This is a genomic window from Novipirellula artificiosorum, assembly GCF_007860135.1.
GTDB lineage: Bacteria > Planctomycetota > Planctomycetia > Pirellulales > Pirellulaceae > Novipirellula_A > Novipirellula_A artificiosorum.
The window spans coordinates 174,005-231,675 of the sequence record NZ_SJPV01000010.1 but is presented as its reverse complement, the minus strand read 5'-3'; the positions used below and the strand labels follow the sequence as shown (position 1 = coordinate 231,675).

The window sequence follows — 57,671 nt, the reverse complement described above, 5'->3', positions numbered from 1 at the left end:
CCGCGTTGGTGCTGCGGTTCATGGCAAATTTCTTCCCGGTGTCCAATGATCTCTTAGAAAAGAGTCCCCGACGGTCGGTCGTCCGCCGGGAACCGGTAGCACCCTTGGCGCACCGTCGACCGGGATATCCCTTGTCAAGTTGCAACTCTGCAGAGCTCGACTCCGTTTCTACCGGCAACTGCACGATAACAAGTGAAAACAGCTCCTGCCAGCAATCATGGGACACCGGAAAGATGCCTCGAAAACCTCCTGCGCACGCCTCCGCCGGATGAGCCAAAAAACCTAGGTGCGCAAGAGCCTCAGCAAGCTTACACCTTCGCAAAAATCGGACAAGCGACGCAGACCTTGTGGATCGGAATGCAACGCTGCCACGACCTGTCCAACGCATGGAACACATTCGGACCAGGAGCCATAAAAATATCACCGGATTAGGATGTGGGGTACAACGAGCGCTGCGTGGGCAGGGGTGGTTGGATACCGAAACACTTTGTTCGTCACAACTTAAAAACCGGACGACCTCAAAAATGGGGGAGAAGGGAGTCAGAGAGGAAGGGAGCTGGGGCCAAAACCTTTGGGGAAACGTCGGCGTCGGATACGCCGGGAGGAATACCGAAAGTCGAACCCGGAACTCCGAAGGATGAAGGACAAGCGATCTCAGCCGCGGTTCGGTCTTGGAATGTTCTTTCGGCCGCCACCCTTGACCCCTTTGCGCCGTTTCTTCTGTCGTCCGGTCGCTTGCGTCGAGGAACGGGAAAACTCGATTTCCGAAAGTGGTTTGCCGATGTTCTCTTTGAGTTGTAGCACTCGGTCGCGGAGCGATGCCGCGCGCTCGAATTCCAAATCTTCCGCGGCTGACAACATCTCACGCTCAAGTGCTTCGACATACTCCAGTGTGATGTAGGTTTCGGCGGCTTCGCTCGCTGCCGCAGTCGCTTTCTTTTGTTGGGCCACATCACTCTCAATTCCCGCCCGAATGGCCTTGCGAATCGTCTCGGGTGTAATGCCATGTTCCTCGTTGTACTTCTGCTGGATCTGTCGACGGCGGCTCGTTTCTTCGATCGCCATCTTCATCGAATGCGTGACCTTGTCCGCGTACAAGATCACCTTGGAATTCGAATTTCGTGCGGCTCGACCAATCGTTTGGATCAAACTCGTTTCACTACGCAGAAACCCCTCTTTGTCCGCATCAAGAATCGCAACGAGCGAAACCTCGGGTAAGTCGAGTCCTTCGCGGAGCAAGTTCACGCCGACGAGGCAATCGAATCGACCGGCGCGCAACTCTTGCAACAGGTCGACGCGTTCAAACGCATCCAACTCACTATGCAGCCAACGACAGCGGACATTTTGCTCTTGTAAGAAAGCCGACAAATCTTCGGCTAGCCGCTTCGTCAACGCCGTCACAAGCACTCGTTCATTTTGCTCGGCACGAAGTCGGATTTCATGAAGCAAATGCTTGACTTGCCCGCGAGCGGATTCGACTTCGACAACGGGATCGAGTAATCCCGTGGGGCGGATGATCTGCTCGACCACCTCGCCTCCGGTTCGCTGAAGCTCATAGTCGCTCGGCGTTGCGCTGACGAAACAGATCTCTGCGGTTCGCTGTTCCCATTCTTCAAATTTCAGCGGCCGATTGTCGAGCGCACTCGGCAACCGGAACCCATGCTCGACCAGCGTTGTCTTTCGGCTGCGGTCACCCGCGTACATCGCGCGAACTTGCGGGATGGTGACGTGGGATTCGTCGACAAAAGTGATGAAGTCATCGGGAAAGAAATCGTAAAGGGTGTCAGGAGTCGCACCAGGCGGTTTGCCAGACAACGGACGACTGTAGTTTTCGATGCCCGGGCAATGCCCGACCTCGGCCATCATTTCGAGATCAAAACGAGTTCGTGCCGAAATGCGTTGAGCTTCGAGCAACTTGCCCTGCTGCTGGAAGACCTCCAACTGCTGTGCCAACTCCTCGCGAATGCTACGGATCGCGCCTTGAATGCGGTCTTCGGGCATGACGAAGTGTCTCGCCGGATAGATGTAAAGGTGGTCCACCGTCTTGATGGTCTCGCCCGAAACCGGTTTGATCAGCGAAATCTGTTCGATCTCGTCGCCCCACATTTCGATCCGATAAGCGAACTCCTCGTAGCTGGGCCACAACTCGATGCTGTCGCCACGAACGCGAAACTTGCCTCGGTCGAATGCCACATCGTTGCGTTCGTAGAGCACATCGACAAACTTCAACAACAAGTGATCACGCCGCGTGGTCTCACCTTTGTGCAGCGAGACGATCAGTTGCCGGTAATCGTCGGGTGACCCCAGCCCGTAGATGCTGCTGACCGAAGCGACGATCACCACGTCGCGGCGACTGACCAACGAGCTGGTGGTCGCTAGCCGCAACCGATCGATCTCTTGGTTGATCGATGCATCCTTTTCGATGTAAACGTCACGTTGAGGGATATAGGCTTCGGGTTGGTAGTAATCGTAATAACTGACAAAATAATGAACCGCATTCTCAGGAAAGAAACCCTTGAACTCGCTGTAAAGCTGCGCCGCGAGCGTTTTGTTGTGACTGAGCACGAGCGCCGGTCGACCGAGGTTGGCAATCACATTCGCCATCGTGAACGTTTTGCCCGTGCCGGTGGCGCCAAGCAACACCTGGGCCGATCGTCCCGATTGGAATCCACGCGTCAACTCCGCGATCGCTTGGGGCTGATCCCCAGCGGGTTCAAACGGCACGGCGAGGTGAAATTCCGCAGCGGGAAGTGAAGGCGAGGACATGTGGGATTCCCATTAGCGATGCATCGAATCGATTTCCTTTTGCGCCACTCTACCCAGCCCAATCGGATCCGGCGATGGTAGGACGCTGGTGCCGTGTTTGACGGCATTACCCGTTGTAAAGCCCGCTGGAAAATCGCTATTCCGCTTGCTAGCAAAAGCCGAAAAACACTCCTGTCGGTCTCGGTTTTGTGTCGAAATGCCTCTTCAATGGGCTGGAAAGAATATGTGGCGATCCGTCTTTATTGCGCTCGGAGTTATGGCGATCGTACTCGGGTTGGAATTCCTGGTGATCGATTCGGCAACTTTTTATGATCCCGACGAGGTTCGGACGATTAGCTTCCTGGACCCCACCGGTTCTTCCGCCGAAGCTGCCAAAGTCTTCCGACCGAAGGATTGGATGCCCTGGGCCTTCCTTAGCGGTGGAATCGTCACCATTGTCTACTCGTATTTGATCCCCGTTCGCTATCGCTCCTGGCGTCAGGCAGGCGCGGGTTGATCTTGATCGCCGATGTTTCCCACCGGCCTCTCTTGACGAGCCCCACCTGGCTATCTAACTTGCATAAGCATGACTGCGGAGACACACCCTAATTATTAACGCAGCTTATTTAGAACAGGTTCCCATTTGCATCTGCGTAACCTCGAGTTGTTCTGTACTGTCGCGGAGCAGCGTAGCTTTTCCAAAGCTGCGGCGGCTCATGATTTGACGCAGAGCGCCGTCAGCCAGGCGATGCAACACCTGGAAGACTCGCTGGGAACACGATTGATCGATCGATCGAAGCGTCCCTTGGTGCTGACGACGGCCGGACAGACCTACGTGCGGGGACTGCGCAACATCCTTCGCCAACTGCATCGGTTGGAGCAAGAGGTCGCCACTTTGGGCGAAAAGCTAAGCGGCCAATTGAAAATTGGTACGATCTATTCGGTCGGGCTAAGTTATTTACCCGAGGCAAGTGAAGAATTCGGCCAGTTCCACCCCGAGGTTGACGTCAAACTCGACTTTGGAACCAGCGAGCGTGTCGTCGAAATGACGGCCGAGGGCGAAGTCGACTTAGGTTTAGTGAGTTTTCCCAAGAACACGAAGTCATTGCAGTCGGTGATGTGGCAGCAGGAGCCGATGCGTTTGGTTTGCTCGTCCGAACATCGGTTTTCCCAGCGAACGAATCTCGACATCACGGATCTACAGGGGATTGCGATGGTCGGTTTCGAGCGTGGTTTAACGCTGCGAAAAGAGATCGACCACTATTTGGCGAAGTCGGGTGTGACGGTCGATGTCCGCATGGAGTTCGACAACGCCGACTCGATGATCCGTATGATTCAAGCAAGTCGTGGGATTGGCATTGTTCCCGAAGCGGCGGTTCGCCGGGAAACGGCGAATGGATCGTTGAAGGTGGTTGCCTGTCGCGGATTCAAGATGACGCGACCGCTGGGAATCATCTTTCGCCGATCAGGACAACTCAGTAAGGCAGCGAGCGAGTTCGGTTCGCTGCTTCTTGGCCGCAGGATCGAGGCGGGCAAACGGAAATCCGGCAGCGGGAAGCTTGCCGCGGACCATCACTCAACCGGTGCCAGGACAAGCACCGCGGTTGTTGCCTGAGCCACGTGGGGCGTCAAGCAAAGAGGAGTGAAATCCTGTCGGCTTGATTCAGTCCCCCCAGTGCGTGACTCCTTTTACTTTTACAGCGAAACGGAACCCAGAACGATGACCACACCGCCATCCGATACGAAGGCAGCCGATAAGAACGTCGCTACTTTTCATCTGCCGCCTGCGCAGGGGCTCTATGATCCGAGCCACGAGAAGGATTCGTGTGGTGTCGGCTTCATCGCGCACATCAAGGGCGTTCCGAGCCATCAGATCGTTCTCGATGCGGACCAGATCCTGCAGGCCATGGATCATCGCGGCGCGTGCGGTTGCGAACCGAACACCGGCGATGGTTCAGGCATCATGGTCGGACTCCCCCATAAGTTCCTGCGAAAAGTCGCCAAACAAGACCTCGGCGTCGATTTGCCGGAACCGGGTCAATTCGCTGCAGGGCTTGTCTTTCTGCCGACCGATGAAGCCGAGCGAAAGATCTGCAAAGAAACGATCGAGTCGCTGATCGACCAATCGGGCCAGAAACTGATCGGTTGGCGAAAGGTGCCTCAAAAAACCGACTTGGCCGACGTGGGCCCAACCGCCCGCCGCAGTGAACCGGTTGTTGAGCAGTTGTTCGTCGGAGCATCGGAGGGGATCAGCGGTGACGCGCTCGACCGGAAACTGTACTTGATCCATAAACAGGCCAGCCACACGCTGCGAGGCGGCGACACGATCCAGCAAGCGCTGATGTTCTACATTTGCTCGCTGAGCACCAAGGTCATCATCTACAAGGGCATGTTAACCCCCGCGCAGGTGCTGCCCTACTATCCGGACCTTCAAGACGACGATTTCGAAACCCATTTGGCGATGGTCCATAGCCGGTTCTCGACCAACACGTTCCCCAGCTGGGACCGTGCTCAGCCGCTTCGTTTCATGAGCCATAATGGCGAGATCAACACGCTACGTGGCAACATCAACTGGATGCGGGCTCGGGTCGGCTCGGCAAAGAGTGAGTTCTTCGGCGACGATCTGAAGAAGCTGTTCCCCGTCTGTGAACCCCACTGCAGCGATTCCGGCACGTTCGATAACGTGTTGGAGTTCTTGCTCATGAACGGGCGCACGCTTCAAGAAGCGATCATGATGATGGTCCCCGAAGCTTGGCAGATGCACGAAACCATGCCCGAAGACAAGCGTGCGTTCTATGAGTATTTCTCCTGTTTGATGGAGCCCTGGGACGGTCCCGCCTCGATTGCTTTTACCGATGGTCATTACATCGGCGCGACACTCGACCGCAACGGCTTGCGGCCCAGCCGTTATTACATCACCCATGACGATCGAGTCATCATGGCTAGCGAGGTCGGCGTTTTGCCGGTCGATCCCGCGATTGTGAAAGAGAAGGGCCGCTTACAACCGGGGAAAATGTTCTTGGTCGATTTCGAACAAGGGCGATTGATTCCTGACGAAGAGCTCAAGAGCTCGTTCGCGAAACGCATGCCCTACGGCGATTGGCTCAAAGACCAACGGATCCGTCTTGCTGACCTGCATCCGGAAGCGGAAGGCCATGGCTTCGACAGCAAAACCCTGCTTCCTCGGATGCAAGCATTCGGCTACACGAGCGAAACGCTTAAGTTCATGTTGCGTCCACTTGTCGAACAGCTTCGCGATCCCGTCGGATCGATGGGCAACGATAGCGCGATCGCATGCCTGAGCGATAAGCCGCGAATGATCTACGACTACTTCAAGCAACTGTTCGCCCAAGTGACCAACCCCGCGATCGACTCGATTCGTGAAGAGGTGATCATGTCGCTTGAATGCTACATTGGCCCCGAACAGAACTTGTTGGCAGCGACGCCTGAGCACTGCCATCGACTCTTGGTCGACCATCCGATTCTGACCAATGAAGAGATCGCGGCGCTCAAACACATTAACTTCGAAGGTTGGAACAGTCGCGTGATTGACATCACGTTTGACCGCAGCGAAGGCAAGGCCGGCCTGCGCAAGACGCTCAATCGCATTGCTCAGGAAGCGGAAGAGGCTGCCGATGCGGGAATCGAAATCGTGGTCCTGAGCGACCGTGCGATCAGCCACGATCGGATCCCCGTCAATGCATTGATGGCCATTGGCGCAGTGCATCACCACTTGATCAAACAAGCGAAGCGAACACAGATTGGCTTGGTGATCGAAACAGGCGAAGCTCGTGAAGTGCATCACCACTGTTTGCTGATCGGTTATGGTGCGGATGCGATCAACCCCTACTTGGCATTCGAAGCGTTGTGGCAAGCCCGTCGCGACGGGGTCATGGACGTCACCATGGATGATGACAAAATCGTTGCGGCCTATCGAAAGGGCGTCGCCAAGGGCATGCTCAAGGTGATGGCCAAAATGGGGATCAGCACGCTGCAAAGCTACAAGGGCGCGCAGATCTTCGAAGCACTCGGGCTGCGAGACGAAATCATCGAAACCTGCTTCGTCGGAACGGCAAGCCGAATCCAAGGCGTCTCGTTCGACGTGGTCGCCGAAGAAACCTTGCGCCGCCATCGCTTGGGATACCCCGATCGAAGATCGGATGTTTCACATCAATTGCCGAATCTCGGCGAATTCCACTGGCGTGCCGAAGGGGAAAAGCACGCCTGGACCCCTCAATCGATTTCGTCGCTTCAACTCGCTGCGCGAACCAACAACGAGGACGCGTATTGGAAGTTTGCCCATGCGATCAACGAAGACAGTCGAGCTCGATGTACGCTCCGCGGATTGCTCGGTTTCAAAGAAGGCGCCGCCGGGGATCCCGTTCCCTTGGATGAAGTGGAACCGGCAAGCGAGATCGTAAAACTGTTCTGCACCGGAGCGATGAGCTTTGGCAGTATCAGTGCCGAATCGCACGAAACGTTGGCCATCGCGATGAACCGGCTTGGTGGAAAAAGCAACACCGGCGAAGGAGGCGAGGACCCGATACGTTTCTTGACGATGGACAACGGGGATTCGAAGCGATCGGCAATCAAGCAAGTCGCGTCGGGCCGCTTTGGCGTCACGATTGAGTATTTGAGCAACGCCGACGAGATCCAAATCAAGATCTCGCAAGGTGCAAAACCAGGCGAAGGAGGTGAGTTGCCCGGCAAAAAAGTCGACAAGAATATTGCTCGAATTCGTTACAGCACCCCAGGTGTTGGACTGATCAGCCCCCCGCCGCATCATGATATCTATTCGATCGAAGACCTGGCTCAACTGATCCACGACCTCAAGAACGCGAACCGACATGCTCGGATCAGTGTGAAGTTGGTGAGTGAGGTGGGGGTTGGCGTCATCGCATCAGGTGTTGCCAAAGCGCACGCCGACCACATCCTAATCTCGGGAGACACCGGCGGAACGGGCGCCTCGCCACTGACCAGTATCAAACACGCGGGTTTGCCGTGGGAATTGGGGATCGCGGAAACGCATCAGGTGTTGGTTCTGAACGATTTGCGCAGTCGCGTCGTCCTGCAAACCGACGGTGGATTAAAGACCGGACGCGATGTGGTGATTGCCGCACTGTTGGGTGCCGAAGAGTACGGTTTCTCCACCGCGCCGCTGATCACCATCGGCTGCATCATGATGCGTAAATGCCATCTCAACACCTGTCCGGTTGGGATCGCAACTCAGGACCCGGATCTACGCAAGAAGTTCAGCGGCAAGCCCGAACACGTCGTGAACTATCTGTTCATGGTCGCCGAAGAAGCTCGCCGGATCATGGCCAAACTCGGCTTCCGAACGATCCATGAAATGATCGGACGTAGCGATTGTTTGAAGACGGACGAAGCGATCAAACACTGGAAGGCAGATGGTTTGGATCTAACTCCCATTTTGAAGCCGGCGAACAAACGGCACGTGGACGTCGATGTTCGATGCACACGCGCCCAGGATCATGGTTTGGAAAAATCACTTGACCTCACCGTTCTGCTTGCAGCGGCAGAACCAGCACTGCAAACGGGTGAGCCGGTACGAATCGAGTCGCCGGTCGTCAACATCAACCGAACCGTTGGGACGATCCTCAGTAATGAAGTCGCCAAGCGGTATGGTCAGGCCGGCTTGCCGGATGGAACGATCCAGATCAACCTGTCAGGCTCGGCGGGACAAAGTCTGGGGGCATTCTTGGCTCATGGTGTCACAATCGAACTTGAAGGCGATGCGAACGACTACGTCGGCAAGGGGCTGTCCGGTGGTCGCGTGATTGTTTATCCCCCTCGGCAAAGCAGCTTCGTCGCGGAAGACAACATCCTCGTCGGCAACGTTTGCTTGTACGGAGCAACGGGCGGCGAAGCCTTCTTGCGTGGCCGTGCGGCGGAACGATTCTGCGTTCGCAACAGCGGTGCCAGGACCGTCATCGAAGGAGTTGGCGACCATGGCTGTGAATACATGACGGGCGGACGCGTCGTGGTGCTCGGAGCAACCGGTCGTAATTTCGCCGCCGGCATGTCTGGAGGCATCGCCTACATTTGGGACAAGAAAGGCGACTTCAACTTGAATTGCAACCTCGCCACCGTTGAACTCGAACGTATCGAGTCGGAGGAAGAGGAATCCGAAGTCAAAGAGCTGATTCGCTTGCATCAGCAGTACACCGACAGCCAAGTCGCCAAGCAAGCACTCGAAAATTGGGATAACTTCATGCGTCAATGCGTGAAGGTCATGCCCATTGATTACAAACGAGTGCTGCTGGAGATGAAAGCCGAAGAAGCCACGACGGCTTCGTGAACCTGACGTTGCTGAACTGACCACGAGTTCAGGTTTCAGCCCTTCATGGGAAATCTCTGCGATTTCCCCAACACCCGACACCCGACACCGCTAACTTGAAGAGAAACGAACATGGGTAAGCCGACTGGATTCAAGGAATTTGACCGCAAAAAAGTACCTTGGCGTCTGCCAGTGGTTCGGGTCAACGATTACGACGAAGTTTACACCGAGCCGCGTGTCGAGCATCTTCAAGAACAAGGTGCACGGTGCATGGATTGTGGTGTGCCCTTCTGTCAATCAAACACCGGTTGCCCGATCGACAATTTGATTCCTGAATGGAATGACTTGGTGTACAACAATCGTTGGCAAGAAGCGATCGAACGACTGCACAAGACCAACAACTTTCCCGAGTTTACCGGTCGCACCTGTCCAGCACCTTGCGAAGGATCTTGCGTGTTGGGGATCACCAATCCGCCAGTTACGATCAAAAACATCGAAAACGCCATTGTTGATCGTGCTTGGGAGGAGGGTTGGATTCAACCGGAACCGCCCGAAATACGAACCGGCAAAAAGGTTGCAATCGTTGGTAGTGGACCGGCGGGGTTGAGCGCCGCGGATCAGCTGAACCGTGCCGGCCATCAAGTCACCGTTTACGAACGAGAAGACCGCATCGGCGGACTGCTGCAGTACGGCATTCCCAACATGAAGCTCTCCAAAGCGGCGGTGCAACGACGGGTCGACAAGCTGGTCGCCGAAGGCGTCACCTTCATCACCGGGGTGAATGTCGGTAAGGACATTGACCCTCAAGCACTCACGAAAAAGAACGACGCTTTGTTGTTGGCGTGTGGTGCAACCAAACCTCGTGATTTGCCGATTGCAAACCGAGATGCCAAAGGGGTCCATTTCGCGATGGAGTTCTTGACGGCAAACACGAAACAAAGTGTCCACGGCGATTCGCTTGGTGACGGCTTCATCAGTGCCGAGGGCAAAGATGTGATCGTGATCGGTGGCGGCGACACCGGAACCGACTGTATCGGAACGAGCATTCGTCACGGTTGCCGCAGCTTGGTCAACTTTGAACTATTGCCCAAGCCACCAGCCGACCGCGAGCCGGATAACCCATGGCCCGAATGGCCGCGGATTTACCGCGTCGATTATGGACACGAAGAAGCAGCAGCCAAGTTCGGTCGCGATCCACGTGAGTATCAAATCTTGAGCAAGGAGTTCTTGGTCGATGACAAGGGGAACCTGCGAGGCATCAAGACCATTGAAGTGCTCTGGACCAAGGACGACAACGGCGGCTGGAAAATGGCCGAAGTTGAGGGCAGCGAGAAGGAATGGCCCGCCCAGTTGATCCTGCTGGCCATGGGCTTCTTGGGCCCCGAGCAGTACATCGCCGATTCCCTTAAGATTGAAGTCGATCCACGGAGCAACTTCCAAGCCGAACACGGCCGATTTGCCACCAGCATTGAAGGTGTCTTCGCAGCTGGCGATTGTCGTCGTGGTCAAAGCTTGGTCGTTTGGGCGATCAACGAAGGCCGGGGCGCCGCTCGTGCGATCGATATCTACCTGCAAGGATCAAGCGGCTTACCGGCTCCGGGCGTGACGTTGGGAACGTCGATGGAAACCGCTTAAAGGCGGACAACGGAACAATCTCTGCTTCGCGCACCTGCCTGCAACCCGCCGTAACGTGATTCGCTCGCTTACGGCTGCTCTACCCGGTCGGTCATCCGATCGATGAATGCTTTGGTATGGTCGAGCAGTTCGTCGTAGGACAAGGGCTCGACGTCTTCGCCAATCAATTCGACCTCGAGCGGTCCTTCGTAATGGTATTCGCGAAGCGTTTCCAGAATCGCGCGGATCGGAACACAACCGTCACCGAGCAAACAACGGTTCATTTCGCCCAACGGTGAATGTCGGGCATCGCCAAGCTGGACCAAATGCAAATGAGGGACGACGTCGGGCAACCAACGAACGGCATCTTCATCCATGCCAACGTGATAGGTATCGAGAACCAATCCCAGATAGGGACTGCCGACCGTTTCGACAATATCAAGCGTCGATTGTAAATCATTGACGAAGGACCACTCGTCACCGCAACCCGGGTGAATCGGTTCGAGCGACAAACGCACGCCAAATTCCTCGGCGACGGCAACGATCTCACGCAGTGCATCACACAGCGTTCGTCTGGCATGGTTGCGGATGTGATTGTTCTGGCCACCGGCCAACACAATCAACGTCCCGGCTTGCAGATTCGCCGCATCGCGAACGGCGTGAATCGCATCGGCGACCGCGTCATCAAACGCTCGGCCATCGCTGCCGGTAAAACCACCGACCCACGACAACGACGTGACCGACAACGACGCTTCGGCAAGCAATTCGATGGTTCGGTCGAGACCAAAATCTTCCAACTTGGGACGATACACACCGATCCCTGTGAAACCTCGCGTCGCGTAGGCGTGCGCATCCTCAGCAAAACTCCAACGCAACGTTGAAAGCTGGCTAACCGCAAGCGTGTTCCTCCATGCTTCTTGGATTTTCGAATCTTCGTCCAAAATCGTCTGCTTCCTCAGTGATCGTCGTGAACGTGCTAACTTCCCTGTTTCCAGCAGCAGTATGCGGACCTCGGTCCCATTTGTAAAGATTCGTTTTTGCGAGTTATCGCATGTGCGGCAGACGTCGCCCTTGACTTCGGGCGACGACCAATTGGTCATTCAAATCGTCAACCGATAACGCCACAATGGGAATCGTGATCAAAGCCTGCGGATCAATCTCACTGCTGACACGTCTCTTTGCTAGCTGTTCGACCTCTTCGCCTAAAGCATCGAGCCAAGCGGGCACATCGAGTCCCACGCCCGTTGGATGACGCGTCAACAAATCCGCCTCCTGCTCAAGCAAATCGAACGAAGGACTTTCATGATTCAGTTCCGCATCGCGCATCGCGGGCCCAACGAGCGCACGCATGCGATCGATGGTCATCGGCTGAACAAATCGCTCAAGAATTCGGTCGGCCACCGTTGGCATTCGCATCGCATAATCCTTTTGCATCTTGCGGAGTTTCTCAACATAGACTTCCGCTTCCTCGCCAATCCGTTCGCTCAAACTGCGACGCCACATCATCGCCGCCGCCTCAAAACCGCTGCGGACCAACACCTCGTGTGCCCACATCACCGGGCGCAAATTCCATGCAATCCGTTCGTAACGGACTCGAAGTCGCAAGAAGTCCAAGAACATGTAGACCAAATCACCGCGGTCGCTCTGGGTCGTGGTGCTATTGTAATCCTGGTACTCTGCGTGATGGTCCATCAAGGCTTCATAGACCAAGGTGATCCAACGCTGCGCCTCGCGAATCTGTAGCTTACCGATGTCCAAATCCGCGTACAAACGAGTCTCAGAAAACTGGTCATCCCCTTCGGTAAGCACTCGCTCTAACCAAGATGCAACCCCTTGGTGCAAGATCGCGCGTACATTGCCAAGCTGCAAGAACATCTGCGTAAAAATCGGATCGCCGTATTCCTTGATGAATGCGACCAGCAACTTCCATTTTTTGGGATCCGCCACCGTTTCCAGCGGCGAAAGCCGAAGCGTTTGGCTGTGGGCAAGCCAACTCGCCAGCAAGATCTCGGTGACCTGTTCGAGCAACGGAATCAAAACCTCGGCGAAGGATCGTTCGTCGATCAATCCGTTCGTCGATTCCTTCACGCTCTTTCGTGTCGATTCGACGATCGAGGCCACAAGCGAACGAAACCCGACCTGAAACAATCCATCAAACTCGGTCACCGCGCCAACGCCAATGGGATTCTCCTGCTCCATCTGGCGAGCAATTTCAATCAATCGGCATGCTTCCGCGATCAATCCACGACGCGGCAACCACAGCAACAAGTGACGCAGCACCCGTTGACGAAGCCTCGACACGTAGATTTTGACCGGGTCACCGCCTCGCGCCAGCGGGATGTAGAGCAGGTTCTTGTCGTGAATGGCGTCGAGAAACGGCGGAAACAAGCGACGCACTTCGCTTGTGTCCCCGGCGATCAATGCGGCAAACATCTTAACGCTTTGTGCGTCGTCATCGGCCATTTCTTCATCGCGGTCGACCAATTCCCACGTTGCCATCGGATGAGCGAGCAAGGCGCCGCACACCAATCGCCTCGAGTCGGACATCTCGACCGTCGTTCCAATGATTCGCTCCATTAACGAATCTCGTAGCACCCGATGCCGGTCATAACTTCGCATCGAATCCTTGTCACTACCCGCGGGCGTGATCTTGTAGCGTCGGACCGAGTCCAGCAGTTCCAACAAGCCGATCCGATTCTCACGAGCGCGACCGGCCCACGCCTGCAGCGATTGCAAGCGATCTTGCAGATCCTCGTCCGATTGATCCATCACGGCGATGTCGGCTGCGACCGCCCACATCCGGGAAAGCGATTTCAAGAAACTCAAATGTTCCGACAACCGCTTCGATTCTGTCTCCAATTCATCATGGCTGGTGTCGTCACCGAACTCGAACACCGCACCCTCGTTGCCGTCGTCGGTGGTGTCGCGGTAGGTCATGTCCTCGTAAGCCGCGTCGAACAAACCTTCGTCGCCGCCGTCGTCCTCGTCCGCCAAAGACAGTTCGCGATCCCAATCACGATCACTCCGTGACGGAGAAGACTGGCCCAGTTGAAATTGTGGGGCCGACCAAAACTGTTCCGCATTGGCTTCCAGGAAATCGAAGAACTTGCGAACCAGTGGCCAAATTTCGCGAGTATCTTTGCCGACCGTTTGCATCAACGCGGGCTGGACGTAGGCCTCTTCTCCGCCGCCATTGAGCGAAAAACGCAAACGCAGGAGCCAGCGTTCCGCTAGTCGCGGCAGCGAGCTGCCGCCGAGACGCAATCCCACGCGATCGGCGTTGTTGAGCCAATGCACCAACAACGCCATCGCCGGTGTGAAGTCGTTCCGATCCAGTAGTGCAGAAATGACCAAGGCGTAGGCCCGCGGAGAATCGAACAAATCCGCGTGAGGTGCCCAAAACGCTACATTTCCCGCCTCAGCGCCCCCTTCATGCCAAAGCCTCAACGCCCGAGCGACCAACTTGGCGGACTCGTACGACTCCAACGGATCGGCAGCCTCGATCGAATCGATGGTGTGGGCGGCATACTGTCTCCACCACTCTGCGATTTCTCGATACTGCTGCTCCATTTCGGAGTAGGCCGCCTCGTCATTGCGAGCCGCCGCTTCGCTCCATACGTTGGCCATGTAACCGAACAGCTGCTCGATCAGGTAGAGCAAATCATCAACTCGGGCGTCATGCACCGAACAGTCGGGGCTCGGGAACAAGCTGAAATTGCCGCCGAATCCGAGAATATCCCAGGGGTCAATGATCGCGCCGCACTCAATCGCCCGCTTGAGCAGATCAAACGCTGCGGCGGGAACCTTCAACGCTTGCTCGGGTTTCCCCGCACGAAGCGCCCGTAGGCCAAGAGTCATTTCACAATCGATGCGGCATAGCATCCGCGCCGATGCCGCCGGTACGGCATCGACTTCGCGAGCCGCTGCGTCCGGATAACCCATGCGTGCATACAATCGAGCGAGTTGCACATGTTGCACCTGAGCGGCGCGTCGTTCCGCCAAGGCCGCGTTAAGGTGTTGACGTACCGCACCAAACGGTTGACGACGCAAACGTTGCTCTTCAGACAATCGCTGTGAGTGGGCTCCCGTCAAACGTGCCAACCGATCCTCATAGAACTCATCGCGATAGGTCGCAATCGGCTTCATCAGCGAACCGAGTGTCACGTCGCTGCTGTACGCACCCGGCCCCCAACCGCTGATTCCCGACGCCATCAAAATCGTACCCGCTAACACCGTCGCTGCTTCGGAGAGCAATTCTTCTCGGTCGATAATCCCCTTTTCCTGCAATCGGCTCAACAACGCATCAAGCGTGACTTGACGGAGCACGAACCGATCATAGAATCCTTCGCCATCGATCGACCGGGTGTCCCAGCCGCCAAAGTGATAGTTGGGTCGCCGGTTGACGGGGTGATCAAAATCAAATGCCCGGGGATCCAGTGCGAGCTCTTGCATCTTTTCCGGATCAAACGACGCCGCTCGCAAAATCTCGGAATCGGTATCGCGAAGCACCGCAATGGCTCTCGCAACAATGTCGTGGTAGGGCCCGGCAGAGACACCTGCACCGCGGATGTAAAGCGGAATGGGCCGGACGAATTCGTGAGGGTACGGCTGGCAACGACGGTTTTCCAGCATCGCCACCGGCCGATAGCCAACGTAATCATTCAGCCGAGTGATCGTTTCGTTGACGAGTTGTTCGTCCGTATTCGAAAGCCCCACTTCAAGCATCGTCTCGGCAGCCCTCCCCAAAAGGAAGCCATTGAAGAGAACTTCCGGCTTTTGGTGAAAAAGCAGATCACGGTGATAATCCAGATACGCCGGCAGCAAATCGCTCCAGAGAATTTTGACGACCCGCTGGGCTTGTGTGATATCACGAAAGGCTCCCTGTTCGGCCTGCAAATTTCCCAGCGTTTCGGTCAACCAATCACGAAGCACCAACCACGCCGCCGGCCCGCGGAGCGGATCGCCCGCGGACGCGGTTTCGTAGACGTGGTTCCAGGCTGCGAAGATGGCAGGATCGCCACTGCCAGACGAGAAATTCAAATACCCCGCCAAACGCCTCAGCGAGTCGCTCATTGCATCGGGAGGCGGTAGATTTGACATTGCAGTGGGAAGGGAAGTTTGTAGGAGGGGTCAAGGGAACGGGAAAGATCACGGCAACCGTCGTGTCGAACGGGACACAGTCCCAACGACCGTTCAACGAACGGTGCTCGATCTATCGCTTCTTCGTCACTTTCTTCTTGGTCGCTTTCTTCTTCGTTACTTTCTTCTTCGTTACTTTCTGCTTGGCTACGGTCTTGGTCGCCTTTTTCGCGGTTGCTTTCTTCGCAGCCTTGGGTTTCGTCTTTGCCGCCGCCGTTGCGGCCTGCTTCTTGGTCACCTTCTTCTTGGTCACCTTTTTCACGGACTTCGTCGCGGACTTGGCTTTTGCCGTCGCCTTCTTCGTTGCCTTCTTCTTGCCGCCAAAGATTGCATCCCAACCTTCCGAGTAATTCTGGTTGGTTCCTGTTCGTAAAATCGTCATGATTCGTTCCTTTTCAATGCTTGTTGGATGGAGAACACGCCTAACTGGCATGAATGCTCTTGTAACGCGTGCGTTTCGCCTCGTCAGGATCATCGCCCATGCGTTCGCGAAGGTTACGGTCGTAGGTATCGAAGTTCCCTTCGCACCACACCAACTTTCCATCACCTTCGAACGCTAGGATATGCGTTGCGAGCCGATCGAGGAACCAGCGGTCATGGCTGGTGACAACGACACAGCCGGCAAAGTTGGCGATTGCCTCTTCCAGTGCTCGCAGCGTATCGACATCGAGGTCGTTCGTCGGTTCGTCAAGCAACAAGACGTTGCAGCCTTGACGCAGTAGTTTTGCCAAGTGAACGCGATTGCGTTCTCCCCCGGACAAATTGCCAACTTTCTTCTCTTGGTCCGGCCCTTTAAAATTGAACCTTGCGACGTAAGCTCGAGCCGCGATATTACGTCCCCCCATCACGATCGTGTCGTGACCGCCACTGATTTCCTGGAAGACGCTATTTTCGGCAGTGAGCGAATCGCGACTTTGGTCGACATAGCCGAGATCGACGGTGTCCCCAACGCGGATCACGCCGCTATCGGGCTTTTCTTGCCCGGTGATCATGCGAAACAAGGTCGTCTTGCCTGCACCATTGGGGCCGATCACACCGACAATGCCTCCGGCCGGCAAACGGAACGACAAATCGTCCATTAACACGTTGTCGCCATAAGCCTTGTGAATGTTCTTGCCTTCAATGACCAAATCGCCGAGATGCCGGCCTGACGGAATTTGGATTTCCAATTCGTCCGGTCGATCCTCAAACGACTGAGCCGACATTTCTTCATACGATTTGATACGCGCCTTGCTTTTTGCCTGCCGTGCCTTTGGACTCATTCGGATCCATTCCAACTCTCTCGCCAAGGTCTTTTCGCGAGCCTTCGCTTGCCGCTGTTCGATCGCCATCCGTTTGTGGCGAGCTTCCAACCAGGCCGTGTAGTTGCCTTCGAGCGGGATACCGCGACCGCGATCGATTTCCAGAATCCATTGAGCGACGTTATCAAGGAAGTATCGATCGTGGGTCACCGCGACGACGGTCCCGGCATATCGCGCAAGGTGCTGTTCGAGCCAAGACACCGATTCGGCGTCCAGATGGTTCGTCGGTTCATCGAGCAAGAGCAAGTCGGGCTGGCGAATCAGCAATTGGCAAAGCGCCACGCGACGGCGTTCCCCCCCAGAAAGCTTGGTCACGTCGGCGTCCGCAGGCGGCAGGTTCATCACCGCCATCGAAACTTCGACTTGGCGATCCAGTTCCCACAAGTTGGCGGCGTCGATGACATCTTGTAACTTCGCCATCTCGTCGCACAGCTTCGTCATCTGCTTGTCGTCGGTAACATCGCCAAGCATCATGCTGATTTCGTTGTAGCGATCGATGATCTGGCGGCGTTCGGCAACCGCCTCTTGAACATTCTCAAAGACGGTCTTGTTCGGATCGAGCGGCGGTTCTTGTTCCAGGTAGCCAACGGTAAACCCGCTGGTCAGCCGAGCGGTACCGTCGAACTCCGTGTCCATCCCCGCCATGATCCGCAGCAGCGTCGATTTCCCCGCGCCATTGGGCCCGAGCACACCGATCTTCGCGCCGGGATAAAAAGCCAACCAAACATCATCAAGAACGACTTTCGCGCCATGCTTTTTGGTCAGGTTTTCAACTTGGTAAATGTATTGTCGAGACATAGAGTTCAGGTTTCAGGGTTCAGTTCATCGTAAAAAATCGAAGGGAGCTCCTAAGTCACAATCGACCGCTAAACAGAAGTCTTACTTGCTGCTCACGGTCAACGGTTCGCGGGAGCTGCTATTCCCATTCGATCGTTGCGGGGGGCTTGCTGCTGATGTCGTAACAGACGCGGTTGATTCCGGCGACTTCGTTGATGATTCGCGTGCTGATGCGGGCCAGCAAATCGTACGGCAAGCGGCTCCAATCGGCAGTCATGAAGTCATCGGTCTTCACACTACGGATCGCGACGGCATTGTCATACGTTCGGGCATCCCCCATCACACCGACGCTTTGCACCGGCAGCAAAACGGCAAACGATTGACTCGTTTCACGGTACAATCCGGCTGCCTTGATCTCATTCACCACGATCGAATCCGCTTCGCGGAGGACCTTCAATTTTTCTCGCGTCACTTCGCCAAGGCAACGGACCGCCAAACCCGGCCCCGGGAAGGGATGCCTCCACACGAGGGATTCGGGTAGCCCGAGTTCGAGGCCAAGCCGGCGAACTTCATCCTTGAATAGATCTCGCAGCGGTTCAATCAGTTCAAAGCCAAGCTCCTCCGGCAATCCACCGACGTTATGGTGCAACTTGATGGTTGCGGCTGGCCCATCAAGATCAGCGCCACTTTCGATCACGTCGGGGTACAGTGTGCCTTGCGCCAGGAAATGGGCATCCTTGATCTTGACCGCTTCCTCTTTGAAGCACTCAATGAACGCGTGGCCGATTCGGCGGCGTTTTTCTTGCGGTTCACTGATCCCTTCAAGCGTCTCCATGAAACGGTCTTCTGCTTCGACCACGTGAAGATCGGTCTTGAAATGCTTGGTGAACTCTTGAATCACCATCACCTGCTCGTCTTTGCGCAGCAGCCCGTTGTCGACCAAGATGCACGACAATTGAGGACCGATCGCTTTGTACAGCAGTGCCGCGACCACCGAGGAGTCGACCCCGCCACTGAGTCCACAAATCACGCGAGCGTCACCCACAAGGGAGCGAATCTGTTCAATCGCCGCTTGGGCAAAGTCACCGAGTTGCCAGGTCCCTTCGCAGCCACAGACATCCAACACGAAATTGCGAAGAATTTGGCCGCCTAGCGGCGTGTGAGTGACTTCGGGGTGAAACTGCATGCCGTAAATGGGCAACTCGCGATGAGCGATCGCGGCGTAAGGGCAGGTGTTGGTTTCCGCGAGCGGTTTGAAAACGTCCGAGATCGCCGACACTTGATCGCCGTGACTCATCCACACGTCAATCTGCTCAGGCAAACCGCGGAACAGGAGCGAGTCATCGTGAACCGTGCATTTTGCTGGACCATATTCGCGGCTCGGGGTATGGTCGACCTTCCCGCCGAGTGCTTCGCAGGCCAGTTGCATCCCGTAGCAAATCCCCAAAACGGGAACGCCAAGGTTGAACAACTCGGGGTCGCATCGTGGGGCATCCTGGACGTAGACGCTCGACGGGCCACCGGAAAGGATAATCCCTTTGGGGGCAAGTTCCGCAATCCGCTCGGCCGGCAAGTCATGCCGAAGGATTTGGCAATAAACGTTTTGCTCTCGTACCCGCCGAGCGATCAGTTGGGCGTATTGCGATCCGAAATCGAGGACAACGATTCGCTGGGCGGTAAGGTTTTCGGGTGCTATTGGATCTGCCATGGCCGACTGTTGGGTTATTGCCGCTCTCGTCCGCCGGTCCATCTTCCGATGGATTTGTCAAACGAGCGGAAAAGAACAGTGGTGTCGCAGGATTGAATCGTGAAGTGTAGAAAATGACAGATTGATACCCAAGGGGTTGTGATCCAAGAACGTGTCTGAAATCGGGTCCGAACCTCCTACAAACCGGTTCCCTAACGTCGGAAAGTGCAATCAAGATGAGAATTCTGCTAACCAACGATGATGGCGTTTTTGCTCCGGGGCTCGCCGCTCTCGAGCAACAACTGCGTCATCTTGGCGAAGTCATTGTGGTGGCCCCCGCGACAGAACAAAGTGGTGTTGGCCATTCGATCACCTATTTGTCACCCTTGACCTGTAAATCGATCCGCCGTGACGGACGCCATTGGGCCTGGGCGGTGGCAGGTTCCCCAGCCGATTCGGTGAAGCTGGCGATCGGCGAACTGTTGCAAGACAATCCAGTCGATTTGGTCGTCAGCGGGATCAACAGCGGCCTCAACGCCGGCATCAACGTCCTGTACAGCGGAACCGTTGCCGCTGCGATCGAAGGGGCGTTTTTCGGCGTCACCAGCGTGGCGGTATCACTTGAGTACGATCCCGATGCCGACTACCAATCCGCGGCGGTGATCGCACGCAACGTCATCGGCGGTTTGATAAAAAACCCCGCTTCAAAAGGAAAACTGTTTAACCTGAACGTCCCCACCGCCGCGACGGTTTCACCAGCCAAATTGTCGATCGTGCCGATGGGGTTGGCTCAATATGGGCGGTTGTATGAAAAGCGAGCGGACCCCGCTGGCCGTCCCTACTACTGGGCGATCTGGTCTGAACCCGCCAAGCCGCCGGCCGAACGAACCGACGTGACCGAATTAAGGCTGGGAAACGTGACGCTTTCGCCCCTTCACTTTGATTTAACGAACCAGTCGATGGTCAATGCAATGAGCGAGTGGGGGCTGGAGGTCTGACGGCCCGATCGAGATTCGTTTGAAGAATGTCAAAAAGGCACTAATACGCTTTGGCGAAGATCGCTTTCTGCTTGGTCGTTTCACCGGTCAAGAAACAAGTTCCGCTTTCTTCTTCGCCACCGCGCGGAAGACAACGTACCGTGACCTTCAACTCCTTCAACAGCGGATCGAGTTGCTCTTCGCTGGCGAAGAAACAATTCGCAAAACCACCGTGGATTTCCGGCTGATCTTCGTTCTTGGGGGTAAAGAATTCGCGGAACGCCTGTTCGCTGGCAATGTCAACGGTGTTGGATTGCCGCAGCGCTAACGCTCGGTCAAACAAGCCTTGCTGCATCTCAGCCAATAAACGGCCGATCGATCCGACGAATTCACTTCGCGACATACCGGTACTCTTGGGCTGATCACGCCGCCCAACAAACACCGACCCTTTTTCGATGTCTTTGGGGCCCACCTCGACGCGAACCGGCACACCCCGTTTGACGTGATGCCATTTCTTTTCTCCACCACGGACGTCGCGATCATCGACCTCCACTCGAATCGGAACGCCAGCATAGGTCTGGTCGGTCAACTCCTTGCGCAGGGACTCCACCGAAGCGAGGACCTCCGCCCGCTGCGCGTCATCGCGATAAATGGGCAAAATCACCACTTGCTCGGGTGCCAAGCGAGGCGGCAGCACGAATCCATCGTCATCGCTGTGCGACATGATCAGTGCACCGACTAAACGAGTCGATACGCCCCAACTGGTCGTCCACGCGTATTCGCGTTCGCCGCTTTCGGCCTGAAAAACAATTTCCTGAGCTTTCGAGAAATTTTGGCCCAGAAAATGGCTCGTCCCCGCTTGAAGCGCTTTGCGATCCTGCATCATCGCTTCAATCGACAACGTTTCCACTGCCCCCGGAAAACGTTCAGCCGGTGTTTTGCGACCGACAATCACCGGCATCGCCATCCAGTTTTCAGCGAAGTCCGCATAAACGTCGATCATCCGCTCGGTTTCTTCAATCGCTTCGGCGCTGGTCGCGTGTACCGTATGCCCTTCCTGCCAGAGAAACTCGGCGGTTCGCAGAAACATCCGCGTGCGCATTTCCCAGCGGACCACGTTGGCCCATTGGTTGATCAAGATCGGTAGATCACGATAGCTTTGCACCCACTTGGCATACGTCGCTCCAATGATGGTTTCGCTGGTTGGCCGAACGATCAGCGGTTCTTCCAACTTTCCCGCCGGGCGAAGTCCGCCATTGGGATCGGGCTCCAAGCGGTGATGGGTGACCACCGCGCATTCCTTAGCGAACCCTTCAACATGCTCGGCCTCCTTTTCCAGGAAACTCATCGGGATGAACAGCGGAAAGTAGGCGTTCTGGTGCCCCGTCGCCTTGAACATGTCGTCCAAGGCACGCTGCATGTTTTCCCATAATCGATAGCCCCACGGTTTGATCACCATGCAACCGCGAACCGGCGAATTCTCGGCCAAATCCGCAGCCCGAATCACCTGCTGGTACCACTCCGGGTAATCTTCGGCGCGGGTGGGTTGGATCGCAGTTTTGGGAGCTTTGGCCATGGTGAGAATCGCGGGGTCAGAGAACGCAGAAAAACGAAATCAAGAACGTCGCACCCAATTGTGGTTTTCCAAGCGGTCTTGGCTAGTCCCCACGCGGTAAGCCCGGCCGACCGTTTACCGCCGCAGGTTCAACAATTCGTCGAGCAATTGCTGGCTGGTGGTGATCACGCGGCTGTTCCCACGGTACTGAGTGCTGGCCAGCACCAACTCGATCAAGTCCTTGCCAATGTCGGTGTTGCTGAGCTCAAGTGCACCACCAATCACATTGCCGATCCCATTTTCACCTGGCCCACCTAACACGGGCAAACCGGTGTTGACGCCTTGAGCGTAGACGTTCAAGCCACGAGATTCCAAACCAACGGGATTGGCAAACCGAGCGAGTTGCAGCTTGCCGAGATCGCGAGAGATCCCATTGCTGAAAACCCCACGCATCGTTCCATCTTCACCCACCACAAAGCTGTTGAGCACCCCCGGCTCGCTGCCGTCTTGCTGAGTCGCCGCGAGCGACGCTTCTTGGGTCGCCAAACCAGAAACTCGACCAAAATCGACGGTAAATTGCAGTGGTGAAACACTCGGTATCCCGTTTCGATTGATCGCAACTTGATCGTTGGTCGTGGCAATGAAGTTGCCGTTACCATCGAATTGAATCAATCCGGTGCCCACGGCAATGTTGGTTCCACTGACCGATTGGTTTTCGGGGCTATCAGCATACCAGCGGTAAATCGTTTGCTCATCCGTACGACTTTCTAATGTCGCGGTCATCCGAACGTTAATGGGAACGCCCAACGAATCATAAACCACAAAGTCGCTGACGGCACTTTGTCCCACCGCTTCTTGAATGGTGCCAAAGCCAAGATTGGGTGTGGTCACGTTGCCTGTGGCTGTCTTGATCCGAAAAGCCGACAAATCGATTTCCAAGGCATTCGCTTCGCCCGTATTGCTGACAAAACGGATCGCGCCGTCTTGGATGTATCCTCCCGGTGAAATCACACCCGTTTGGCCGGGCAAGTGGTTTTCTGAAGGAGGAATCGGATTCTGCCCATCGACTTGAACCGTTTGAATTCCAGACGATGCCTCGATGAAGTCGATAAAATCTTGCATCGTACTGGTCGCGGTGATCTCAAAATCCTTGTCGCCGAGCGCACGGCCCCCTTTTCGGCCGCTGAAGCTGAGTGTGCCGATTTCAAATGCTTTCTGGTAAGTCAAACCGTCGCGTTTGAGCACATCGGTCAGCAAGGTGCTGGCGTTGACCTGCGGACCATCCAAGTCCAGCAACTGGTTGCCTGAGACCGTCAAGTCCGCAATTTCTTCGTCGGACTTTCCATCCGTAAACGTATCACCGGGCGCGACCGTGTCGACAAGAAAGAAGTTGTTTTGGTCGTTCGACAGGTTCCGGTAGACGCGAATCTCGTCGTAGCTGGGAAAGCCGTCACCCACATTGGGAATCGGCGGAGTAGGAAATCCCGATAAGGACATCCGCCCAGAAACAATATTCTGCGGGCCAATCAGCACACTTGGACGCGACTCCGACTCGCCATTGCTATGGTAAGTGATCATGTAGGTGTAGTTGCCGGTCAGCAAATCGGTATCGAGTGCATTGCCCGACAACGGAGTGGCTCCATCGTCGACAAACGTGCCACCAGCCGTTGCCGAACCTAAACGAAAGAAATCGTTCCCGTTGGGCCCCGTGCGATAGACGTTCACCGTTGGGTAGTCGCCTCCATCGGGATCGAGCGGCAGACTGCCCAATTCGATCCGTCCATTGGCAGCCACTGTTGCATTGATCGTGCCGCTCGGTGCCGCTTCATTTCCGTTCGAATCGACCAGCGCCACACGGTACTTGTAGGCTCCTGCTGGCAAGCTTCCGACACCGGTGCTGTTCACGGTCACGTTGTTATGATCCGACAACGGTGCACTGCCGATCAAAACTCCCGATGCGTCCGGACGCGGGACTTTATCGTTGCCTAGACGCACACTTTGAACAATTTGGCTTGTCGTCGCGATCTCGCCCTCGGGCGTCAACCCTCCTTCAAAGGTGACGTTCTCCGTCGCCTTGGCGACACTCTCGGTTCCCAGCGGCACCGTCAAGGGAACCAAGTCCGATTCCTGTAAGCGAAATTGATCATCGATGCCGTAGCCCAACAATCGCTGACCGGTCGAATTGACCAACTCAGCGCTGCTGTTGAGTTTAAAGATACCGTTTCGCGTGTACAGTCGTTCGCCCGACGCACCCTCGACAATAAAAAAGCCATCACCTTGAATGGCCAAATCCGAAGAACTGCTACTGATTTCAATCGTGCCCTGGTTGTGGTTGGCGGCGATTTCCGCAACCTGAACCCCCAGTCCGATTTGTCGTGGATTCGTGCCGCCATTGTCTGCGGTCGGTCCTCCACCGAGCGACAACGTCTGCAAGAACTGCGTCGCGAAGATCGCATTCGAGGATTTGAAGCCAACCGTTTGCGAGTTCGCAAGGTTGTTGCCGATCACGTCGATCTGTGTTTCGGCAGCGGAAAGGCCAGTCAGTGCGGTGGTCAGTGCGGAGGTCAATCCCATCGACAGCGATCCTATCAGCAGAGCCTGATAAACCTTGGCCGATTGGATCATGCAAGCAAAAGCTTGCAGTTAATCGTCAAAGCTTACCCAGTTAGAATTTCACGAATGTTATTAATCTCCATCGTCTGTTGCCCCACATGAACTTTGACAGAACGTGAATTGTTATCCCCGTTTGTTTCCACCGTGATGCGGTCAACGACGCCCTCGACCGGGCTCGAGTCATCCGCCAATCCCGTCACACTGCGACCAATCAGTGAACTGGCGGTGACCAATTCCTGACTCGCCGACAAGCTCGAGAGCGTTTGCGTCAGCTGATCGGTCGCCCCAATTTCGCGAATCTGCCCAATCTGCGCGATCATCTCGCTGTTGTCGGTCGGATTCAACGGATCCTGGTTCTGCAGTTCACTGATCAACAGCTTCATAAAGCTATCAATATCGACGGAGGAGAACCCGTCGTTAGAGTCGGATATTCCAGCCTGCTGATTCGCTGAAAATTGAGTCGTGCCTGTTTGTCCGATTTGCGACATCGCCGTTGCCCTTCGCGGTCAATGGAGGGGATCCTAGTTCATACAATCGGATGTCGTTGTACGATGCGGGGGGATGAAAAAGCGAGGCCAATCGAGTCGACCCGTTACTGAGGCGGACCGCTGCTGACAACCACTTGGCTCGGACGAACGACCCGATCGTGCATCTGGTAACCGATCACGGCCACATGAGAAACCGCGCCGGCCGGGTGCTCGTCACTTGGCATTTGTGAAATCGCCTCGTGAACGTTGGGGTCAAAGACCTGGCCCTCGGTCGGGATCGGCGTGACGCTATGTTTGGCCAACGTATCATCGAGCTGTTTCACGACCATTGCCACTCCTTCACGCAACCCCGCCGCATCGCTGGTCGACTCCGCCGCTTCGATGGCACGATGCAAGTTGTCGCGAACGAGCAGCAAATCGTTGACCAAGGGCATGGCTGCAAAGCGAAGTTGGTCTTCGAAATCACGTCGCATGCGTTTACGGAAGTTCTCCGCTTCGGCCTGAGCCATCAAGACACGTTTCTCGGCGGAATCCGATGAAGCCCTGAGCCGCTCGATTTCCTCGTCACGCGTTTCGGCATGGACCACATCTTTGGCGAGTTGATCCGAGTCAAAATGTTCGCCAACATCGGGTCCCTCGCCAGCTTCCCAGCCTTCCTCAGGAATCGATTCGTTCTCGTTCATACTTGTGTCTCTGTCTTCGTTCATGCTTTTTCTTGCGTTTCTTCGTCGGGTTCAAAAAACGTTTTCAGTTTTTCCAGGAAGGACTTGCGATGGGGCAGTACCGCTTCGCGCTCAACATCCGCCAATTCTCGCAACAATTTCTCCTGCTCGGAGGACAATTTCTTGGGGACTTCAATGAAAACTTGCACGAGCAAATCGCCTGCTCGTCCGCCTCGAGGATCGACGATCCCTTGTCCCTTCAGCGTGAACACGTCACCCGTTTGCGTCCCCGCGTTGACCTGCAACGAGTTCGGGCCATCGAGTGTGGGGACTTCAATATCGGCTCCGAGCGCTGCCTGCGTGTAGGAAATCGGCAACTGCAAGATCAGGTCGCTGTTGTTCCGTTTGAACAGCGGATGTGGCATGACGGAGATAAAGCAGTAGCAATCGCCTGGTGGCCCTCCATCGGGACTTGCTTCCCCTTCGTTCTGCAGGCGGACTCGCATTCCGTCATCGACGCCCGCAGGAATCTCAACCGTCAATTCGGCTTTCTCATGCTGCAACCCACTGCCTCGGCAATCCTCACATTTCTGGCTGATTTGCTGCCCTGTCCCATTGCAGTTGGGGCAGGCGGTCTGTACTCGCAGAATCCCCGCCGATTGGATCACTTGACCGTGGCCACCACAGGTGGTGCAGGTTTCTGGATGGCTTCCCGCTGCCGCCCCGCTCCCTTCACAGGTGGCACAGCGGACTCGGCGTCGAAACGAGATATCCTTGCTCACGCCACGAGCGGCTTCTTCAAGGGTCAGTGTCACATTGCATTTGATATCGGCCCCGCGTCGCGAGCGACGACGACGTCCGCCCCCGGCCGAACGCCCCCCGAACAAATCGCCAAACATTCCGCCGCCGAACAAGTCGCCGAATGCTTCAAAGATGTCTTCGGCGCTATTGAATTGATGGGCGGCACCTTCGACACCCGCATGCCCGAAGCGGTTGTAGCGCTCGCGTTTCTCGGGGTCGCTCAGGATTTCATAGGCTTCGGAAGCCTCTTTAAACTTTTCGACCGCATCTTCATCGTCACGATTGCTGTCGGGATGGAATTTGATCGCCAGCTTTCGGTACGCGCGATCAATCTCGACTTTCCCAGCCGTCCGTGAAACACTGAGGATCTCGTAGTAATCGCGTTTTTCAACCATGAGTCAAGCGGGTGGTTCCGGTGTGTCTGTCTAATCTCAGGGAAGCCATTCCGACTTCCGCTACGAAAACGGGTCGCTCACCAACGTCTCGATGGCGACGACCCGTTCGTTGATCTTGGGAAACTCGTCAAGCGAAGTTCCCGTTAGGATACAGCGCCTTCAACGTGGCGTTTTTCCTTATCTTCCTCATCGAAGTTGGTCACCAGCGCTTCGGTCGTCAAAAGCAACCCCGCGATGCTGCCCGCGTTGGCCAATGCCGTGCGAACCACCTTCACCGGGTCAATCACGCCAGCCTTCATCAGGTCGACGTACTCACCCGTGTTGGCGTTGTAGCCCATCGCACCGGTCTTTTGAGACACTTCGTCCACGACGACGCTGCCGTCGATACCACCGTTATCGGCAATTTGACGCATCGGAGCTTCGAGCGATCGAAGAACGATGTCGACGCCGATCTTCTCGTCGCCCTTGGCCTTCTTCTTCGCGTCGCCGACAGCTTCGCGGCACCGAATCAATGCGACGCCACCCCCAGGCAAGATTCCTTCTTCGACCGCAGCCCGCGTGGCGTGCAACGCGTCTTCCAAACGAGCCTTGGTTTGCTTCATTTCGGCTTCGGTCTCGGCACCAACGCTGACCACTGCCACGCCGCCTGACAACTTTGCCAAACGCTCTTGGTACTTTTCTCGATCGTACTCGCTGTCGGTTTGGTCGATCTGAGCACGGATCTGCGTGACACGCTTGTCGATCTCTTGCCGGCTTCCACCGCCTTCGACAATCGTCGTGCTGCCCTTGTCAACCGTGACCTTCTTGGCTCGGCCAAGCTGATCCAAAGTGACATTTTCCAGCTGGATCCCCAAGTCTTCGCTGATCAGGGTTCCGCCGGTCAAGACGGCAATGTCGCCAAGCATCGCTTTGCGGCGATCGCCAAAGCCAGGTGCTTTGACCGCACAGACATTCAGCGTCCCACGAAGCTTGTTGACCACCAACAACGTCAACGCTTCTGCATCGACATCTTCGGCGATGATCAACAGCGGCTGACCGGTTTGAGCCGTCTTTTCCAACAGCGGAACCAAATCACGAATGTTGCTGATCTTCTTTTCATAAAGCAGCACCAACGCGTTTTCGAGGTCCGCTTCCATCGTCGAGGGATCGTTGATGAAGTAGGGCGAAATGTAGCCCTTGTCGAACTGCATGCCATCGACGTAGTTGACTTCGGTCTTGCGGCTCTTGCCTTCCTCGACCGTGATCACACCATCTTTGCCGACTTTCTCGAGAGCATCCGCGAGCAAGGTGCCAATCTCGAGATCGTTGTTCGCGCTGATGGCACCCACGTTGGCGATCTGCTCTTTGTTCGAAACGGGCGTTCCCATCTCGATCAGCTTGTCGCTGGCGGCCTGAACCGCTCGGTCGATGCCTCGGCGGATTGCTGCAGGGTTGCTTCCTGCAACAATGTTGCGAAGCCCCTCTTTAAAGATCGCTCGAGCCAGCACCGTAGCGGTCGTGGTACCATCACCCGCGATATCGCTGGTCTTTTGGGCCACTTCCATGACCAACTTGGCACCCATGTTCTCGAAACGGTCTTCGAGTTCGATCTCTTTCGCGACCGTCACACCGTCTTTGGTAACGGTCGGACCGCCGAAGGATTTATCGATAATGACATTGCGACCAGTTGGCCCCATGGTTATCGCAACCGCGTTAGCCAACTTATCGACACCCGCCAACATGCGGGTTCGAGCGTGGTCGTCGAATAACAATTGTTTTGCCACGACAGGATTCCTTGAATTGAAGGTTGAGTTGTGTTTTTATTCGTAGCAGACGTCGCAGCGACCTCTGCTGAGGCTCGGTCGCACGCTGGAGCGTCAACTTCAACGTGCGATTCGATGTTTCGCTAGGTCTTAGAGAACCTTCGCCAAGATGTCGCTTTCACGCAGGATCTTCATTTCCTTGCCGTCGACCTCAATGTCGCTTCCGCCGTAGCGTCCATAGATCACGGTGTCGCCAACCGCAACGGTCAATTCCCCGCGGTTACCGCTATCAAGCATCTTGCCTGGACCCACCGCAACAATGGTTCCGCGAAGCGGCTTTTCACGAGCCGCATCGGGCAGCACAATCCCGCCCGCAGTCATTTCTTCGGCTTCTTGAGGCTGAACCACTACGCGGTCGTCCAAAGGACGTAGACTAATCTTTGCCATGTTCGTATTTCTTATTGATTAAAGTGATTTGATTGAAAAAGGGAAAGCTGGAGTTCAGCCCTCGGGCTGCTTGAGATAAAAAGGCACAGGCTCAGCAGGCCATCGCCTGAACTCCAACGTGTGAGCCTGAACTCCGACAGCAAGCGGCTTACATCATGCCGCCCATGCCACCCATTCCGCCCATGCCTGGCATGCCGCCGCCCATTCCGCCCATGCCACCCATGCCGTGGTCATGGCCGCCGTGATCGTCACCGCCCGGCTCTTCCTTGACAGGAATATCCGCGACCAGCGATTCGGTGGTCAGCAGCAAAGCTGCGACACTGGCGGCATTGGTCAACGAGGTCTTCACGACCTTGGCGGGATCGACGATCCCGGCCGCAACCAAGTCACAATAACACTCGGCATTGGCGTCGTATCCATCAGTTTTGCCTTTCATTTGCAAAACACGATTGACCACAACGGCACCATCAAGCCCGGCATTGGCCGCGATCGCTCGCATGGGTTGATCGAGCACGTTACGGATGATCCGAATCCCAAGCTGCTGATCGCCTTCGGCGCTCTTCTCCAATTTTTCGACGGCTGCTCGACAACGTAACAGCGCGACGCCACCACCAGGAACAATGCCTTCTTCGAGAGCGGCTTGCGTCGCTGCCCGAGCGTCATCGATCAGAGCCTTTCGCTCCTTCATTTCCGTTTCGGTCGCTGCACCCACGGTGATCTGTGCGACACCCCCAGCGAGCTTCGCCAATCGCTCCTGCAGCTTTTCGCGATCATAGTCACTGTCGGTCGCTTCGATTTCACGCCGGATTTGAGTGACGCGGCCATCGATATCCGCCTTCTTGCCGGCTCCACCCACCATCGTGGTCGCTTCGCTGGTAATCGTCACTTTCTTTGCCCGGCCAAGATCGCTCAGCTTGACGCTTTCCAGATCGATGCCGAGGTCCTTGAAAATCGCCTTGCCACCGGTCAACACGGCAATGTCGCCGAGAATGGCTTTGCGGCGATCCCCATAGCCGGGTGCTTTCACAGCACACACCGACAAGATTCCTCGCATCTTGTTGACAACCAAGGTCGCCAACGACTCACCTTCGACGTCTTCGGCAATGATCAACAGCGGCTTCTTCGCCTTACTGACCGCTTCAAGCAGCGGAATCATCTTCTTGTTGTTGCTAATCTTTTCTTCATACAAAAGGACGTAGCAATCTTCGAGCTCAACGCTCACATCGTCTTGATTGTTGACGAAGTGGGGTGACAAGAAACCGCGATCAAACTGCATCCCTTCGACGACGTCAACGGTCGTTTCGTTGGAGCGGCCCTCTTCGACCGTGATCACACCGTTTTTGCCGACTTTCGTGAAAGCGTCCGCAAGCACGTCACCGATCTCGGGATCATTGTTCCCCGCAATCGTCGCAACCTGTTTGATGTCGCTCTTGCTCTTTTCATCGATCGGCTTTGACAATTTGCCGACCTGCTCGACCGCCACGTCGACTGCCTTGGCGATGCCTCGCGATAGTGCCATCGGATCAGCACCCATGGCGACCATCTTCAGCCCTTCGCGGAAGATGGCTTCGGCCAAAACGGTTGCCGTGGTCGTTCCGTCACCAGCGACATCATTCGTCTTGCTGGCAGCTTCCTTGACCAATTGGGCACCGAGGTTCTCAAATGCATCATCAAGCTCGATATCTTCGGCCACGGTCACACCATCTTTGGTGACCTTGGGCGAACCCCAGCCTTTATCGAGCACCGCGTTACGGCCACGTGGGCCGAGGGTACTTCGGACGGCTCGAGCGAGCTTGCTTACACCGGCCAACAGCGGCGCACGTGCATCGTCGTCGAAAACGATTTGCTTTGCCACGACGTTTTTCTCCTGTGGTTTCGTCTAGGGACTGCTTCCGTTTCTGCCCTCGCAACCACCCAAAAAGGCTGGCAAGCGAAGAGTCCAAAAAAGGAAAACAGAGTAAAGGAATGTGATCGAAATGGAATTCAGTTAGAGCGGCTGGCTCGAAAGCCACCCGGGTCTTCTGTGCAACGTAACTCTGCAACGGTGGCAGCAGCCTCCGCATTGCTGCCCCTTTAGAGCAACCTGCGTGCCGAGAGCCAAAAAATTGACGTAAGTCACTATCGGTAAATACCTTAGCGACACTTGACTCAAGCTATTTTCGAGCGATAACCCTAGCCATTTGCCAACCTGGCAGCAGCCGCTTCACTTGGCCGACGCGAATCGAGCGAGCGGACCAACCCCAAGGGGGCGACGAGCGATTTTGAAAAGGATCTGGCGGTCGCAAGGAATTCCGAAATCCGCTGGCTTCCGATTTCATCAAAAAAACGGTACCACTCGCCTCGGCGAGTAAAGCCAAGCCCGCCAGCCATCGCCGCTTCGATCTCATCAAGGCTCGTGGCCACCGAATCGGCAAGCAAAATCGCCGACTCAATCCACATCGCCAAACTCAATCGCATCAGCACCTCACGATCTTCAATCCGCCTGACGTTTCGGCGATAGCGACTGCAAATCTCAACCGCGGAGGCTGACAAAGTTGGTGAGCGGAGATCGTCGACGTAGTCGTAGAAACCGCCGCCTGCGAATCGACCGCCGCGCCCCGCTTTGATCATGGCCGGCAAGATGGGCGAAGGGTCAATCCGCGAGGGAAACGCCTGCCAATAGACCCGGCCGGCATCGAACATCGTCCGCGAGCCAATCAAATCGGTCAGCTCCAGCGGTGACAGAGGCATTCCAAACTCAATCGCGGCGACTTCGATCTGCTCGGCCGTTGCCCCCTGCGACAACAGCACCATCGCTTCGTTTAAATAAGGAGACAACATTCGGTTGACAATGAAACCTGGCGAATCGCGGACGACCAACGGCGTCTTGCCAAGCCGCCTGACATGGCGACAACCGCAACGCAACGCGTCCTCGGACGTGAGATCGGCACGGACGATTTCCACCGCGTCTCGCTGGCCAACCGGCATGAAGAAATGCATGCCGCAAACACGCTGGGGCTGACGCAGGGACTTCGCGATCTCCGTCACTCGCAACGTGGACGTGTTGGTGCAGAAGATCCACTGGTCACCCAACAACGATTCCGCCATTTCAAAAAAATCGCGTTTGACGGCCAAACGTTCCGCGACCGATTCAATCAAGATCGGAGCCAACTTGCCCGCGGCATCTTCTTCGCTAGGCCGGCGTGCCCGGATCGTGACCGACGACAATCCCGATCCGATCGTCGCTCGCTCCGAGAGGCCCCAGTCGTCGGGATCGAATCGCAACCGGGTCAATGCCAGGTCAACGGACGCAGCGTCTTGGTCGACAACCCGTACCGAGATGCCTGCGTCCAAATGCGCTTGCAAGATGGCTCGGCCGACAACACCAAGTCCTACCAATACGACCGAGGGATCGCTCAACATACGGTTCACTTTGTTTTCCGCCGCTTCCTTGGGGCACCGTCCTATTTCGCCGCCGTGCGATGGTACATGTTCGGCAAGGGTGGGTCAAAAAGTCCCACTTGGTTGAACGGCTGGATGGTTTGGCGAATCGTACCACAAAAGGATTCGACCCAAGCGTCTCGATTCACTTCGCCCGATTGCTCGGCGAGCGAAAGCTGCGCCGTCAAGTCATTCACGCAATCAGCAATGGCGGGGTTCGTAGCACCCAAAAAGCCAACCTGTTCATTTTTTGCTTCGGCAAAAAGTCGCTCGTAAGTGGTCACCACGGCAAAGTAGATCATGCTCCACGCATTGAAGAGCCGGAAATCCTCTAACCCGACATAGCATCCCCACACCAATTTGTCGATCAATTCGATTTCCTGGATGACCGATTCCGAGTACTGTTGCAGCGCATCGCCGCGCTGGCCGCTGTCGCTGTCAATCAAGATGCGTGCGATTCGCTCGACACCACTGATCGAATGTGCAATCCCGGTGCTGTGCATCGGATCAATGAAACCGGCCGAAAAGGGCAACGCCGCCCAATCGTCGCCCGCTGCGACGGAGGCTAGTCGCTGCAAGCGATGGGTGCGGAGAACGCGACCTGGGAACGACGACATCACGGCATCACCCAGTACATCTCGAAGCACAGGATGTGCATCGAGCACCTGCTGCCAATGCGTTTGCTTGGCATAGGACTTTTCTTCCTTCGACCCTCGCTCGTCGTAGACAAACCCTAAGCTCGTTCGGCCGTTGACGAAACGCAAATGCCAAAGCCATCCATCGCGAAACAGATGATGAACCGCGGAGTCCTCGGCCGTGTAGGGATAATCCTCAAGCACCGCGCCGCATTCGCGAAGCCATTCGGTCGTCGTCGTCAAGTGATCGAAATGGCTGTAGATCGCCGACGACTTTGTCCGCAACCGGTCCGTTGCATCTTCGATGCCAAGTTGCTGAGTCAGAAAACGCCCTGCGCCGGTTGCATCGACAAGAAAGGGAGCTTCAAACGAGATCGGTCGACGTCGACTGCGACCTTCAAGCCGCCAAGTTCCCGCGGCCGTTCGAACGGCACTCTCAACACCCGTTTGCTCGTACAGATCGACACCCTGCCGCTTCGCGACGTCGACAAAGAATTGGTCCACGTCGGCCCGATACCATTGTGTGTCTGCTAACTCATTCGATTCGCTCGCGGCCACCAGCAACTCGTCACGATGGTCCGTGCGTGCCTGAAATCCGTCGGCGCCTCCGTGATAAAAGTAGCTGAACCCGCGTTTGCATCCGCACAAGACCTCGGGATGGGCCCGCTGCCAACTTCCAAACCGCACCAACGGCTTAAAATCACTGAGTTCGTATCGATTGACAAGGTGCTCGAGCAAAAAATCCGCAGCCGGCGTCGATGACTCGCCGACGGTAAAACGCGGGTGCTGACTGCGATCCACCACGGCAACGTTCATGCCATGCTTGCTCAGAATGGTCGACAGCAAGCTGCCGGCAAACCCAGCCCCGAGGATGACGACGTCGTAGCGATTCGAATTCTGGTTCATTTGGATGAGGGAGTTGAGATCAATGGAGAGCGTGCGTAACGAAGCTACCGAAGCCCGACCAATTTAACCCATTTTCCGACCCGGTGCTTCCGCAGCGGTCACTTTCCACATTCACCGCACTCGATCGGGGGCACCACTTGCTGAGTCAAGTTCATTTGTTGCAATCGGGCCATCCGCTTTTCTCGGCACACATCACATGGAAAGAACCGCTCGGTCTGCCAGAGGTCGACGAACACGCGTCCGGCATCCTTTTCGATTCCCGCCGATGCGACCCGTTCGATCGATTCGCCCGACGGTTGCACAAAATCGCCCGTTCGCGCCAACGCTTGGATCAAACTGTTCTCGGATCGCGTTGGAATGACCGAACAACAATCGACACCTCGGTCGAACGCATAGTCCATCGATCGGAGCGTCCACTCGACCGATTCGGATTCGGTCAGGAAGGGTAAGCTCTGCAGCAAAAACACTCGTGTTCGAATCCGCTCGCAATGCAATCGCTCAACGGCGTGATCAAAGTCGCTAAGTGTCATCCCTTTATTCAAGGTTGCAAGCATGTCCTCGTAACACGTCTCCAGCCCGATCGCGATCTCAAGCTGGGCCGGAGCAATCAAGTCACGAAAATCGCTGCAGACTTGACCGCAGAGGCGAGGATGATTCTCAATGACGACCGTGTCAAAACGGCGAACCAAGTCGGCGATCGACGCATAGTCGTCCGGCGGGATCGCTTGCCGGTCAAAGAAATTGCCACTGTTGTAGAGTTTAATTTCGGACGCATCGGGCAATTGATCGAGCGCGAAGCGAATCTGGCGGGGAATATCACCAACCGCGACACGCCGAGTCAACGTGTGCTTCCACAGATCGCACATCGCGCACCGCAGCGGACACTCGCGATTGGTGAGGAAGATCGTGGCAACATCGACAACCTTCCTGCGTGCATCGCATTCCGGTTCGACCAACATCGCGAAGGGCTTTCGCGGATCGAGTTGATCGCGTTCTGCAATGCGGTGACCTGCGAGAGCGGGACCTGCAAGCGGGGGCCCTGAGCCGCGGGCCGCCAAAACCTCGCGATCGGTAAACCGAGGCAGCGGCTTACGCATTCATTTCCGCAAATTCGCGTCGGTACTCGTGTTCCGATGCGGGGAAGATTTTAGAGAAAGCGGACGCCGAAGCGACCCCGCGCTGAAAACGGCGTTTGGGGAAGATCGGCATCTCCATTCCCGTAACCGCCTTGATGCCACGTTGAACGACCTCGCCTTTCAACGCGTATAGTTTTTCATGTTGCCAATCCGTCAATTCAATGAACGGAATGCCTTCAGCAACTTCAATGACATTTGGCAAGGCGTAGGGACTGAAACCGCTAAAACCAAACTGTCGCCCTGGAGCCCAAGTGCGAACGTGCCCTCGGCTCTGCCCTCCCGAATACGTTTTCGAATGCTTGACCGCATCGACTCCCCAACCTTCTTGATACAACATCAAGTTGTTTAAGACGCTGCGAATCGTCAATTCCGGATTGTCTTCAATCGGATAGTCCTTCAAATTTTCGTCGCCACCGTCACCATCGACGAGGTACTTCCAATCGGGATAGCGATCGCGAATCGCTTCGCACAATGCATAACCGGCCGTTGCCGATTGAATATCGAGTGGCTTGTAGTCTTCGACTGCTGCGATCGCTTTTCGATAGTCGATCGCCGACAACGGGACGTTGAACGTTTCAAGGAACAGGTCCAGCCCAAGCGGCTTCAAAAAATCGACCGCCTGCTGGGCGTCTTCCCCTTCTCCGTCGATCGATAACGTGAACGCTTTCAAACGGCTTGGCGACTCACCTCGTTTGAGCAACAACGAATACAGCACCAAGAAGACCGAACCACTATCGATGCCACCCGAAAACATCACACCGATCGGTTCGTCAGGACCAACCTTGTCAAGCCACTGCTCACATGCTTTGGTCAATTGACCGATGTAAGCTTCGCCGATCACGTCCAAATCGGTCGGCAAGCAGTTTCGTTTGGGACTAAAAAACCGTTGGTAACCGGGATTGGGATCTGGGCAACCGATCAGTTGCAATTCCAGCAAATAATGAGCGGGTACCATCCGTGTGTAGGAAGGGTGGAACTGATCCGCGAGCCCCTCGGTTATGAGAAAGTCACGGATTTCATCGATGCGTTCGGCGACCACCAAACAAGGCCCCTCGGCCCGTTTGGCCAAAAAGAATCGCATCGGCCGAGCGATGGACCGAGCCATGCGAACGACTTGGCCGTCCTTGTGAAGCAAAGCAAACTGACCGTCAATCTTGCGAACTTCGTTCACATCGCCACTGGCGACCGCCGAGACCGCCTCGTCAACCGACATGTTGAGGATCTGGTTTCCATCAGGGTCCAACAGATTCACGAGCCGATCGACATATTGGTGATTGATCATGGCAGCAAACAAAATGAGGGCGGAGCAGGATAGCGTCACAGGCCCGGCATTGTCGCGAAAGCCTCCGACAAACTCAAGCGGTGCGGATGACGCTCCGCAACTCAGGCGGTGTCGCGACCGCTAAGGCGAAACAGGGGATTACGTCCACCCAATCCCCACTCGCCGATGGATCAGGCAAGCAAATCAAGCATCGATTGGTGTAGTTTTTGGGACGCCGTTAAACAGAATTTGGGTGACCAATCGTCAAGTGAAGCCCCGTCGACTTGCGTCAACGTCGCGCCAGCCTCACGTGCGATCACGATCCCCGCCGCGGCATCCCAGGGCTGGACACTCGTTGCCCAATAGCCGTCCAATCGTCCGGCGGCAACGTAGCACATGTTAAGTGCACAGGATCCAAGCCGGCGCAGCGACCGGCACTGCCCAAGCACCCGGATAAATTGCCGGACCTCCGGTGCATCGCTTTCAATACCCGCCGGAAAACTGCAGGAGAACAAACCTTCGCCGATCTCTTCGCAAGCACTGACCCGGATCGATCGACCGTTGACACGGGCTCCCTGACCATCGATGGCCGTGAACATCTCGTCACAAACCGGATCGTAGATCACGCCGAGTCGCATTTTGCCAGCCGCGTACAAGCCGATGGACACCGCAAAACTTTGCAATCGATGCACGTAGTTCACGGTCCCGTCTAGCGGATCCACCACCCAACACGGTGGCGCATCGATCTCTCCTTGACGCACGGAGTTCGGCGGTTCATTTTCGCCTTCTTCTTCACCGACGAACGCGTACCCAGGAAAACAGTCCATCAGAATCGACCGGATCGCTTGTTGGGCGGCGAGGTCCGCGTCGGTAACGAGATCTTTCGGGGCCTTTTCGCGGACGACGCGATCATCGCGTCGGGCCATCAATTCCACCGCTCCGGCTTTTGCTGCCCGGAGCGCCACATCCAAGTGCTCTTGGTCCATCGTGTTTGCTGTTTCTATGATCGGGGAGGACGTCAGTGTTCAAAGCTTTCTAATTGCCGGAGTTCTTCGAGCCAAACGCGAATGTCATTGTCGTACTCCGTCGCCATGTCACTGCGAATCAATTGCCGATGAAAGGCCGCGGCACCTTGTTCCACATGCTCGGCCGCTTCCGCACTGGGGAACCGCCGATTGGGATCCGGTGCAATCAATCCCAACAAAAAATTCATCAACAACTCGTTGCGCAGCACGTCCTCCGGCAACACCGTATGTAACCGCGAAGGCAACTCGCGTTTTGCCTGCAGCAATTGCCGCAAACTCTCTTTGCCAGAGAAAGGATTCGTTCCGCTGAGCAATTCAATCAAAACATAGCCGACACTGGCAAGGTCGCTGCGCGGAGTGACTTGGTTGTTCTCCAACACTTCTGGCGCCGCATAGATCGGAGTGCATTCGCTATCACGTGGTGGATCGGTGTAGTCAAATGCGGACCCCATATCAATCAATTTGGTGTGCCCCGAACGCTTCAACATGATATTGGCTGGCTTCACATCCCCATGGACGATGTTCTCGCGGTGCAGTGCCGCCAGCGACGCCAAACACTCGCGAACGATCGCAACGGCAACCCCCGCCTTGAATCGTGACTGATCGGGACCTTCGGTCAAAATGACTTCGTTGATGTAACGCCAACGCCGCTGACTGACATGGTGTTCAAGCAATTCCAAGCACTGGGGCGAAACGAGTTGCCGCAAATCGTAGCCATCCACCCATTCCATCATCATGATACGGATTCGGTGACGCTCGAAAAAATTCTGGACATCCAACAGGTTGTCGTGCTGGATCAAAGCCACGCGAGCGGCGATCGTGGCGACACGCGCCATCGCCTCTTCGTACGATCGGCTATCCGCATAGCGCTCGGGTGAAAAGACTTTCATGGCCACGGGAACCGTGAAACCGTCGGTTCCCCGGTATTCCGTCAAATAAACTTCACCCTGGCCGCCGCGGCCGAGCAGGCGCAACAGGTGGTGGTGCCCCGTCCAACTGACCTTTCGTTTGCTCAACAAATCGTCATAACGCCGCACCAACTCGGCATCCGTGTTGGTCTGCGTCGAGCCGTGAAGCGTGATCGTCGGATTGGGTTCGTATCGCGTTGTCGACTGCATTCGGTTTGAAACCATCCTTGAACGCGCTCTCGCTAAGATTGCCAAGCACTGCGACGGCCGGAACCGGAACAATACAAAAAAGAAATAAAGCCGTTGCGTCGGCCTCTCCCGTCTTCGCCTATCCAGAGGATCGTCAACGGTAACGCAATCGGCACTCCACCATCAGTCTACTCGTTCGCAGATGCCTGGCGGAATGCAAAAACACGAAAACTCAAAAGTGACGACGCCGGTCAAAACGACAGGACGATGGCCGACGATCCCCCCGGTTTCGCTCGGCTTGCGTGCTCGATTGTAGCACCCTGTCTAGAAACGCGGCGGCCCCACCGAAACACCGCAACGAACAAAATCGCTGCCCCGAAGGAATAGCATCCCACAGGATGCGAAAGCTTTGGCCTGACTCAGCGCCCCAGAGCACGCTTCGCAAATACCACCACCGTTACCGCTTTGCAGCGGCAACCATCGCATCGGCGTTGATACCGAAGTGTTTGTACACTTCATCATACGGGCCGCTGGCTCCAAAACCGCTCATGCCAATAAATTTGCCGTGACTGCCAATCCACCGATCCCAGCACATCCGGATGCCCGCTTCAATTGCTACCCGGTTGGTCACCTTGGGGGGCAGCACCGAATCCATGTACGACTGGTCCTGATCTGCAAAAATGTCCATGCACGGCATGCTAACGACGCGTACCTTTTTGCCCTCTTTGGTCAGCGTTTCGGCGGCATCGACACACATGAACAACTCACTGCCGCTGCCCATCAAGATCACGTCCGGCGTCCCTTCACAATCGCTCAACACATAACCACCACGGCCGCAACCACTGGCTGACGCGAACCGGGTTCGGTCGAGGGTCGGCATGTTTTGGCGAGAAAGGACGAACGCGGAGGGATGATCGCTAATTTGCATTGCGGTGCGATAACACTCCGCAACCTCGTTTGCATCGCCGGGACGGAAAACGTTCAACCCCGGGATCGCGCGACACGCGGCTAAATGCTCGATCGGTTGGTGCGTCGGACCATCTTCGCCAACGCCGATCGAATCATGGGTCAAGATAAAAAGAACCGGTTGATGCATAATGCTGCTCAGCCGCATCCCGCCCCGCATGTAATCGGAAAAGACAAAGAACGTGGCTCCATAGCTGCGCAGCCCTGACAGGGAGAGCCCGTTAACGATGCCCGCCATCGCATGTTCACGAATCCCAAAGTGCAAGTTGCGGCCTTGATAGTGACGTGGCAAAAACTCGTCGGCACCTTCAAAGGTCAAATCCGACTTGTTGCTTGGAGCCAAGTCGGCCGAACCACCGATCATGGTCGGAAAGTTCTTAGCAATCGCGTTGAGCACTTTGCCACTGCTGTTTCGCGTGGCATCCCCCTTGTCGCTGGGCTCAAAAACGGGAATATCCTTGTCCCATCCTGCGGGCAACTTGCCATCAAACACGGCTTGCAATTCAACCGCCTTCTGTGGGTGCGCCTTTTGATATTGCTGCCAAATTGTCTCCCAAGCCGCCGAGGCTTGCTTGCCACGCTCGCCAACATTGGCGGCAAAATGCTCGACCACGCCATCAGGGATGTAGAACTTTTCGTCTTCTGGGAAACCATAAAACTTCTTGGCCAAGGCGATTTCATCCCAGCCCAATGGCGCCCCGTGTGCGCCATGGGTGTTTTGCTTATTGGGGGCTCCCCATCCAATCACGCTGCGGACGATGATCAGGGTTGGCTTGTCGTGGCACGATTTGAATTTTTCGATGGCCGCAGCGAGCGCCTTTGTGTCGTTGGCATCGTCGACTTTCAGGACATTCCACCCCAATCCTTCAAAACGAGTTGCAACGTCCTCGCTAAACGCCAACTCGGTATCGCCTTCGATCGTGATGTGATTGTCGTCATAGATCCAGCAAAGGTTGTCGAGTTTCAAATGCCCCGCAACCGATGCGGCTTCACAGGCAACCCCCTCCATCAAATCACCGTCACTGCACAGCGCGTAGGTGTTGTAATTGAACAGCACATGTTCGTCGGTGTTGTAGTTGGCTTTGAGCCATTTTTCCGCCATCGCCATGCCAACCGAATTGCTGACGCCCGCCCCGAGCGGTCCGGTGGTGGTCTCAATCCCGGCGGCTTCCGCGTATTCAGGATGCCCCGCACAGACCGAGCCGATCTGGCGAAAATTCTTGATGTCCTCCAACGTGATCGAAAGCTTGTCGAGCACGTTGCCCGATGGGTCGACTGCTTTGACGCCCGCCAGATGCAAGGTGCTGTAGAGCAACATCGACGCATGACCGCATGACAGCACAAAACGGTCGCGGTTGGGCCAAGCCGGCTTCGCCGGATCGTAGTTCATGGTCCGGTTGAAAACCTGGTACGCGATCGGCGCCAGCGCCATCGGGGTGCCGGGGTGACCGCTGTTTGCCGTCTGGACGGCATCCATGCTCAACGTTCGGATGGTATCGATTGCTTGGGTCTCAATGTCAGTCGATGCAACGCTCATCAGCACGGTCACTCTTACAAAATGGGGAGGGGAAACAGGGAATTCCGGCTCAAATCAGCTGCGGAAAAGGAAAGACAAACTTGCCAAGAGGTTAGCGAGAAATAGGATCCAACAAAAGATCCCCCTCAAAAAAGTGAGGCTTGCAAAGAAGCGCCAGGACCAACCGACTGCGAACAAAAAACGGTGGCGTCGGCGCGAACCGACCCGCAGGACTGGCCGCTCGATTCGCCCAGCCTTGCAACAAAAAAAGCCGTGTTCCACTCAGGAAAACACGGCTTTTCGTCGATCGGGGCGACATGATTCGAACATGCGACCTCCTGCTCCCAAAGCAGGCGCTCTAGCCAGGCTGAGCTACGCCCCGGAAGGATCGCCGGCAAAGGAACCCCTCGGGAACCCTCCGCTCGATCCTGATGCGTCCGCACAGATTAGCGGACGATTCCGTTTTGCGAAAGGTTCACTTGGCCCCGTGATTCGCGGTTTTCTAGACTTCTTTCACCGTTCTTGACAAAAAGCCACAGGAATTGGGTCTCCACCAAGCCTTTTCAGCCGTTCGCGCGAACCACTGGCGCACGGAACCTGTATCGAACACGTAGACCCCTTCCCGCCATCCCGAAATGATTGGTTGTCGTCGATGATCTCGCAACGCCTGTTCGTCTCCTTTACCCTTCTGCTGCTGGCCTACTCGCCAACCGACCGCCTCGCCACCTGTGACGCCCAGTCGTCCGAGGTCACGACTCCCTCTGGGCCAGAAACCCCCGAAGCTAGCCTGGCTCCGGCTTCCGACACCGCTCCGGCTGCCGCAGGTGAAGAAGCCGCAGCGATGGGAGGATCACTGCCGATCGAGTTGACCGAAGAAGGCGAACAGGCAAAAGCCGAATTCCTCGAGGTCTTGAAGGCCTACCGCGACAAGGTGACCGAAATGCGGGTTATCCACACGCGGTACATCAATGGCGAGCAGCAAACGCCCGAGGCCCGCCAGAGTTTTGTGGATGCTGAACTTCGAACCCGTCAATTGATGGACGACCTTTTTGAAGCGTCCTACAAGCTGCTGATGTTTGCCCCTGACGAAGAAGCCGCTCAATACCTGTTGACCATGATCCAACATCAGTACGAAAACAGCAACTACAGCGAGTGGACGCTGCAAGCCGGTTCGTTGCTGATGGACCTGGGGTTCAAGCAGATCTTTCTTTACCGCGCCGTTGCCCGGGCGGCCGTATGCACGGGCCATTTTGAGCTTGCCCGAAAAGTGTACAAGCACATGGACGAGGAAGGCTTCGCGGATCTCGACAAACGTTTCTCGTTTCAAATGGACGAGATCGAGCAGCTGTGGCAGCAAGAAGCGGAAGCTCGCGAAGCGGATGCGACCAAGAATTTGCCACGGGTCCTGATCAAAACCACCAAAGGCGACATGGTGGTTGAGCTCTTTCTTGATGTGGCGCCTTCAACCGTCGCGAATTTCATCTCGCTCGTCGAGCAGGGGTTCTACGATGGATTGGATTTTTACCAAGTCAAAGATGACCTGTTGGCGCTAACGGGGGACGAAACGGGACTCGGATCGGGTGATTCGGGCCGCTACGTGATCGATGAGCACCAACGCGAGGGGGCTCGCAACGCGTTTCGCGGTTCTTTGGCCATGGCAAAGCTACCGAGCAAGGAAGGATCGTTTTTCGAGAACACCGCGAGCACTCAATTCGCGATCTTCTTCACGCCTCTGCCTGCTGTGAGTCAACAACAAACCGTTTTTGGCCGCGTCATCGAAGGGATGGACTTGTTTACCGAAATTCGACGAGTCGACCCGAACAAAGACAAAAGCAATGAAACGATGATCCGACCACCTGACCGAATCATCACAGCGGAGGTGCTACGAAAGCCAGAGGAAATGCCCGAGCCCGTTTACTTCACCCCGTAAGGCAACGGCGGTCAACCCGCGACTTTTTGTCGAAAGGACTCAGCGGCGGAGACTCAGCGGCGGAGTCCGTCAAATGGGTAGTTGGGGAATGGCGATTGCAAGCAGGGCGCCACCCGCGCCACCCATGATGAGATTGATCGCCATCAGCCGCCACGTTTCCGCAAAATTCTTGGCGACGAAATAGAAGATGTAAAGCGGGATGAACATGCACAACAGTCCCGTTACGACGTCTTTTTGGAACGCTTTGATCAACAGCATCAACCCCGCGACCGAGCCGATCAGGCTGCAGGAAGCCCCCGCCAAGACCATGAACGTTGCCATCGCGTTGAACTGAGTGCCATCGGATCGCCGCGCCACGTTGATCGCGATGACCGCAATCAAGGTGGAACCCGCAAGCAAGATCAAGATCAACCCCAGCATCCACCAAGGGAGTCCCGCTTTGCTCAGCATTCGGTCTTGCGTGTCTTGGGTTCGGGCCATGTCCTCGGCTGCTTTTTGCAGCGCGAGGGTGCCGTGGCTGATGTCAACCCCAACGGTCTTATGCCCCTCCAACCGGCCTCCGGTTTCTTTATTGAAGCCGCATTTGGTGCACAACACCGCACCCGCTCTCATCTCCGCCCGGCACGCCGGACAGACCGCGGCAACTTGATCGCTAAAGCCTTCCTCATCAAACAGATCATCCAGACTGTCCACACCCGGCGCTGCGGCGGGTGACGCCGTGGCCTTCGCAGCGGGAACCTTCAGCACGGTGGCACAGCCCGGGCACTTGACCGCCTTGCCAGCGAGGTTGTCGGGAATGTTGAGCGTTTTGCCGCATTGGCAATTCAATCGGATGGGCATGGCAGCGGACCGGGGGGAATCAAAAAAAACGAGGAGAATGAACGAACCGACAAGGCGTCTCTCATTGTAATCGAAGACGCCGAAAGCGATGACGCCGAGCAACACCTTCCCAGCGGAAAACTCAGCGAGACCTTTGCGTTAGCCGCTGAATATCGCTCTGGACCGACTTCCGCTGCTTCTGCAAATCTTCCAAGGAGTCCCGTTCCTTGGCGACCACCTCGGCCGGCGCTCGCGACACAAAATTCTCGTTCGACAGCTTTTGCTGTTTTCCGGTGATTTGCTTGACCAACTGGTCAAGCAACTTCTCCAACCGAGCCAACTCCGCCTCGACGTCAATGAACTTTTCCAAGTCGACGTGCACATCGATGTCGAGGCTCGTTAATGCCAACGGAGCATCGATCTCAAAGGCGTTTGCCTGTTCCCCCAACGCAACCACTTCGGCACCGGCGAGACCTTGAAAATACGTTCGCATCGGCTCAAGTAAGGCCGCACTCGATGGGCTACAACGAATGGCGACCGGCACCGATTCACGCGGGGCAATGTTCTGGCTCGCACGAATGCGACGGATGGCGCCAACCACCTCTTGGAACTCGTTGAACTGCCGTTCAATCGACTCGTCATGGTGGCTCGCGACGGCTTCGGGCCAAGCCGCCGTCATCACAAACCTCGGCGCCACCGTCGGTTCAGGAAGACCTCGCTCCGCAGCCGCCTCGTTCAAAAAGCCCCAGATCGATTCCGTCACAAAGGGCATGATGGGATGCAATAGCCGCAGCAGCGTATCAAGCCCATGGGCAATCACGGCTTGCGTCACCGCTCGCAACGAATCATCGGACAGCCTTGGCTTGGCGATTTCGACATAGAAGCTACAGAATTCGTTCCAGGCGAAATCGTAGAGGATTCTTGATGCCTCGGCGAAATGGTAATGCTCGATCGCTTCGGACACATCGCGCGTGACCGTCGACAAACGGCTGAGCAGCCAGCGATCCTCCAGCGGCAATTCAGCCACCTGAATCGATTGCGGCTTGTAGTCTTCGAAGTTCATTAGCGCAAAGCGAGCCGCATTCCAAAGCTTGTTGACAAAGTTTCTCGCCGTTTCAAATTTCTCACTGACCACCGCGCCTTTGAGCAGCGCCTTGTCGGCTTCGGTTTCCGCCCACTGGGTCGAGAACCTCTCCTTGCACTCGGGACATTGGACCGCTGGCAACGACTGGTTCTTTTTGGTTTGATCGATCAGTTTCTCGCAGTGAGGACACTCGTATTGGACCGGCATCCTGACATCTTGCGTTTCTGTCGCCAAACGAGCCAAACCGAACCGCAACGCATCGGGGCCAAACTTGTCGATCACATCGTTGGGATCCACGCCGTTGCCCTTGCTCTTGCTCATCCCTTCGCCATTGCCGTCCAATATCTTCGGGTGAATAAAGACTTCCTGAAACGGCACTTCGCCCAAGTTATTGAGTCCCATCAACACCATTCGAGCGACCCACAAGGTGATAATGTCTCGCGACGTGATCAGCGTGCTGGTGGGATAAAAGTAATCAAGCTCGGCGGTCTTTGCGGGCCATCCGAGCGTGCTATGCGGCCAAAGGGCAGACGAAAACCAGGTATCCAAGACGTCGTCATCGCGAGTCAAACCGAGCGATTGAACCTTCGATTCCAGCTTCACATCTTCATCACGCAAGCAGACAAAAATCGAATGCGTTCCCGCTTCATCCGGATCGATCCGTTGGGCAATCTTGCCGGATGCATACTCAGGGAACGCTTGGAGTTTCGCTTCGATGGCCTCGGCTTCGGTTTCGCTGATTCCACCCACCGACCAGATAGGGATTTGATGACCCCACCACAATTGGCGACTGACCGGCCAATCACGTTTCTCGCTGAGCCAATCGAGATAGCCTTTGCGGTACCGTTCAGGGAAAATCTTGACGCGTTGATCCGTCACGGCATCCATTGCCGATTGGGCCAACTCCGCCATCGCCACAAACCATTGGTCTGCCAAATAGGGTTCGATTGGCGTTTTGCTGCGATCACTGTGCGGCAACTCGATTTCTCGATCCTCAATCTCGCCAAGCAGATCCAAATTCTCTAAATCGTCCACGACCTTGTTGCGGCACTTCGAAATCGTCAAACCTTCATACGGTCCGGTTTCGGCATTCATCGTTCCATCAGGATTCAGAATGTTGATCATCGGCAACCCCGCTCGTTTGCCCACTTCGTAATCGTTTGGGTCATGCGCGGGAGTGATCTTGACACACCCCGTCCCCATTTCCGGCTTGGCCCATTCATCGGCGATCAGTGGGATTTCGCGATTCATCAACGGCAGCGTCAACATGCGACCGTCGCGTGCCATGTCGCGCAGCTTGATCAACAGCGGCAGCATCTCATTTCGGCGCTGTTGCAATCGGTCGAGTTGCTGTTGGATGTCGTCCTTTTCCCCTGCCGACACGGCCGACAACTTCTCGCGCAGTTCCTTCTCGGTTTGTTGAAGTGCAGCTTCAGGATCCGGATGGACGGCGACCGCCGTATCGCCCAACATGGTTTCGGGTCGTGTCGTGGCGATCTCCAAGCGAGCGGGTTCCCCCGGTTTCGGATCGACAACCGGATAAAAAATGTGCCAAAAGTGTCCCTTCTTGGTTTCATTGAAGACTTCGTCATCGCTGACAGCGGTTTGCAGGAAGGTATCCCAGTTCACAAGCCGTTTACCTCGATAGATCCGCTGCTTGCCGAACAAGTCAAAAAACGTCGCTCGGACCGCGGCGGCACAAACGTCATCGAGGGTAAAACGCAGTCGACTCCAATCACAACTGCATCCCATTCGCTTCAATTGACCGAGGATTCGCGTTTCGTATTGCGCCTTCCAATCCCAAATTCGCTGAACCAGCGCTTCGCGGCCGAGATCATGCCGCGACTTGTTTTCTTGATCTTTCAACCTTCGTTCGACGACGGCCTGAGTCGCGATGCCCGCATGATCCGTCCCCGGCATCCAAAGCGCTTCAAACCCCTGCATTCGCTTGGTCCGGACCAAAATATCCTGAAGCGTGTTGTTGAGACCGTGGCCGAGATGCAAGGCGCCGGTGACGTTCGGTGGCGGAATAACGATCGAAAACGGTTTCTTGTCGGTGCGCGGTTCGGCACGAGCACAGCCGGCCGATTCCCAGGCTTCGGCGATTTTTTCGGCAGCTTCGGTGTGGTCGAATCGAGTGGGAATCGTCATGACTATTTGCTATCGATTTGCGGTCAAGAATCAAAAAAATGGCGAGAGTCCGGCAAAAACAGCGACGCGTCGCCGCATCGTCAGGAATTCCCCCCCGGGGACACCCTCGCTGAATGAGAACGAGGCAGCTCGCAATCACTACAGGTAGGAACACCGCGATAGATTACCGGTTCGGCCCAAAATCGCCTATCGGACTCCCGCAATATCCGCAAAGCAGGCACGACTCACGGTCCACTGCGCCGATGTGTCGCTGACGGTGCACAAAGATTGTGCCCGTCATCCAAACGATGACGATTCAGATTCCGTGCGCACATGTTGATCCTGATCGGACCGGGCGCTCCGTTCCGATCAAGGGCCGTTCCGATCAAGGGCCGTTCCGATCAAGGGCCGTTCCGATCAAGGGCCGTTCCGATCAAGGGCCGTTCCGATCAAGGGCCGTCCCGATCAAGGGCCAAACGGCCGCGTGGCACGAACATCGATTGCTTCCGTACCGAACCCGGGGACCCCCATGCCTCACATCCAAACAGCCCATCACGGACAAAAAACGCATTCGTCGTCACGGCGTGCGGAGAGCCAGGTCAACGAAACGGCCAACGCGATTGTTCAGATGCTGAGCGAAACCGCCCATGACCTTCGCTCGCCGCTGACAACCATCCGCGAATCGATTCGCTTGGTTCACGATGGCGACCTCGGCCCAATCCAGCACGAACAACAAGCTTGCTTGTCCGCCGCGATCGATCAGTGCGATTGCATCGACCAAATGGTCGGCGAGATGGTGCAACTTGAACGCTTGCAAAGTGGTATTCCACGCGCTCAGCGAGGTTGGGTTTCGGTCAGCGAGGTCCGAACCGCAGTCGAAGAAACGCTGCGACCTTGGACCTTGCCTCGGAACATCGATGTCCTTTGGGACGGCGCCGAGGATGCCAAGTTGTTGGTGTTTGCCGATCCTGCGATTTTGAGACGCATGATCGTCAACCTCGTCGTGAACGCGATCCGAGCCACACCTGAAAACGAATCGGTCTTAGTGAGACTACAAAAGACACCCGGTGGCGAGGCGATTTGCTGGTCCGTAATCGATCAGGGAGTGGGGATCACGCCAGCTCAGATGAAACGAATTGAATCGCAGCAATTTTCGTCTTCGTCAGGCGAAGGGCTGGGGTTGGCGATTTGCCGACAATTAGCAGCGTTACATTTCTCAACATTGCGGCTTCGTTCTCGGACAGGCTACGGAACCGACGCCAGTTTCCTGACGCCCGTCGGCGGCCCCAAATCGGTCGCCGAGTGTTGGGTGCGATGGCGAAAGCGGGTATCGGACGGTGAAACCGAAACGAAACAACACCAAAGCGATCCTTCAAGCGAAAACCTGCGCAGCAAGATCCAACGGCGAGTGCGTCTCGATCCGCCGCTATTGTCGGTGGAATTGATGCACAACGGAGCCTCGCCAAGACAACCGGAATCGTTTGCACTGGGCACCGTCTCGCTCGGCGCCGCCATGGCACGGGATGCAGCTGACGATTTCGATCGAGTCCTGCAAACTCATCAAAGGCTATTCGACTTTGCTTACCGAGTCGACACGCGACGCTGGGTCTGGGTCTTTGATGCCGACTCAACCAGTGTCATTGGGCGAATCCAATCGATCACCGAAGCGGCTCAAGCCGCCCTGCGGGGGATCCGATTGCAGTGGGGAAAAACGAATCAAATCACGCTGGACCATCGCGCAACGACGGCGAAACTCAGCGATCTACTGATTCGAGAAACCCTGGCGGCTCATGCCCCATCCACCATCGCCGATGCGAATCAAGTCCGGTTAGGGACCAAACCCATCGAACCGTCAACGACGGCTACCGAACGGCTTGAGCTGGAATTGCGTCGGCTAAGCGGTCGGTTCCAACGTGAATCCGCTACCCTGAAGCGTCAAGCCGAGGCACTCCGCCCCGATCGTGGCGTCTAAGTCGTTTAACCTAAGTCAACGTGACGATCGCCCCTTTTTTCCCCAAGCTCCGCCCGATTCATGCGCCATCCACCCGCTTCTCGGCAAATCATGCTTCTCGCCGCTGTCACCGGCTCCCTTGGCGTGCTGATCGGGGCGTTCGGGGCTCATGGGCTCGATGGTTTTCTCGAGCAGCAGTCACTCGATCCGGAAACGATCGCCAAGCGGGTTGGCCAATTTGACGTCGGGGCTCGCTATCACTTGATTCACAGCGTTGTGCTGCTGGCCCTTGTCGCGATTCCCCTTGGCCGCGATTCGCTGCGGCTGAAATTGGCATGGCTGTTCGTCAGCGGAATCGTTTTGTTCAGCGGCAGCCTCTATTTGCTGGTTTTGACGAACCAATCCAAGCTGGGGATGATCACGCCGATTGGCGGCATCCTTTGGGTGGTCGCATGGGGATTGCTCGGTTGGCTGCCTGGAACGGACCGGGCCGCGGAAAATGAGTGAAAAAGCTTGAGGGGTCCTCGCAGAGTCGGCCTGAATCTCGTAACGTGGGGCTCGTCGTGCTTGTCTATTTTCTCTGACCAGTTCAAGATCCAAAACGATGCCTGACACCGGTGCCAACGACCTTCCCTTCCCTGACAATTGGCGTCGTCGGGATCTGCTTGAGTTACAGTGTCTCGAAGCCGACGAGATCCAGACGCTGCTCGACACCGCACAGACGCTCAAGGATCGGACCGGTGGCGGACGAAAGAGGCTGTCGCTGCTTCGTGGCAAGACCTGTGCCAACCTGTTTTTCGAAAACAGCACGCGTACTCGCAGCAGTTTTTCGCTTGCGGCCAAACGGTTGGGCGCCGACACACTGGAATTCAGCAGTGCAGGCAGCAGCGTTGCGAAGGGTGAGACGTTTGTCGACACCGCCAAGACGATCCAAGCCATGGGGGTTGATTGGGTCGTCACTCGACACAACACACCTGGTACACCTCACTTGCTCGCCCGCGAACTTGATTGCAGCGTGTTGAATGCGGGCGACGGAGCTCACGAACATCCAACGCAAGGCTTGTTGGACATGTTGACGATCCGCCAGCATCGTGGCCGACTCGACGGTTTGACGGTCGCGTTGGTCGGGGACATTGCTCACAGCCGAACGGCTCGCAGTAACCTGTGGGGACTCCGAAAAATGGGGGCTCACGTCATCGTCTGCGGCCCCCCCACGCTGGTCAGCCCCCGATGGGCCGAGATCGGGTTTGAAGTCGCCCACAGTCTTGACGAAATCTTACCTCGTTGTGATGTACTGAACTTGCTCCGCATTCAGTTTGAACGACAACACGCTCGTTTTTTCCCTAGCGTTCACGAATATGCGGCGCTTTATGCGATGACCGCTTCGCGGATGCGGCGAGCCAAGGAGAACATCTTGATCATGGCTCCGGGGCCGATCAACCGTGGCGTCGAAATCACGCCCGAAGTGGCCGACGGTCCACAATCCGTGATCTTGGAACAGGTCACCAACGGGATCGCCGTTCGGATGGCCGCGCTGTGGTTGTTGGCCGGTGCTGCCGATCGCCAAGCCGCAGGCGAAATGACCGAACCGACTCAAGTCTCGCAACCTCAGTGGTCTTAACATGTCCGACTTGTTGATTGAAAATGGGCGTCTGGTTGATCCCAGCCAAGGAATCGACCGCATCGCCCGATTGTTGATTCTCGACGGGCGTGTCGCTGCGATCGACCCCTCGGACGACGAAATCCCATCGCATTGCCACAGCATCGACGCTTCCGGACGAATCGTTGCACCCGGGCTGGTCGACTTGGGAGTCGAGCTTCGCGAACCAGGCTTCGAAGAAGACGAGACAATCGAATCGACCAGTGACGCCGCGTTGGCCGGCGGCTTCACTTCGATCCTTTGCACTGCCAGCACCACGCCGGTCGTCGATTCACCTGGAGCAGTGGAATTCGTGCGACAAAAAGCGGCGAAAGCGAACGGAGTGCGAGTCTATGTCATTGGCTGCCTGAGCCGTGAACAGGCGGGTGACCAAATGGCCGAACTACGGCTATTGGCCGACGCCGGTGCCGTCGCGGTCAGCGACGCGCCGCGGCCGATGTGTAACGATGCGCTGTTGAAACGGTCGCTCGACTATTGCCGGATGCTGAAACTGTTGATCATCGATCGGCCCGAAGTTCCTGAGCTTGCCGAAAACGGTGTCATGCATGATGGGCAAGTCTCGTTGGTGCTGGGGTTGAAAGGCTTGCCGACCGAAGCAGAAGACTTGGCGGTCGCGCGGGATGTGCGGTTAGCGGAAGCAACCGAAGGCCGATTGCATGTGGGACCGGTCAGCACCATGGGAGCCGTCGATATGATTCGACGTGTCAAGAGTCGCGAAATCAAAGTCACCTCGTCGGTCTGCCCACACAACCTTTGCTTGGATGACAAGCAACTCACCTCCTTCGATTCGCGATTTAAAGTCCATCCGCCACTGCGCAGCCCAAGGCACGTTCAAACGTTGAAGGAAGCCGTTGCCGACGGCACCATCGATGCGATCCAAAGTGGTCACATGCCGCGCAGTCGCGAAAAGAAAATGAACGACTTGAACTTGGCACCGTTTGGAGCAGCGACGCTCGAGACCACACTCTCAACCGTCGCCACCTTCATGGTCAACGAGAATTTCATTGATTGGCCGACCGCGATCGAGCGGCTATCAACCGCTCCCGCTCGAATCGCATCGGTTCCAGGAGGCACGTTGGCGGTAGGCAGCCCGGGGGATGTGGTCATCATTGATCCCGAAGCGACCTGGAAAGTCAATGCCTACCATTTCCGCTCGCACTGCATCAGCAATCCGCTCGACGGATCCGAACTGCGTGCCCGGGTGACTCACACAATTGTAGGCGGAACGGTCCGTTTCCAACTCGCTCCCGATGCCAACTTGCTCGCGAACTGACCTCTCCTACGATGAACTCATGAAGATTGCAAAGTACACGGATTCCGAAGGCGTGGTTCGCGTCGCGCGTGTCGAAGACAACCAACTCATCCCGCTGCGGATGACGTCGCAGTACCCCACGATGTCGGACCTGCTCGCTGCCGCCCATCCCATCGCTGCGGTGGAATCGTTAACCACCGATTCCGCCGTGGCGATCGACCCTTCGGTCCGTTGGCAACCACCGATCGATCACCAAGAAGTCTGGGCCGCAGGCGTGACGTACCGCCGCAGCCAAACCGCTCGAATGGAAGAATCCGAAGCAGCGGCCTCCTGTTACGACCGAGTCTACAACGCCGATCGTCCTGAGCTGTTTTTTAAGGCAACCCCTCATCGTGTTTCGGGTCATGGCCAACCTTTGCGAATCCGTAGCGATGCCAGATGGAATGTCCCCGAACCGGAAGTCACGTTGGTGCTCAGTCCCGCCATGAAGATCGTAGGGCTGACGGTCGGAAACGACATGAGTTCGCGAGATATCGAAGGGGACAACCCGCTCTATTTACCGCAAGCAAAGTGCTACAACCAATGTGCAGGGTTGGGCCCATGGATTTCGTTATTCGACTCGCTACCTCCGCGCAATACGATCGGCATCGACTTAAAGATCGATCGTGACGGAGAGAGGGTGTTCGACGCCCAAACGTCGGCCGATCAAATGGCTCGAAGCTTCGAGGATTTGGTCAACTGGCTCGCTCGCGATAACAGTTTTCCCAGCGGCGCTTTTCTAATGACCGGCACGGGAATCGTACCGACAAGCGACTTTACGCTGCAACCGCGTGATATCGTTCGGATCACGATCGATGGCGTTGGAACCCTGACCAACCCGATCATTCAGGGAACCTAGCATCGAGCGGAATACAAGGGGCGTCTTTCGGCCCCCGACGCCTGATGAAAAGGGCTCATCCGACGGAAGCGTGCGGAACCCAGACTCGAGGTTTTTTGGAGGTATGGCTCCGGTGTCCAATGATCTCTTAGAAAAGAGTCCCCGACGGTCGGTCGTCCGCCGGGAACCGGTAGCACCCTTGGCGCACCGTCGACCGGGATATCCCTTGTCAAGTTGCACCTCTGCAGAGCTCCACTCCGTTTCTCCCGGCAACTGCACGATAACAAGTGAAAATAGCTCCTGCCAGCAATGATGGGATAGCGGAGAGATGCCGCGAAAAACTCCTGCGCACGCTTCCGCCGGATGAGCCTTAAAAATCCTTCGCCAAGACGTTTGACGTGGACGATCCGTGCCTTGCTACTCCATCGCCACTTCGGTCGTTTGCAGGACTTCGCCTTGATCGTTGTACAATTGGACGATGATCTTGTCTTGCGTTTCGAGCCCCTCAAAACTTAGTTGCGTCTGGTCGTCGTTCGGCAACAGCACGACGACTCGGCCGCCCGCCACTTCGCTGGTCAACACATATCCACCTTCCATCGCCTGTAGAGCCCCCTGAACCGGCGTTTCTTCTCCTTCACGATAAGGTCGATACAGCGTGACAAACTCTGTCGACTTCGACTTGTCGGCCGTGTCCGCGGTCAGATGCCATTCGCGAAGCTCCACGCGGTCTCGTGGATTCGGGTCGTATTGATCGGTTTGAGACAGCTGCAGCCCATCCGGTGCAAGGAATTGGACCTGGCAGCGAACGTCCCCCGCTTCGATCGTGATGTCTTGCGGATTGTGAACTTGAAAATCATTGATGGCATGCAGCCAATAGGTGTATTGCGATGGCTTTGGAGCTCGCAAACGATCGTAGACAACGATCATATCCGGCTTGATGAACAAAATCGCGCGAGTGAAACGGTCCAAGAGCCGTTGTTCACCAGTAGATTGACTTGATCGATAAGCCGCACCGGCTTCCCCTACCACAACATCGATCGCGGGTGTCGTTTGAAAATCAACCACCCGACCTCGAGCCGCTGCAGCATGAGGGAGTTGCCCCTTGCCATCGACGGTGATGTTATTGACCGACCGAGTGCTCCACATCCAGTCACGGTGATGCTCGCTGCCGTACGTGTCGCGATAGCCTGAGCGAATCAGCAATCGTTGGCCAAAGGCCCATAGCAGGAATGAATTGTTCGCCTCGTATCCATGCGACTGGGTTCCGAACGGACTCGACTTGAACACCACTTGAACGTCTTGATTAGCATCTTCGATCGTGGTGTTCAAGTAGGCCTGGCCGGTTCCGCGGAATAGCCGCGAACTTGGCAGATCGGCGGGCGATTTTGCGGCGACCGTGCCGCGTGACCCACGCAGGAACCCAAGGTATCCCGACGACGCCGCATAGCCAGAAGCCAGCGATTTTTCGTCATGCTGATCGACATACCATTGCCAGTAGGGATTTCGAGATTGCGCCGCGAGAACGCTCATCAAAGCAATCTGCTTCGCGGAAGTCGCTTTCGCATTCAAATCACCGAATCCGCCGCCCACCTTTCCAGGTGGCAACAGGTACATCGGGTAGTAACCGACGCGATCAAAATAGGGGTGATCGAACGCATTGATATCGAGGGCGGCTTGCATGATATCGGCCCACCATGTGAACCGGCCGATGTAACTGTTCCAGTACAACGTCCCCTCGTGCCAACCGCCGTCGGCATCGCTCCAAACCGGATAGACGTTGTAGAAAACGTTGGTTGCAAACCAGACCCAATCGTCGGCTTGATCGATTTCACCGTGAAACGCCAGTCCGATTTCTCCGAGGAAATGCCAAGCGCGGTTGCTGTGGCTGGAATAGGGGTTCCATAAATGGCGAGGACACAAATGATCGTACATTTCCTCACCGCGAACTCGCATCACATCGCGGCATTGCTGCTTCTCTTGCTCGCTGAGCAGATCATTGACAAACGTGTAGGTGCGTGAAAAGTAGTACGCGTAGGGCATCCCAGCTTCGTCGTTGTAACGATAGCCGGTGGCACCTTTCGGATCCCATTGAGCGCAATCCATCAGGATCCGTTTCGCGACTTGGCCATATTCCTCCTTGCCACCGATCAACCGCGTGAACGCCAAGGTCGCTGCACTATTGAGTGCATGGCTGGTGTAAGTTCGATTGCCCCACCAAATACCAATCCACTCTTCGCTTTTGGGCTTGACATCGGGGCCATACAGAGGCGGTTCGGCGGTAGGGGGTGGATCCTTCAAGATCTGGTCGCAGCGACGGACCAAGTCCTCAAAATCTGCCTTCATGGACCCGCTTGCTAGTTCGCGCAGCCGGGGCACTTGTTCGGGACGTACAAACAACCTGGGGTGGCCTGCAGGGATCCGAGACAACAATTCCTCGCGGATCGGCATCGGCATCCGAGCAGCATCGGCGGAGATCGAGAAAGACCGCGGCTGACTCCAATTCGTCGACTCACCCGTTTTTGTCCAGCCTCGATATCGCCAAACGTAGTCTCTGGGGTCGAAGCTTGTTGGGGGGGTATGGACGGTCAGATCCATCGAATCGTTTTGATAGACGATGTCTGAAAATTTGGCGTCGGTCGCGCATTGCAATTCCCAGCGCACGATGCCAGTTTGAGGACGCCAGACAAAATGAGGTGGATTCACTTCGCAGGTACCACCCTCGAACGGCCGATATCCCCATTCGGATTCGATCGCGGCTCGTTCATCAAGCTTGAGATCCGCAGCCTGGCAGAGGCACGACAAGCAGAGGCACGACGAGAGGAGCAAGCAACTCAAAAAGGAAAATCGCATGGTGGGCACCAATCGAGGTGGAAAGAATGCGGGGGAGGTGGGAGCCAACACTTTATCAGAAACCGCCAGAACTTTCATCGATCACGATGTTTGCTTTTCCTTTTTGGGAATCGGTTCGCTATACTGCCGCCGATGAGCCAACGCAACGAATCGAACCGAGCCAAAAAGCGATCCCCACGCCCCGCCCGCGGGAAACAGGACGGTGGAGCGAAGTCTTCCAAGGGTGCCAAACCGACCAAACTTCGCGTGATCGGCGGCGATATGCGAGGTCGACCCATCGTTTACCATGGCGAGGTTTTCACACGGCCGATGAAAGACAACATCCGCGAGAACCTGTTCAATATCCTGGGCAGAGCGGTCCGTGGTTCGATTGCCTTCGACCTGTTCGCCGGCACCGGTGCGCTGGCGATCGAATCGATCAGTCGCGGGGCAGTGCAAGCGGTCGCGATCGAACAGTCGAATCGTGCTGCGGGCTTTATCCGCCAAACGAGCGAGTCGCTCGACATCGAATCCAAGCTGAAGATCTTAGTCGGCGACGCATTCCGTTGGAGCGAACAGCTGCTTCGCGCAGCCGAGGACCCCGAGGATCCGATGGTGGGGGTCCCTTGGATTGTCTTCCTTTGTCCGCCCTATGCGCTTTGGGAAGAGGAACTCGATCAGCTGAATCAGATCATCGAACGAGTCCTTCAAAACGCACCGCCAGGAAGCGTCTTGGTTGCCGAGGCCGAGAAGAAATTTGAGATCGAGCGACTGCCCAAAGGTGATTGGGATATTCGCGTCTATGGCGGAACCCAGCTCGCATTCATCGAACCGGCAACGACCTGTGGGCTACGCCTGTAGGTCCCGTTTGACTTATTGACGCGTCCACTGGGTGTAGTTGTCTCGATAACCGTGGTGTTGGCTCCAACGCGGAGTGGTCTTTGCCCCAAAGTACCCATATGAATAGGGTGCCTTCCACGTTGGACTCTCCTTCGCTTGAGGGATCGTCGCTGGGGGATACGTCATCCGTTGGCGATGAGACGTGTGTGGCGGGTGGGTTTCGGTGTAGCGAGACCCGAGGTGCTTTTCAATCACTCGCTGGTTTGGCGATCGGATCACACGGTGACTCGGAATCGGATCTCCCGCTGGCATGATCGGTGGAAAAAGATCCGCCAGCAAGCCAACCGGCTGTCCCTTCTCGTCAATGGCACCCGCGACGTTTTGGGATTGCATTTCCGCCGAAGTTGCTTGACCTCCCGAACGTGTCCTGGAAAACGAGTGCGGAGATCGTGCTTCGAGTGGTGGGTCCGTCAAGGGAGCCTCGAACTGAACCGGTTGCGGCCACGGAGATCCATCGCGAGTCGGCTGCCAAGTTGACACCTGGGCGGCTGCAAAACCGAGATCCATGGTCGTTGCCAGCAATACGAGGGTGGCGAATCGAATTGGGAAAGCGAGGAATTGGCCCATCACAATACTCTGAAGATGTCAAACCAGGCGATTTAAGAAGACTTTTCCGGTCACGTCGTTTCTATTGATCGGCATCTGTGGCACGGCCCCATCAGCAAAGATCGCGAAACAAATGCAAGAAGCCTTGTTTCATGGAGTCGGCCTGCTCGACAGCGCAACACCTTTGGAGAAGGTCGTGCAGGTTAGCGTCCCCGAACTAGAGGGCGTTGGTATCGATACAAGTCGCGTTGATGGATTCTGGCTCCCCTCGCCCCGGGAGGTCGTGCAGTTTTTAAGTTGTTGATTGAAAAAGACTTACAAGATTTACCTCTCCCTCTGGGCTCGTTGTACCACATAACTCCCGCGTTTTGCATGCATTGACGGGTTGGTTTTGTGTGCAACTCCACTGGACTTTTTGCTGGACGCCGCGAATTATCCTCAATTGAGGATCCGCGTTGGTGCTGCGGTTCATGGCAAATTTCTTCCACGG

The 57,671-nt window shown here is 56.0% G+C and carries 37 protein-coding genes and 1 tRNA gene; 12 read left to right on the top strand and 26 right to left on the bottom strand.

Annotated elements, in window-relative coordinates; translation table 11 throughout:
• Positions 1-654 precede the first annotated feature (654 nt).
• Positions 655-2,766 carry an excinuclease ABC subunit UvrB gene (gene uvrB / locus Poly41_RS24085; protein WP_146529691.1) on the bottom strand — a complete coding sequence of 704 codons (2,112 nt, stop codon included), beginning with the start codon at positions 2,764-2,766 and terminating at the stop codon, positions 655-657.
• A gap of 223 nt (positions 2,767-2,989) precedes the next feature.
• On the opposite strand from uvrB, the gene Poly41_RS24080 reads away from it, so the two are divergent.
• The 4 genes from Poly41_RS24080 to Poly41_RS24065 all read left to right on the top strand — a co-directional run bounded on the left by Poly41_RS24080 (position 2,990) and on the right by Poly41_RS24065 (position 10,678).
• Positions 2,990-3,262, top strand: coding sequence for a hypothetical protein (locus tag Poly41_RS24080; protein WP_146529689.1), 273 nt, complete (start codon positions 2,990-2,992; stop codon positions 3,260-3,262).
• Between the two features lie 126 nt (positions 3,263-3,388).
• Positions 3,389-4,360 carry a LysR family transcriptional regulator gene (locus Poly41_RS24075; RefSeq protein WP_146529687.1) on the top strand — a complete coding sequence of 324 codons (972 nt, stop codon included), beginning with the start codon at positions 3,389-3,391 and terminating at the stop codon, positions 4,358-4,360.
• A 105-nt stretch (positions 4,361-4,465) separates the two neighbouring features.
• Entirely contained in the window at positions 4,466-9,064 is a 4,599-nt protein-coding gene (gene gltB, locus Poly41_RS24070; RefSeq protein ID WP_146529685.1) for a glutamate synthase large subunit, read from the top strand.
• Between the two features lie 111 nt (positions 9,065-9,175).
• Positions 9,176-10,678 (top strand): glutamate synthase subunit beta, encoded by a 1,503-nt coding sequence (locus Poly41_RS24065; RefSeq protein WP_146529683.1) that lies wholly within the window; start codon positions 9,176-9,178, stop codon positions 10,676-10,678.
• Between the two features lie 68 nt (positions 10,679-10,746).
• Here the strand turns inward: Poly41_RS24065 and Poly41_RS24060 are convergent, their stop codons facing one another.
• The 5 genes from Poly41_RS24060 to guaA all read right to left on the bottom strand — a co-directional run bounded on the left by Poly41_RS24060 (position 10,747) and on the right by guaA (position 19,582).
• Complete coding sequence (locus Poly41_RS24060) at positions 10,747-11,757, bottom strand: sugar phosphate isomerase/epimerase family protein (RefSeq protein WP_231615887.1); 1,011 nt, start codon at positions 11,755-11,757, stop codon at positions 10,747-10,749.
• Positions 11,702-15,757, bottom strand: a complete 4,056-nt coding sequence (locus Poly41_RS24055) for a hypothetical protein (protein WP_146529681.1) — start codon at positions 15,755-15,757, stop codon at positions 11,702-11,704. Before Poly41_RS24055 ends, Poly41_RS24060 begins: the two co-directional genes overlap by 56 nt.
• 112 nt (positions 15,758-15,869) lie before the next feature.
• Positions 15,870-16,178, bottom strand: a complete 309-nt coding sequence (locus Poly41_RS24050) for a hypothetical protein (protein WP_146529679.1) — start codon at positions 16,176-16,178, stop codon at positions 15,870-15,872.
• A 40-nt stretch (positions 16,179-16,218) separates the two neighbouring features.
• Entirely contained in the window at positions 16,219-17,895 is a 1,677-nt protein-coding gene (ettA, locus tag Poly41_RS24045) for an energy-dependent translational throttle protein EttA (RefSeq protein ID WP_146529677.1), read from the bottom strand.
• A gap of 118 nt (positions 17,896-18,013) precedes the next feature.
• Positions 18,014-19,582 (bottom strand): glutamine-hydrolyzing GMP synthase, encoded by a 1,569-nt coding sequence (guaA, locus tag Poly41_RS24040; protein WP_197231592.1) that lies wholly within the window; start codon positions 19,580-19,582, stop codon positions 18,014-18,016.
• A 215-nt stretch (positions 19,583-19,797) separates the two neighbouring features.
• Here guaA and surE point away from each other — a divergent pair, with 215 nt between their 5' ends.
• Entirely contained in the window at positions 19,798-20,559 is a 762-nt protein-coding gene (surE, locus tag Poly41_RS24035) for a 5'/3'-nucleotidase SurE (RefSeq protein ID WP_146529673.1), read from the top strand.
• A 40-nt stretch (positions 20,560-20,599) separates the two neighbouring features.
• On the opposite strand, the gene proS is transcribed toward surE, so the two are convergent.
• The 16 genes from proS to Poly41_RS23955 all read right to left on the bottom strand — a co-directional run bounded on the left by proS (position 20,600) and on the right by Poly41_RS23955 (position 41,585).
• The gene (proS, locus tag Poly41_RS24030; RefSeq protein WP_146529671.1) at positions 20,600-22,114 is read right to left on the bottom strand and encodes a proline--tRNA ligase; all 1,515 of its coding nucleotides are present in this window, start codon (positions 22,112-22,114) and stop codon (positions 20,600-20,602) included.
• Between the two features lie 114 nt (positions 22,115-22,228).
• Positions 22,229-24,667, bottom strand: a complete 2,439-nt coding sequence (locus Poly41_RS24025; RefSeq protein ID WP_146529843.1) for a flagellar hook-basal body complex protein — start codon at positions 24,665-24,667, stop codon at positions 22,229-22,231.
• Between the two features lie 83 nt (positions 24,668-24,750).
• Positions 24,751-25,194 (bottom strand): flagellar hook assembly protein FlgD, encoded by a 444-nt coding sequence (locus Poly41_RS24020; protein ID WP_146529669.1) that lies wholly within the window; start codon positions 25,192-25,194, stop codon positions 24,751-24,753.
• Between the two features lie 104 nt (positions 25,195-25,298).
• Positions 25,299-25,901 (bottom strand): nucleotide exchange factor GrpE, encoded by a 603-nt coding sequence (gene grpE / locus Poly41_RS24015; RefSeq protein WP_197231591.1) that lies wholly within the window; start codon positions 25,899-25,901, stop codon positions 25,299-25,301.
• Positions 25,898-27,052 carry a molecular chaperone DnaJ gene (gene dnaJ / locus Poly41_RS24010; RefSeq protein WP_146529667.1) on the bottom strand — a complete coding sequence of 385 codons (1,155 nt, stop codon included), beginning with the start codon at positions 27,050-27,052 and terminating at the stop codon, positions 25,898-25,900. The genes grpE and dnaJ overlap by 4 nt, the downstream gene beginning before the upstream one ends.
• A 143-nt stretch (positions 27,053-27,195) precedes the next feature.
• Complete coding sequence (gene groL, locus Poly41_RS24005) at positions 27,196-28,815, bottom strand: chaperonin GroEL (RefSeq protein WP_146529665.1); 1,620 nt, start codon at positions 28,813-28,815, stop codon at positions 27,196-27,198.
• Positions 28,816-28,944: 129 nt separating this feature from the next.
• Complete coding sequence (locus tag Poly41_RS24000) at positions 28,945-29,241, bottom strand: co-chaperone GroES (protein ID WP_146529664.1); 297 nt, start codon at positions 29,239-29,241, stop codon at positions 28,945-28,947.
• A 148-nt stretch (positions 29,242-29,389) separates the two neighbouring features.
• The gene (gene groL / locus Poly41_RS23995; protein WP_146529662.1) at positions 29,390-31,096 is read right to left on the bottom strand and encodes a chaperonin GroEL; all 1,707 of its coding nucleotides are present in this window, start codon (positions 31,094-31,096) and stop codon (positions 29,390-29,392) included.
• Positions 31,097-31,413: 317 nt separating this feature from the next.
• Positions 31,414-32,643, bottom strand: coding sequence for a 3-hydroxyacyl-CoA dehydrogenase family protein (locus Poly41_RS23990; RefSeq protein WP_231615898.1), 1,230 nt, complete (start codon positions 32,641-32,643; stop codon positions 31,414-31,416).
• A 41-nt stretch (positions 32,644-32,684) separates the two neighbouring features.
• Positions 32,685-34,202 carry an NAD(P)/FAD-dependent oxidoreductase gene (locus tag Poly41_RS23985; RefSeq protein WP_146529658.1) on the bottom strand — a complete coding sequence of 506 codons (1,518 nt, stop codon included), beginning with the start codon at positions 34,200-34,202 and terminating at the stop codon, positions 32,685-32,687.
• A 98-nt stretch (positions 34,203-34,300) separates the two neighbouring features.
• A complete protein-coding gene (locus Poly41_RS23980; protein WP_231615885.1) occupies positions 34,301-35,299 on the bottom strand; it encodes a radical SAM protein in 999 nt (332 codons plus the stop codon).
• The gene (locus tag Poly41_RS23975; RefSeq protein ID WP_146529657.1) at positions 35,292-36,620 is read right to left on the bottom strand and encodes an asparagine synthase-related protein; all 1,329 of its coding nucleotides are present in this window, start codon (positions 36,618-36,620) and stop codon (positions 35,292-35,294) included. The genes Poly41_RS23980 and Poly41_RS23975 overlap by 8 nt, the downstream gene beginning before the upstream one ends.
• 170 nt (positions 36,621-36,790) lie before the next feature.
• A complete protein-coding gene (locus tag Poly41_RS23970) occupies positions 36,791-37,585 on the bottom strand; it encodes an inositol monophosphatase family protein (protein ID WP_146529655.1) in 795 nt (264 codons plus the stop codon).
• Positions 37,586-37,617: 32 nt separating this feature from the next.
• The gene (locus Poly41_RS23965) at positions 37,618-38,742 is read right to left on the bottom strand and encodes a serine/threonine protein kinase (RefSeq protein ID WP_146529653.1); all 1,125 of its coding nucleotides are present in this window, start codon (positions 38,740-38,742) and stop codon (positions 37,618-37,620) included.
• Between the two features lie 436 nt (positions 38,743-39,178).
• The gene (gene tkt / locus Poly41_RS23960) at positions 39,179-41,224 is read right to left on the bottom strand and encodes a transketolase (RefSeq protein WP_146529651.1); all 2,046 of its coding nucleotides are present in this window, start codon (positions 41,222-41,224) and stop codon (positions 39,179-39,181) included.
• Between the two features lie 286 nt (positions 41,225-41,510).
• Positions 41,511-41,585, bottom strand: a tRNA-Pro gene (locus Poly41_RS23955).
• A gap of 270 nt (positions 41,586-41,855) precedes the next feature.
• Here Poly41_RS23955 and Poly41_RS34330 point away from each other — a divergent pair.
• Positions 41,856-43,133: a peptidylprolyl isomerase gene (locus Poly41_RS34330; protein ID WP_197231590.1), complete on the top strand. Its 1,278-nt coding sequence runs from the start codon at positions 41,856-41,858 to the stop codon at positions 43,131-43,133.
• Positions 43,134-43,202: 69 nt separating this feature from the next.
• On the opposite strand, the gene Poly41_RS23945 is transcribed toward Poly41_RS34330, so the two are convergent.
• The gene (locus Poly41_RS23945; RefSeq protein ID WP_146529649.1) at positions 43,203-43,973 is read right to left on the bottom strand and encodes a hypothetical protein; all 771 of its coding nucleotides are present in this window, start codon (positions 43,971-43,973) and stop codon (positions 43,203-43,205) included.
• A 121-nt stretch (positions 43,974-44,094) separates the two neighbouring features.
• Positions 44,095-47,187 (bottom strand): valine--tRNA ligase, encoded by a 3,093-nt coding sequence (locus Poly41_RS23940; protein WP_146529647.1) that lies wholly within the window; start codon positions 47,185-47,187, stop codon positions 44,095-44,097.
• Positions 47,188-47,695: 508 nt separating this feature from the next.
• On the opposite strand from Poly41_RS23940, the gene Poly41_RS23935 reads away from it, so the two are divergent.
• The 5 genes from Poly41_RS23935 to Poly41_RS23915 all read left to right on the top strand — a co-directional run bounded on the left by Poly41_RS23935 (position 47,696) and on the right by Poly41_RS23915 (position 52,927).
• Positions 47,696-49,138 (top strand): sensor histidine kinase, encoded by a 1,443-nt coding sequence (locus Poly41_RS23935; RefSeq protein ID WP_146529645.1) that lies wholly within the window; start codon positions 47,696-47,698, stop codon positions 49,136-49,138.
• Positions 49,139-49,198: 60 nt separating this feature from the next.
• A complete protein-coding gene (locus Poly41_RS23930) occupies positions 49,199-49,624 on the top strand; it encodes a DUF423 domain-containing protein (protein WP_146529643.1) in 426 nt (141 codons plus the stop codon).
• A 97-nt stretch (positions 49,625-49,721) separates the two neighbouring features.
• Positions 49,722-50,738 (top strand): aspartate carbamoyltransferase catalytic subunit, encoded by a 1,017-nt coding sequence (locus Poly41_RS23925; RefSeq protein ID WP_146529641.1) that lies wholly within the window; start codon positions 49,722-49,724, stop codon positions 50,736-50,738.
• A gap of 1 nt (position 50,739) precedes the next feature.
• On the top strand, positions 50,740-52,050 hold the full coding sequence (locus Poly41_RS23920) for a dihydroorotase (protein ID WP_146529639.1): 1,311 nt from the start codon (positions 50,740-50,742) through the stop codon (positions 52,048-52,050).
• A gap of 19 nt (positions 52,051-52,069) precedes the next feature.
• Positions 52,070-52,927, top strand: coding sequence for a fumarylacetoacetate hydrolase family protein (locus Poly41_RS23915; protein ID WP_146529637.1), 858 nt, complete (start codon positions 52,070-52,072; stop codon positions 52,925-52,927).
• Between the two features lie 396 nt (positions 52,928-53,323).
• On the opposite strand, the gene Poly41_RS23910 is transcribed toward Poly41_RS23915, so the two are convergent.
• A complete protein-coding gene (locus Poly41_RS23910) occupies positions 53,324-55,756 on the bottom strand; it encodes a DUF4962 domain-containing protein (RefSeq protein WP_197231589.1) in 2,433 nt (810 codons plus the stop codon).
• A 132-nt stretch (positions 55,757-55,888) separates the two neighbouring features.
• On the opposite strand from Poly41_RS23910, the gene Poly41_RS23905 reads away from it, so the two are divergent.
• Complete coding sequence (locus tag Poly41_RS23905; protein WP_146529633.1) at positions 55,889-56,596, top strand: RsmD family RNA methyltransferase; 708 nt, start codon at positions 55,889-55,891, stop codon at positions 56,594-56,596.
• Between the two features lie 12 nt (positions 56,597-56,608).
• Here Poly41_RS23905 and Poly41_RS23900 read toward each other — a convergent pair whose 3' ends face one another.
• Positions 56,609-57,202 (bottom strand): hypothetical protein, encoded by a 594-nt coding sequence (locus tag Poly41_RS23900; protein WP_146529631.1) that lies wholly within the window; start codon positions 57,200-57,202, stop codon positions 56,609-56,611.
• Positions 57,203-57,671 lie beyond the last annotated feature (469 nt).

What these genes read in the sequence shown, in the direction of transcription:
- grpE (WP_197231591.1), bottom strand. Translation starts at nt 25,901, where the DNA reads ATGAACGAAGACAGAGACACAAGTATGAACGAGAACGAATCGATTCCT.
- Poly41_RS23975 (WP_146529657.1), bottom strand. Translation starts at nt 36,620, where the DNA reads ATGATCAATCACCAATATGTCGATCGGCTCGTGAATCTGTTGGACCCT.
- Poly41_RS24050 (WP_146529679.1), bottom strand. Translation starts at nt 16,178, where the DNA reads ATGACGATTTTACGAACAGGAACCAACCAGAATTACTCGGAAGGTTGG.
- Poly41_RS23905 (WP_146529633.1), top strand. Translation starts at nt 55,889, where the DNA reads ATGAGCCAACGCAACGAATCGAACCGAGCCAAAAAGCGATCCCCACGC.
- Poly41_RS23910 (WP_197231589.1), bottom strand. Translation starts at nt 55,756, where the DNA reads ATGCGATTTTCCTTTTTGAGTTGCTTGCTCCTCTCGTCGTGCCTCTGC.
- Poly41_RS23925 (WP_146529641.1), top strand. Translation starts at nt 49,722, where the DNA reads ATGCCTGACACCGGTGCCAACGACCTTCCCTTCCCTGACAATTGGCGT.
- Poly41_RS24055 (WP_146529681.1), bottom strand. Translation starts at nt 15,757, where the DNA reads ATGTCAAATCTACCGCCTCCCGATGCAATGAGCGACTCGCTGAGGCGT.
- surE (WP_146529673.1), top strand. Translation starts at nt 19,798, where the DNA reads ATGAGAATTCTGCTAACCAACGATGATGGCGTTTTTGCTCCGGGGCTC.
- Poly41_RS24065 (WP_146529683.1), top strand. Translation starts at nt 9,176, where the DNA reads ATGGGTAAGCCGACTGGATTCAAGGAATTTGACCGCAAAAAAGTACCT.
- Poly41_RS23945 (WP_146529649.1), bottom strand. Translation starts at nt 43,973, where the DNA reads ATGCCCATCCGATTGAATTGCCAATGCGGCAAAACGCTCAACATTCCC.
- Poly41_RS23965 (WP_146529653.1), bottom strand. Translation starts at nt 38,742, where the DNA reads ATGCAGTCGACAACGCGATACGAACCCAATCCGACGATCACGCTTCAC.
- Poly41_RS23900 (WP_146529631.1), bottom strand. Translation starts at nt 57,202, where the DNA reads ATGGGCCAATTCCTCGCTTTCCCAATTCGATTCGCCACCCTCGTATTG.
- Poly41_RS23935 (WP_146529645.1), top strand. Translation starts at nt 47,696, where the DNA reads ATGCCTCACATCCAAACAGCCCATCACGGACAAAAAACGCATTCGTCG.
- Poly41_RS23980 (WP_231615885.1), bottom strand. Translation starts at nt 35,299, where the DNA reads ATGCGTAAGCCGCTGCCTCGGTTTACCGATCGCGAGGTTTTGGCGGCC.
- uvrB (WP_146529691.1), bottom strand. Translation starts at nt 2,766, where the DNA reads ATGTCCTCGCCTTCACTTCCCGCTGCGGAATTTCACCTCGCCGTGCCG.
- Poly41_RS23990 (WP_231615898.1), bottom strand. Translation starts at nt 32,643, where the DNA reads ATGTTGAGCGATCCCTCGGTCGTATTGGTAGGACTTGGTGTTGTCGGC.
- Poly41_RS23970 (WP_146529655.1), bottom strand. Translation starts at nt 37,585, where the DNA reads ATGGACCAAGAGCACTTGGATGTGGCGCTCCGGGCAGCAAAAGCCGGA.
- Poly41_RS24025 (WP_146529843.1), bottom strand. Translation starts at nt 24,667, where the DNA reads ATGGGATTGACCTCCGCACTGACCACCGCACTGACTGGCCTTTCCGCT.
- Poly41_RS23985 (WP_146529658.1), bottom strand. Translation starts at nt 34,202, where the DNA reads ATGAACCAGAATTCGAATCGCTACGACGTCGTCATCCTCGGGGCTGGG.
- guaA (WP_197231592.1), bottom strand. Translation starts at nt 19,582, where the DNA reads ATGGCAGATCCAATAGCACCCGAAAACCTTACCGCCCAGCGAATCGTT.
- Poly41_RS23915 (WP_146529637.1), top strand. Translation starts at nt 52,070, where the DNA reads ATGAAGATTGCAAAGTACACGGATTCCGAAGGCGTGGTTCGCGTCGCG.
- dnaJ (WP_146529667.1), bottom strand. Translation starts at nt 27,052, where the DNA reads ATGGTTGAAAAACGCGATTACTACGAGATCCTCAGTGTTTCACGGACG.
- Poly41_RS24000 (WP_146529664.1), bottom strand. Translation starts at nt 29,241, where the DNA reads ATGGCAAAGATTAGTCTACGTCCTTTGGACGACCGCGTAGTGGTTCAG.
- Poly41_RS23940 (WP_146529647.1), bottom strand. Translation starts at nt 47,187, where the DNA reads ATGACGATTCCCACTCGATTCGACCACACCGAAGCTGCCGAAAAAATC.
- Poly41_RS24020 (WP_146529669.1), bottom strand. Translation starts at nt 25,194, where the DNA reads ATGTCGCAAATCGGACAAACAGGCACGACTCAATTTTCAGCGAATCAG.
- tkt (WP_146529651.1), bottom strand. Translation starts at nt 41,224, where the DNA reads ATGAGCGTTGCATCGACTGACATTGAGACCCAAGCAATCGATACCATC.
- Poly41_RS23930 (WP_146529643.1), top strand. Translation starts at nt 49,199, where the DNA reads ATGCGCCATCCACCCGCTTCTCGGCAAATCATGCTTCTCGCCGCTGTC.
- ettA (WP_146529677.1), bottom strand. Translation starts at nt 17,895, where the DNA reads ATGTCTCGACAATACATTTACCAAGTTGAAAACCTGACCAAAAAGCAT.
- Poly41_RS23920 (WP_146529639.1), top strand. Translation starts at nt 50,740, where the DNA reads ATGTCCGACTTGTTGATTGAAAATGGGCGTCTGGTTGATCCCAGCCAA.
- proS (WP_146529671.1), bottom strand. Translation starts at nt 22,114, where the DNA reads ATGGCCAAAGCTCCCAAAACTGCGATCCAACCCACCCGCGCCGAAGAT.
- Poly41_RS34330 (WP_197231590.1), top strand. Translation starts at nt 41,856, where the DNA reads ATGATCTCGCAACGCCTGTTCGTCTCCTTTACCCTTCTGCTGCTGGCC.
- Poly41_RS24080 (WP_146529689.1), top strand. Translation starts at nt 2,990, where the DNA reads ATGTGGCGATCCGTCTTTATTGCGCTCGGAGTTATGGCGATCGTACTC.
- gltB (WP_146529685.1), top strand. Translation starts at nt 4,466, where the DNA reads ATGACCACACCGCCATCCGATACGAAGGCAGCCGATAAGAACGTCGCT.
- Poly41_RS24060 (WP_231615887.1), bottom strand. Translation starts at nt 11,757, where the DNA reads ATGACCAATTGGTCGTCGCCCGAAGTCAAGGGCGACGTCTGCCGCACA.